Genomic DNA, 57,424 nt, shown 5'->3' on the forward strand with positions numbered 1-57,424 from the left:
ACCAAAGTAGTCAGTAGCAAATCCGCTCACGCTGGCACCAATCCCAAATGAGTTGGTTTCCTGCCACGAAATACCCAATAAACCTGTAAACGAGTGATCCTGACCAAACTGCTTATTATAGGTCAGGTAGTTTTCCAGCGACCAGAACGACGTACGGTTGTTGTTTGCCGATGCATTACCATTACCACCAATGTTCAGCGTACGGGTCTGCGACTGGTTGATTTCCTGCGTTTGGATATTGGTACCCAACACGGTACGCATTTCCAGACCTTTACCAAAGGTGATATTCGTATACAGGCTACCTAACACCGTCTGTGTATTCTGAATATACTTTCTGTCGAGCAGGCGGTGTACTGAACTCATCGTTCCTTCTGCGTAGGGATAATCGCGGTTTTCAGCCAGAACGCCTGTATCAGGATAGCGTACAGGCAGGAATGGGAAGTCCTCTACAATTTGACGAGCTACGGCATCATTAACGTCGACCAGGTTTTCCGACTGGTTGTTATAATTCAGCGTACCACCAATTTTCAGCCAGCTCTTTACCTGATCGTCAATCGAGAAACGGCCAGAATAACGCTTCATGTACGATGTTTTGATAAGACCCTGATCGTCGCGATAGTTGAGCGAGAGAGAATACTGGGTCCGCTCGTTACCACCGCTAAACCCTAACTGGTGGTTTTGCGAAAGCACACTCTGCGACGACTCCTTGAACCAGTCGGTATCATACAATGGATTCAGGTTCGCATCGAACACACCGGGGTGCGCTGCGCTGAAGTCTCTACGACGCTGAACGGGGTTCAGATACGTCCATTTGCCAGCAGCCCAACCCACGGGATCATACTTCGCCATGTTGGCATAGGCTAAATCTTCGACCGCTAAGTATTCCTTCGCGTTCAGAACCTGCGGCTTATTTGGCCCAATAGTGTTGACACTAAACTGAGAATCATACGTAACCCGGCTTTCCCCAGCTTTCCCTTTTTTGGTACTGATCAGGATAACGCCGTTTGCACCACGAGCTCCGTAAATAGCTGTTGACGACGCATCTTTCAGTACTTCCACGTTGACGATATCGTTCGGGTTGATATAGTCAATTGGGTTGCTGAACTGGTCGCCGGTACCTTGTGGTAGCATTACACCATCAACAACATACAGTGGGTTGTTGGAGGAGTTGATCGAGCTAAACCCACGAATTCGAACGGTTGTCCGTCCACCCGGACGGCCAGAGTTGGTGTTCACCTGCACACCGGGCAAACGACCCGATAGCTGCTGGTTGAGCGAAGGGGCAGGACGTTCGGCCAGCTCGGCTTCTTTAACGCCGGATACAGCGCCAGTTAAGTCTGATTTACGGGTAGTACCATACCCGATAACGACAATCTCATCCAGTGTTTTGTTATCGGCCTTCAGACTGACGTTGACCGCTGCCTGACTACCGACATTTACTTCCTGAGAAACATAGCCCACAAACGAGAACACCAGCGTAGCGCTTCCGTCTGGTACTTCGATCCGATAACGGCCATCGGCATCCGTTACAGTACCACGCTGTGTACCTTTCAGCAGGACTGTTACACCGGGCAGTGCTTCACTTTTTTCATCAGTAACCCGGCCATTGATGGTCCGATCAGCCACATTGGCTAATCGATCGCCGGGCAGGCTTGGATGTGGATTTTCCTTCGCATAACTTATGCTTAGGCAACAGGTAACCAGTAAAAGTTGCGTGACAGATAATCGGACAAGCCTGCCAAACAACCGTTGGGGAGGTAGGTGGTTCACCATAGGTAGTTGAGTTAAACGTGAAAAGCTTAGGTTTAAAGATAGATTAAACACATTCCTAAGAATCTCATGGTAAAACTACCTTGAAGCACATAACTACTCGCTCGGATTATAAAAAAATTAAAAAACCCTTTAAAAACCATTAAAACAGTGAAGTAAGTAACATGATCGCCAGCATTTTTTGCAATAAAATCAGGCTGGATGCTGTAAAAAGGGCAGTATGGTCATTAATCCATGCAATTTTTGCAACAATAGAATAAGTACTTTTTCTTAGTACACCTATAGCCCATTTGAGACTAATTAAGCCAATATTACAATATAATTAATTAATTCTACAATCAGTAACAATAAGTTAAAATACTTAAGCAGCTTTAACTGTATAAGCTATACGTAATCTAAAAAACAGCATTAGCGAATTAACGAATCAGTATAGATTAAACTTGGCCCTTGTCTACAACCTGCTTGTATTTTGGAGGTCTACTCAATTGAGATTGAGTAGAGGTATGTGCACAAAAACAATTCTCTTAATCTATATATATAGTAGCATTTTTGTATCTTTATCCCTTATTTTTCTCTTTACCGTAACGTCTTTACCTTATGCAGCGTGCTCAACTCAAAGAATTTTACGGCTACGGCCTCATTGTACTCGTTTTAATAGCAGTACAGATGTACTCGGTCTACATCGCTACAACAACGGATTTGATTCTGACCTGGAAACATTATGCCGGATTTATGGCTACCCTGCTGGCAGGTATTTTGTGGTTTATTCGTAAGCCAGACTATGTATTCTACGCACTGGGTTTGACGCTTATTCTTGGGTATGAAAACCTGATTGGATTCACCCCTACTCTCTCATTTACATCAACCCGCTATTATTTCAATAGCACAGCTTTACCCATTTCGTATCAGGATTTTTCGATGTATATGCTCATTATCTGGGCCTATATTGCGCACAGCCGTCTACGAACAATGGCCATGCGTTTAGTGAAGCGAGGGGTTTAAAAAGACGTAATAGAAGCGTGGAGTGAGTACTAGGAGCTGCTGACGCATTATTTTCCCTAGTACTCACTCCACGCTTCTATTACTTAAACTACGCGTTCAACGACCAGCCTTCGCGGTATTCTCGTTTGACAAACTGGTTAGCCTCGTCGAAATTGGTAATTTTCATGTTTTTACCATCCCAGGTCAACCGTTTACGGCCAGGATAGTTAAACCCTTTTCCATCAGCCTTAGGTGTACGAACGGTATAGCTTCGAATCGCCAAGTTACCCATCAGAACGGATTCGGTTAGAGGACCGGCAAAGTCAAATGACGACGTAAGTGCTTTGTGCTCTTTGCTGTTGAAACCTGCCTTACAAGCTTCGGTCCATAATACCTGGTGGCCATTTTCGGGCAGAGGCTTGGAACCGTCGGCAGGTTTTGGTTTCGGATCACCGACTATTTTCTTGCCGTCTTTGGTATAAAGCTTTGGATCTTCGCCGTACATACCACATACCAGCAAGCCTTTGTCGCCGTGGATAAGTACACCATTTTCACCATTTTCGGGCATGGGCTCTCCTTCTGGCAGCATATCTGGCCGGAAAGGGCGAATCCCTCCGTCTTCCCAGATCATTTTTACCACCGATTTATTTTTAGCCGTTGCCGGGAATTTTAACTCCACATGCGACGACGGAGGACAACCTTCAGGAATGTACTCGGGTGTCCAATCCTTGATGAATACCTGCCCAATGCTGGTTTCAACTTCAGTTGGATAGCCTAGACCAAGTACACGGAATGGTGTATCCATGATGTGGCAGCCAATGTCACCCAAAGCGCCAGCGCCAAAATTCCACCAGCCCCGCCATTTGAATGGGTGATAAGCCGGTGTGTACCCTACCTTTTGAGCCGGTCCCAGCCACAGGTCCCAATCCAGATCGACCGGAACCTGGTCCACTGCGGCCGGCACAGGAATACCTTGTGGCCAAACAGGGCGGTTGGTCCAGAGGTTCACCGTATGAACGGTACCCAGGAGTCCTTTATCGAACCAATCGACCATTTGTTTTTGCTGTGGATTCGAAGAGCCCTGGTTGCCCATCTGGGTTACTACTTTGTATTTACGAGCGGCTTCGGTAAGCATACGGGCTTCGTAAATGTTGTGCGTCAGGGGCTTCTGTACATACACGTGTTTGCCCCGCATCATGGCGGCCATAGCAACAACAGCGTGGGTATGGTCAGCTGTCGATACGGTCACCGCATCAATGGTTTTCCCTTCTTTATCCAGCATTTCCCGAAAGTCCTTATACCGTTTTGCATTCGGATGCTTGGTAAAGTTCTCTTTCACGCGGGGGAGTCCCCAGTCTACATCGCACAGTGCCACGATGTTGTTAGCCCCGTTGTTATACGAATTGTTCGTATCGCTAAACCCTTTTCCACCAAAGCCGACACCGGCAATGTTGAGTTTATCGCTGGGAGCAATGAAGCCCTTTCCGCCCAGAACATGGCGCGGAACAATAAAAAATCCCGCCGTAGCCAAAGCGCCAGCCTGTAAAAACTGTCGTCGGGTTGTTGAGCCCGCACTATTTTGGCTGGGCGTTGAGTTGTCTGATAGATTCATAAAACAGATGTAAACGGATTCAATACATGCAGTTCCTATTAAAAGAAAAGGTCTGGGCTTTTTTACCCCTACCTTAAAAAGGATTCTTACTATCTATACGCCAAAACAACCAATAAGGCCTAATGAAAGCCTATTTTTTCACGGCTATTTAAAACAGAGAGGCCCGTTCAACGCACTGAACGGGCCTCTGAGCAAATTACTCGCAATCAATTATTTCTGGAATGATCCAAATATATAATCCCAAATTGGAGACGACACTCCGTAGTTACTTTCTGGATTCTTGTAATGGTGGACACTATGATTAATCCATAACTGCTTAAAGACATTCTTCGGCGGGGCATAGGCATGCACGATGAAATGTGTAGCCAGATACCCCGAATAACCTACCAGAAAGCCCGGAAAAAATGCATAGGCTGATTCGCCCATCATCAGGAAAAATACCCCAAAAAAGAAAGCCGCAACAAAAATGGCTAATGCGGGTGGCATAGCCAGCCGGGTCTTATCTTTCGGATATTCGTGGTGAACACCATGAAAGGTGTACTGTATCTTGGCACGGCTAGGCGTTGTGGGAGCCAGGTGATACAGATACCGATGCAAAACGTATTCGAACAGGGTAAAGGTAAACAGGCCGACAGTAAACAGGCCGCCAATCATCCAGTTGCCCATATCCGTATACGTAAACGCATACCAGACCAGAAATGCCGACAAAATCAGCCACATTGAAATAGGCACCATAATGTGGGTACGCGACAAAGCCTCCAGGATTGGATTGTCGAATAGCTGTTTCGTGCCACTATTTTTTGGCCGGGTTTTTCCGTGCCCCGCCATTGTCTGTAACTTCTCTTTTTCTGCTTCCATAGAGTCGTACTCAGTTAATATCGCAAAAATAACATGAAAACACGTTCGTTAGCCCCGATTCAATAGTAAAATAAGTTTACCATCTTGGTTATGTCCTAACCTCCACCTGGTCAGAAAGTTTTTCCTGCATGGCTTTTACATCCCCTTTTGGCAGTTTAGGCTTTATAATCAGACGCAATGAATTACTGTATGTCAGATAGTTAACCATCCAATTCAGAAAAATAAATAAACGGTTTTTAACGCCAACAATGGACATTAAGTGAACAAAAAGCCAGGTCAGCCAGGCAAAAAATCCTTGAAATTTTAAATACGGCAGGTCAACCACAGCCAATCCCCGGCCAATAGTAGCCATTGTTCCCAGATCGTTATACGTAAACGCTTCAGGCTGTTCGTTACGTACCCAGTGAAGCAGGTTTTTCGCTAAATGCCGTCCCTGCTGAATGGCGGGCTGGGCTACCTGCGGGTGCCCATTCGGCCATTTCTCTTCCGTCATCAAAGCTACGTCACCAATGGCAAAGATGTCGGTAAACCCCTGCACCTGACTGAACTGATTAACCAATACACGCCCACCCCGACCTAGTACTTCAGGCGGCAAACCCGCTAAGGGATTGGCTTTGACACCAGCGGCCCAGATCAGGTTGTTGGTTCGGAGCGTTGAGCCATCATTCATTGTCACAATACGCCCATCAAAGTCCTTTACCCGCGTATTGAGCTTCACGATTACACCCAACTCCTGCAAATACGCCAGTGAATGTTTCTGCGATTGTACCGACATTGGCCCCAGCAGCTCTGCTCCCGATTCGATGAGGTAAATATCCATCATCTTAAAGTCCAGTTCAGGGTAATCGACGGGCAGCACCGTTTTTCGCATTTCGGCCAAAGTGCCGCATAGTTCCACACCTGTTGGCCCCCCACCTACCACCACCACATCCATCAGGCCCTCCCGCTCATCCAGCGTTTCAACGCTAAGCGCATCCTCAAAATTCTGGAGCATCCGGTTCCGCAACGCAATCGCTTCCGACACCGATTTCATGGGCAAAGCTTTTTCAATGATGTTCTGCTGATTGAAAAAGTTCGTGTCGGCTCCGGTAGCCATCACCAGATAATCGTACGTGATCGGGCCAAGTTCTGTATCGACGGTTTTATCGGCCGGGCGGATTCCCGTTACCATCGTTACCCGGATATGAACGTTTTTACAGCCACCAAACACAGCCCGCAACGGGAAGAGTATGGAGTTAGCTTCCAGACCAGCCGTAGCTACCTGATAATAAAGAGGTTGAAACTCATGGTAGTTCTGTTTATTGATGAGCACTACCTGAAACTCTTTTCGATGCGACAGTTTTCGGGCCAGTTTGAGCCCTCCAAAACCCGCACCGACAATAACGACACGTTTGCGATCCGTTTGAGGTATGTTTGGATTCATGAGTATCTGTTTATGGTTTTAGTTCACCGTTTTCGGTGGCTGACGCATCGGTACGATTCCCAGCAATCAACGAAAATGGTAATCGGCAACCCATTAACTAACCAGCGGTTTCGCTTCCTGCAAAACCCGTTCATAATACGCTTCGTAGCGGGGCAAGATACGGGATAACTCAAACTCTTTGGCCCTTGCCAGCGCATTTTGTTTGAACGTCGGCAGATGATTATCGTCAAGTATAAACAAAGCGTTCTTAACCATGTCCGCTACGTCGCCCACCGGGCTTAAAAATCCCGTCACCCCATTCACGTTCAACTCAGGCAATCCACCCGCATTCGATGTAATCAAGGGCACTTCGCAAGCCATTGCTTCCAGAGCGGCCAATCCAAAACTTTCATTTTCAGAAGGCATGATAAACAGATCGGCAACCGACAAAACTTCTTCAACCTGATCGAGCTTACCCAGAAACCGCACCTGATCGTATATACCCAGATCACGCACCAGTCGCTCAATGCGGGCTCGTTCGGGCCCATCGCCTACCAGCAGAAGCTTGGCAGGAATACCTTGCTGAATATGATAAAACGCCATTACCGCATCGTCGATACGTTTCACACGCCGGAAATTGGAGGTATGCACAATCAATTTTTCGCCATTGGGGCAGATTGCTTTTTTGAAATGCTCCTTCTGCTGACGTTTGAACCGATCCAGATCAATAAAGTTCGGAATCACTTCAATTTCCCGATGCACCTTAAAGTGCTTATAGGTATCCTGACGCAGATCTTCTGACACCGACGTGACGCCGTCCGATTCATTGATGCTGAATGTAACCACGGGCTCGTAGGAAGCATCTTTTCCGACCAAAGTAATATCCGTTCCATGGAGTGTGGTCACAACAGGCACAACCCGCCCCTGTGAGCGGAGAATCATCTTGGCCATGTAAGCCGCTGATGCATGCGGGATGGCGTAGTGAACATGCAGTAAATCAACGTTTTCGTTCTGGACCACGTTGACCATTTCACTGGCCAGAGCGGATTCGTAGGGAGCGTACTGGAAGAGGGGATAAGCGGGTATATTTACTTCATGATAAAAAACATTTTCGTTGAAAAAGTCGAGTCGAGGGGGTTGCTGGTAGGTAATGAAGTGAATCTGGTGACCATTTTTGGCTAACGCTTTACCAAGTTCGGTAGCCACCACGCCACTGCCCCCAAAAGTTGGGTAGCACACAATGCCAATTTTCATGCGCAAGAGAACGAGTTTGTCTCTCAACAACAAATGGATGCAAAAAGAATCCCATTGGTGATGAAGGATATATAAAAGAAAATGAATGTAGAACACAATAGGATTAACGAATAACGTCAGCGATCTGTTTTTGCAGCCCCAACGTGCAGCGATTCAGCCTGAAGTGCATCTTTTAAATAAACAGATACGCCAGAGCCAACTCGCTGGAATAGTTCATCACTCTTTCATCTAAAACCCGTAATTTTGACTAAAAATAACGCGTCATGCTTGCCCGCCAACTGACCCCTCTTTCTGCTTTTACGTTCGGCTTTTTGCGGCTCATTCGGCTACAGAATCTGCTGATCGTTATGCTCATGCAGGTGATGGCGCGTCTGTTTTTGGTGGGGCCTCGCCAGGAGGGTTTGCGGCTCCTAATCGACCCTGGTATTTGGCTACTCTGCCTGTCGACCGTTTGCATTGCTGCGGCAGGCTATATCATCAATGATTATTTCGATGTTAAAATCGATCTGGTCAACAAACCTGAGCGTGTTATCATTGGGCGGTATCTGAAACGTCGTGTGGCGATGGGTGTACACCAGGTCCTCAATGTGATCGGCTGTCTGATAGGCCTCTACTTAAGTAAATGGGTCTTTCTGATCGATGTTGTTGCGGTTACACTGCTATGGTTTTATTCGGCCCTGTTCAAACGACAGATGCTGATTGGCAATATTGTCATTTCCTTTCTATCTGCTCTTTCACTGCTGGTTATGGCTATCTATTACCGGCACAATACCGAACTGGTCCTGATGTACGCTCTTTTCTCATTTGGCATTTCGATTATCCGTGAAATCATTAAAGACATGCAGGACATTCGGGGTGATGCCCGCTTTGGTTGTCGAACCCTACCCATCGTGCTGGGATTACGCCGAACCAAATATGTACTATATGTCCTGATCGGCTTATTTACCAGCTCCCTCTTTATTATTGCCGGGTCTCTCCACAACCAGCGACTTACGCTTATTTTTCTAGTTCTGCTCATACCAATGGGCTGGTTAGTGTACCGGCTCGCCCTTGCCGACACCCGACGTGATTTTGGATATTTAAGCAACCTCTGTAAGATCATCATTCTGCTGGGTATCGTTAGCATGATATGGGCGTAAGAGTTTATGTATGATGTATGATATAGAATGTATGCCCGCCCTATATCATACATCATACATCATACATCATACATCATACATCATACATCATACATCATACATCATACATTCTTATACCGTTCGCTCAAGTGTTTGACGATGCGGTGAGGCTCTCCGCTAGTTTTGGACCTTACTCCTTAACGACTCTATCTACATGAAAACACTTAGTTTATCGTTGCTCCTGCTGCTTTCTGTATTGATCAACGTTCAGGCGCAGGAATGCCTGGGTGTACCGTTTAAAAGTGGTATGAGTTTCGAGCTTAGCCATTTCAATGCTAAAGAAAAACTGACAGGCAAGGTAAACTATCAGATAAAAGATGTTCGGCAGGAAGGCGGGGCAACCATTGTAGACGTTACGGCCCTGTTTGAAGACGAAAAAGGCAAACAACGCCCCCCCTATACGATCCGTTATACCTGTTCAGGGAATGAACTGGTTGCCGATATGTCGGGGATGTTACAGTCGATGCAAGCCAATATGAAAGATATGGAAATGCGACTGAAGTCAAATAAACTAATCTACCCAGCCAAACTGACCGTAGGCCAAAAGTTAAGCGACGGGCAGATGGAAGCTGAAATGGTGAACAATGGCACTACCATGATGAACATGGCCATGACCATGACCAATCGACAGGTAGATGGAAAAGAATCCATAACAACACCGGCTGGTACCTTCGATACCTATAAGATCTCGTCTGACGTCAGTTTTGAAAACAGAGTGATGGGGATGCCTATCCGTAGTTCAATGCGTGTTGTTAGCTACCGAACCGACAATAAGATTTTCGATATAAAATCGGAAACATACAACAAGAATGGCAAACTTATGGGCACTTCACTGCTCACGAAGGCCAATTGATTGACAAGGCTCTACTCGCAAAACTAGCCTTTACCTCACAATTCGTCAGGGTTTACGCAACTTAGTTGCAAAAAAGTGGGTTAAGAGAGCGTACGATTCCTCTACGTATTGTACTTTTGTATCCGCTTATGAAAACAGATATGCTTTCCCGCAAGGCTGACTATATAGGCATTACTGGCTCGCTATTGTGCATTATTCATTGCATGATTACCCCGGTAATGCTTTTGACTACGTCGCTGATGCAGAGTTCAACGCTTCGAGTCAGTTATTTAAGCCTGGATTATGTGTTTATTGGGGTTAATATCGTAGCCGTTTACTCGGCAACCCGGCATTTCGCTCCGCCCGTCATCAAATGGGGGCTCTGGGGCTTTTTAAGCCTTTTCAGTATTGCCCTTCTGCTGGAAGAAACCGCTCCTGTTTTCGAATATATGGCTTACCTGGCCTCCGCCGGGCTAGTCATCACGCATTTTCTGAATATCCGCCAGCATCGGCTCAGTCACGCACATTAATCAGAACCGGGATTTATAAGATTGAACGGACTGACTTTGATTGGCTTTCTTTGAAAGCCAATCAAAGTCAGTCCGTTCAATCTTATAAATCCCGGTTCTAGTTGGGACTGAATGCTCTGTTACTGATAAACGTATTGTCGGTCAGCGTTTTCAGGAAGGCGACGAGCTGATTCCTCTGTATGTCGGTCAGGGAAATACCTAATTGGCCATTAGCCTTCAGCGCTGGGTCGAGAGAGGGGCTATCCTGAACGCCCGTTCGGTAGTGGTCGATCACCTGTTCCAGTGTTGTAAATCGTCCGTCGTGCATATACGGAAAGGTTTTTTCAACGTTACGCAAACTGGGCACTTTGAATTTCAATCGATCAGCTTCGTTTAGCGTAATCCGATAACGTCCCTGATCGTTGATCGAACTGACTGGCAGCCCGTTGTTTCGATAGCTCTTATCGGTGAACAAATCCGTTGCATGGCAGGTGGCACATTTCTGCTGAAACAAGGTCAATCCAGCCAGTTCATCGGACGAAAGATCCCCCCCGGCTTCTTTCCTCACATACTTATCATAACGGGAATCGGCCGAAACGAGTGTCAGTAAGAATTGCGAAATAGCTTTCAGGAATCGGGCTGTTGTAACGGTATCGGAGCCAAAAGCAGCCTGAAACATGGGCGGATACTTGGGACTTTTCTGAACCCGGCTAAGAGCTTCGGAAAACTTCAAATCCATTTCTACCGGATTCTGAATAGGGGCAATAGGCAGTTCGTCGAGACTCGTAACGCCCCCATCCCAGAAAAATTCACGATCCCAGCCCAGATTTTGCAAACCGGGCACATTACGCGTGCCAAATTTACTATCGATGCCATGACTCAGGGCATGATCGGAATGGCCGAAACCTGCAAACTGCTGATGGCAGAATCCGCAGCTAACCGTGGTATCGCGCGAAAGCTGGGCATCATAAAACAACGATTTTCCCAAAGCAACGCCCTCTACAGTCAGTGGATTCTGACTCAAATCATACACCATCGCCGGGAAATTGGCAGGTTGCCGGAGTGTAACCTGAGTCGGTTTATAGACGATCCCCCCTCCACCCGGATCGGTTGGACCGGGGTCTGGGTCTGGCGCGTTTGCTTTCTGGCAACCAACCGCCAATGCAAATACCAGCAGGCTACCCAGCAGTCCAACTCGTATTGGGGATATGTTTTTTGACCGAATCATGGGTTGGCCAGCGTTCGGTCATAACTAAACATTTGCGCGTAGTTATTGGCAATGTTGGGCGAGTAATCGTCAAACATCACTGACGGATACTGGGCAATGCTGAGTTTGGTTGAGCCATTAAAGATTTTCATGGCATCGGTCGTAATCCGAACTGATGGAACAGCATTGCTCTGCACATTGGCACCACTATCTGTAAAAGCCAGGGTAATCGTACGCAGGTTATTAATTGTCTTTTTACCATTATACCCGCCCCCAAAACCACCAATATGATAAAAGAAAGTATTGTTCTGAGTTGCGGGAGCTACAGTCGATGTACCTTCAATCTTCATAAAAATGTAGCCCGAATTCCAGTCCCAGTACATACCATCGTTGAGAGCAGGATCGAGCACACCCGTTCGGAGGCTGATATTGGCCAGACTTCGGGCACTATCGACCCCAACCGTAAACGTCATACCCGTGTAATTACCAGTGGGAACACTAGAGAGTGTAATGGTTTGCGAAGCTGGTTTCTCCTCCTGAATCAGGAAGTAGCTACTATCCTGAGGAACAACGTAGACGCTACCGTCGGCCTTGTGGAGTTTGATGTTGCTGATGAAGTAGTTGAACTTGGTAATGGTGAACGATTCACCGGCTGCATTCTGGTAGGTGGCTGTACCAAGTTTTAAATCGGACGTGCTCACCACATTATCGAACGCTATCCGAAGTTTTCCCGTATTTACTGGGTCAGTTGATGTATCCGTACAGGCCAGAACGAAGATTCCGATAACGAATACGAGTAATAGTCCGGTTGTAACAGTTGCTTTCATAGACTATGCATTCTTTACAGGCTGAAGTCCCTTTGCTCTTAGGTAACGAAAACACCCGTAAAATCATGCACAGTATATATTAAATGGGTGTTATAAAAGTGAAGAACGCGTTATGAATTCATCCCATTGCCAGAATAGCATGATTCATAACGCGTGTCTCTCTTTATCAAAAATTCACTTACAGACTTTTCAGATACGCCATGCTTTGAGGAACCTGCTGCTCAGGAATCCGGCTTTCGTCCTCGATATAGAAATGGTCGACCGACGATTTACGGGCGGCTTTTAATACGGCTGGCCAGTCAATTTGACCCGTTCCCATTACCACACACTCTTCGGCTGTCATCCCGCCTTTATCGCTGTGGGGAACGCCTTTTTTCACATCTTTCAAGTGCATGAGCCGGAACCGCTTGGGATATTTTTCCAGTAGTTTAGCGGGGTCCTGACCCGGTAAAAATGTCCAGGTAACATCCATCTCATACCCAACATGGTCGGGATTGGTTTTGGTGACCAGGTAGTCGAACAGCGTACCGTTCTCATAGGGCTGAAATTCGAAGCCATGATTGTGGTAGCAGAACATAAACCCTTTATCGTGCGCCTGTTTGCCAAAGCGGTTGAATACTTCAATAGCTTTATCCATGATTTCGAGGGTAGCGGGGCCTTTGTGCGGTATAGAACCGATGCGAATGTATTTTACGCCCAGTGCCTTCGCATTAGCCAGGATGGAGTCTGGTTTATGATCAATAGCATCATAGCTAACTCCATAACTACTGCAATGCAATCCACGCTCATCCAGTAACTTCCGAAGCTCTGGTGCCGTTTTCCCGAACAGGCCCGAAAATTCAATATCCGTAATTCCCCAGGATTTGATCAGGTCCAGCGTCCCCGGTACATCTTTACCAAGTTTCTCGCGTAAGGTGTAGGAAACAATGCCCGGAGTTTTTGGAAGCAGTTTACTGAAAGGTTGTGCCTGACTAACCGACACATAGCTTAGAAGAAGAATCAGGGCGAAAGCGATTCGTTTCATGATGTATATAAAAACAGTTTGAAGGTATTGCATGCGGGTCGGCGTTTATCTATTGAGGCTTAAGCTGTGAATCCAGTCCTGATTTTTGTCATTTCCCCATCGGAAACGCTACAATCCGCAGTTTGGTACAACCATAAGCAGGCAACATCTGAGTTTCTACTTTTTTGATCTTCCCCTTCACCGTCGATTCTGCTTTCAGCGTATAGACCAAAGGGCTACGTTTACGGCTACCAGCCGACGACTTTTGTGGCCTATACTGCCAAGCCAGGAAGTCGGCAGCCAGTGCGATATTGATTTTTCCATAGGTAACCAATGCCCAATCCCTACCTCCCAGTGCCGGGAATCAGCTCTTTTACTCCTGCTCAATCGTTCACTAAAAGGCCCATCCATTGGGTCAGGGCACATTATTTACCGTACACGAACTAGTTAGCGTAATGAGTGCTACGTCGGTTGTATCTTGATGTATGAATTTGAGAAGCGTCTATGAGAATCCGCAGGAAACAGAGTAAAAACAACGCGTTAATCGGTTCAACACATGGAAGAGTCTGCTCCTATCCCCAGTGCATTTTCATTGACCTCCGATCAATTACAGGTCTATCAAACCATTGAAGCGCCTACGTTGAAGCGTCTGAGCCGGGCCCAGTTAGCCAAACAAGTTACCGATCTGACGGCTAAAGGCCGGGTCAGTCTGGAAACCAATCCTCCCCTCATGGAGTTGACGGCCCGTCATCCCTATCAGGATGCAGGCTTTATGGACTTTTACCGACCCGGCCGCTGGGATTGCGAAAGTGATCTGGTATTCATGGAAGGAATTCGGCAAACGGGCCCTTCGCCCGGGCAATGGGAAGGAACAGTTGGTTATTTGCGATTCAAAGCGCCCAAAGCTGGTTCGTATCTGGTTGTGATCAACTTTACGGGCTATCAAACCACGATGCAGCTTTCTGGCCCGTGGGGTATCAATACAGCTTATTCCGCTACCACCTCTTCGACAGGTATAGCCACCGCGATCTGGAATGGGACCAAAGGGGCTCAGGTCTTTTTCAGCCTCTCCTGCAAAGGAGGTACAATGGGTTATCTTCAGTCGGTACAGGTGTTCTTGTTGTAAATCAGGTTAGGAAGATAACGAATTACCGCGCGTTTTGCGGTATAGAACGTGCCGACGCATAGGATGTCCTTCGGGCAGTCGTGGGTGGTCGAAATCGTCGGCGGGGTTATGCGTCATACCGACACGTTCCATCAGCCGCCAGGAGCGAATATTGGCCGGAATGGTAAACGATACGATCTCCTGCAAGTTAAGTGCATCAAAGCCGAAGTTCATAGCAGCCGTAGCGGCTTCAAACGCGTAGCCATTGCCCCAATAAGGGCGGGCCAGGCGCCAGCCAATTTCAACAGCAGGTGTAAACGGAGCCTCAAACGAAACCGTCCATAAGCCACAAAAACCAATTAACGGCGCAACGCCCGGCGCTTCGATAGCCCATAAACCCCAACCTTTTGTGCGCATGTGATGGACCATGCGTTCGAGCATTGCCTCACTTTCGATCCGGCTTAAACAACCTGGAAAGTGTTCCATTACTTCCAGGTCGGCATTCATAGCCGCAAACGGCTCAGCATCCTCAGGCTTCCAGGGGCGCAATAGAAGGCGGGGTGTGTATAACTCGGTCATTCAATGTAGTGTATTCCCTCACAGCAAAGAGGCATTTCTCCATTTTAGAAGTGGCTAAAGAAAGGGGGCTTTGTTGTACTAGCTAGGGTTTGGCATGGCGCATTTCCAGGCCCAGTGAGAAACGGGGTTTGAAGCCCGTCCACGGTCCAAGCGCATCCGTTTCGGGCAGATTCAGATACTTGGCATACTCCATTTTCTTGAGGTGAATACCCAGAAAAGCGGTTACGAAGTGTTGATTGATGTTGTTGATCCGATGCTCATTCCAGACGGGTTCGGCATAGTGGCCATACTCATCCGGCGATACCCCGGGCTGAAGGGTTGCTATTGGGGGCGGATTCGGTGCTACATTATGCCGGGCATTGACGTAAGTCAGCAGATAACGGTCGGCATTGACGGCTCCTTCGTAAATGGCTTTGATTCCTTTTTCATAACCGGAAATATCATCTTTACTGCCCGCAATAAACAGCGTTGGTAGCGTCAATCCGGCTAATCCGGTAGCATCCCATACACCCCGTTCCATGCCCCAGGGCGCAAAGGCTACTACGGCTTTGATCCGGGCGTCGAGTGTTGGTTTATAGGCAGGTGAATTCATCGTTCGGGGTTCCAGGGCCGTACTTCCATTGGTCATTTGCCCAAACAACTTTAGCGCTTCGGCACTGAAACCAGCCCCGGTGGTGTTGAGTACACCGTAACCGCCCATCGAGTAACCAATCAGAGCCGTATTATCGGCGTTGAGCAATCCCGCCAGAAATGTGTTGCTGGTTTTACCACTCAGCCGGGCCATTTCGTTCAAGACAAACAGATCGTCGAGTGGACGATTCACCAGCGTACTCGGAAAGGCAGCCAGATCGCTGTAGGTAGATTCGGTATGGTCTATGGCAACGACAACGTAGCCTTTTGAGGCCAGGTTTTCAGTCAGGTAGGTAAGCAGTAGCCGCGACCCCGGATAGCCATGTGACACGATAACCAGTGGATAAGCTCCCCCACTACGGTCGGGTTCGGCATCGCGGCTGGCGCGACCCGGAAACGTAAAGGGTACAATAGGGCGTTTGGGATCATTTGATCTGCCCAACACCGACTCGTATTGTACCAGCGGTGATTTTGTAGTGGAAACACAAGCCGGATACCAGATTTCGAGCGTCAACGGCCGATCATACAAAGGATGCTTGCCATCCTTTGTATGCAATACATCGACCTGGTCTTTATGAACCAGTTTTAGCGTTCGTACACCCACCGGATAATTTCCGCGAGCTGCCAGCTCAGGTGCATTGGGCAGCAAATCACCATTGACAAACGTATCGCCAGCCGTTTGGGCCGTAGTTTGCCGGACCGTTGCCAGTGAGATGAACAGGAAAATCAGGTAACGAACAGCCATTAATTGCATTGATTTTTAAGGAATAGGAGTAGGTTTTTGTAAAGCTATTGCAAACTTTTTAAACCTGAGAAAGACCCGCGTTTTTTATTAGCAGGTACCTTTTTATCTGCTACCTTTGCTTCACAACTTTAGGGGTGTCTGACCGGAACGGTTCAGACTGAGAGAATACCCTCACTACCTGATGCAGTTCGTACTGCCGTAGGGAAAAGTTAACGAAGCTTCGTTTGCTCTCCTCTAAAGTTGCTGTATGTATTTACCTCATAAACAGCAACATGACTCAACTCAAAACCACAATCTGGACCGATGTAGAACGCATTCGTGCGCAGGCTCCTCTGATTCACAACATTACCAACTTCGTCGTCATGAACAATACGGCCAATGCCTTACTGGCGCTTGGTGCTTCGCCCGCGATGGTTCATGCCCCCGAAGAAGTCGAAGAATTTGTTGCCATCTCAAGCGCTTTGGTGGTCAATATCGGTACGCTCGATGCCACATTTGTAGCTGGTATGAAACGCGCCATGAAACAGGCCAAAGCCCTGGGCAAACCCATTGTTTTCGACCCGGTTGGCGTAGGTGCCACTTCGTTTCGCAATACGGTTAGTGAAGAGTTGCTGACGCTGGCAGCGCCTGACATTATTCGCGGCAATGCGTCCGAAATTATGGCACTGGCCGGTCTGAACGCCCAAACCAAAGGCGTTGATAGTTTGTATGGCTCCGATGCGGCTGTCGATGCAGCTCAGCGGCTGAGTTCGGTATGGGGCTCGGTGGTGGTCATCAGTGGCGAAATCGATTACATTATTCACGGTGACCGAACCGCCAAAATCGCTAACGGGCATCCCCTGATGACGAAAGTGACGGGTATGGGTTGTACAGCAACGGCCTTAACGGGCGCTTTTGCGGCTGTCAACACCAACTATTTTCAGGCAGCCACGCACGCAATGGCGGTAATGGGCGTAGCGGGGGAACTGGCCGTAGCCAAGAATCCAGCACCCGGTAGCTTGCAGGTCAACTTCCTGGACGCCCTGTATCAACTGACCGAAGCCCAACCGACCGACACCCTCAACCTGACCCACTCGTGAATCGCTTATATCTGGTAACCGACAGCGATGTGGCCCGAAAGGCGGGTCATACGCTTCCGTTTGTTGTGGAAGAAGCCTGTCGGGCAGGTGTCCGATGGGTACAATTGCGGGAGAAAGACCTGTCGACACGGGCTTTTCTGGAAATGGGCGCTGAAATCAAACCAATCACACAGGCTTACGGAGCCAAACTGATTATCAACGACCGAGTCGATGTGGCCCTGGCGCTCGATGCCGATGGTGTTCATGTTGGTCAGGACGATATGCCCTACCCGATGGTTCGGGCGCTGCTTGGCCAAGACAAAATCATTGGCCTGTCGATCAACAATCTGGACGAATTACAAGCCATTCACAGCGACGAACTGGATTATCTGGGCATAGCTACAATTTTCCCAACGGGTACCAAACAGGATACGTCGAGTTTGCTCGGACTGGAAGGACTTCGGCAAATCTGCGCTCAGACCAGCCTGCCAACCTTCGCGATTGGCGGCATCAATGCCCAAAACATTCAGCAGGTAATGCAAACGGGTATAACAGGGGCCGCCGTCGTATCAGCCATTTGCGGCCACCCATCGCCCTATGAAGCCAGCCGGGAATTATTAATGAGTGAAAGAGTGAAAGAGTGAATACCTGCCGGGTGGCTTCACTCTTTCACTCTTTCGCTATTTACACTTATGAACACATACATCCGTACATTAACCATTGCTGGCTCCGATAGTGGCGGAGGGGCTGGTATTCAGGCTGATCTGAAAACATTCTCGGCACTGGGCTGCTACGGCATGTCGGTGCTGACCGCCCTGACGGCCCAAAATACAAAAGCCGTTACAGGCATTTTTCCGGTGTCGCCCGCTTTTATTGTTGAGCAATTGAAAGCCGTATTAAGCGACATTGGGGTCGATGCCGTTAAAATTGGTATGCTTCATTCGCCCGACATCATCGAGCAGGTAGCCACCACATTACGCGCGTTCAATGTATCGACTATTGTGCTCGACCCAGTTATGGTTGCCAAGAGTGGCGATAAACTCCTTCAGGACGAAGCCGTCGATGCGTTGAAAACCTACCTGCTTCCACTGGCGTCGGTTATTACTCCAAACCTACCCGAAGCCAGCGTATTGCTGGGGCGATCTGTAGAGACGAAGGCGGATATGCTGCCTGCGGCTGCCGGTCTGGCAACGCTTTGTCCGGGAGCGATTCTGGTAAAAGGAGGCCATTTAGTGGATGATGAAAGTACCGATCTACTCTACATTTCGGCCAATGAACAACATTGGTTTCCGACGACGCGCATCCTTACCAACAATTCGCATGGCACGGGCTGCACACTGTCGTCGGCCATTGCGGCTGGCCTGGCGAAAGGCTTATCGGTCGTTGATGCCGTTTCGATGGCTAAAACATATTTGACAGGGACGCTACAAGCCGGAGCCGATTACAAATTAGGGTATGGGCACGGCCCTGTTCACCATTTTTATAACGTCTGGCGATAAGAAATAGAACGCGGATTTTATGATTCATTAAGATCTGTGTAAATCATAAGGGTCATAAAAATCCGTCGGTCCGCCGAGCGGTTCCATAAGCAATAAGTATGAAATTCACTGAACGACTCTGGCAGGACATTGCCCCTATTTATAACTCTATTCTGAAACATGGTTTTGTGAATGAGTTGATGGCAGGAAGTCTACCAACGTTCCTGTTTCAGTACTACATTCAGCAGGACGCCCTCTATCTGGCCGATTTTAGCCGTGCGCTCAATCTACTGGCTGCCCGGTCGATCCGTACGGATGATGTGTTGCAGTTTACTCAGTTTGCTCAAAACGCCATTCTGGTTGAGCGGGCGCTGCACGAAACTTATTTTTCGATTTATGCCATTGAACCGGCTACGCAAAAAATGCCCGCCTGTTTTGCCTATACCAATTACCTGCTGGCCACTACGTCGCTCCAATCCATTGCCGTTGGTGCAGCAGCGGTACTACCGTGTTTCTGGATCTATCGGCAGGTGGGCAAACATATCTACCAACAAGCCCTTCAGGAAAACCCCTACCGAACGTGGATCGATACCTATGCAGGCGAAGCATTTGATGTATCTGTCAACCAAATGCTGGCCATAACGGATCGGCTGGCCGAACAGGCAGGAGCAGCCGAACGACAACAAATGCAGGACGCCTTCCGCATATCGAGTCAACTGGAGTGGTATTTCTGGAACGATGCCTATACGCAGAATCAGTGGCAGGTATGATGGACTTTTTTAAGATTACTGACCGTTAACTAAAAAGCCTGATTGTTAACAAGATAACCAATAGACACCTACAAAAACAAACCTATACGTGAGTAGCTTTAAGGAAACACAGCTCCTACCATGTTTTTCTTTAAAGAATACGCTCCTCATCCCGCTCTGCACGATTTTATTCGCCACTACTGGATTATCCATATCCAGTTTGACAGCCGTACACTCCGCCAATCGCCATCGCCCAAGCCCTATCCGCCCACGGCCGAACAGTGCCTGTATTTTTACCCCTTCGATTTACCCCATAGCGTTTCGGTCGGTAGCCAAACACCCCTCTCAGCCGCATCGAGCAATATAGTCGGGCAGCAGCTCACTCGTCAGAACATCACCATCAAGCCCAATTATCTGATGCTCAAAGTCAGCTTTCATCCGGGGGCACTGTTTCGGTTGCTGGGTGTGCCGATGTATCTGCTGGCTGATGGCGTTGCTGACCTGGAATCGGTCACGAGCCATACATTAAAGGAAGTAAACGAGCGACTGCCCGAAGCCCTCAGTTACGCAGCTATGATTCATCTGGTGGAAGATTTCCTGCTCAAAAAAGCGGCTCAGTGCCGCCAGGACGTATTGCCCATCGACCGGGTTGCCCGGCAAATGCTTCGTTCGTCGGCTTATCACCAACTCGACCGATTAGCCCATGATGCCTGCCTCAGCCCACGCCAGTTTGAGCGCAAGTTTCGTGAGCGGGTTGGCGTTAGCCCAAAACTGTTTACGCGTATCGCCCGATTTGGTCAAGCCTATAAACTCCGCGAAACAAGCCCCGGCCGCTCCTGGGCCGACATTGCCTATGCGTGTGCGTATTACGACCCGAATCATCTGGTTAAAGATTTTCAGCAGTTTGCGGGTGCTACGCCCAGCCAGTTGTTTGCCGACGAACTGGCCCTTCAGCAGTTCTTTACCGCTTACGAACAGGCTGGCTTACGAGGCTAAGGTTGTCGTTTTTTTACTATGCTCTGCGTGCTGCATTTCCTCAGCTTTGTCTGAAACACACGACCATGATTCATTCGATTAACCACCTTAAAACAGCGGGCATCTGCTATGTGCTGACCGGAATTGGCTATCTCATTTTTGGGTATCCGTTCTGGTTCCTGGGAGCTAAAGACGAAGCGCTGGACGGCACGTTTGTATTGCCGTTTCTTTTTGTAAACAAGGTACTTTTTTCGCTGGAACCGTCCTTCTGGCTTGGGCCTGTATCTATTGCCTGTATGTTTATAGGCGCTTATTCGCTTTGGGAGGCAGGCGAACCAACTGGGTTTGGGCCCCGACGCAAATGGTTGGCCTTAGCCATGATTAGTGCCGGCCTCTACTTTTTAAGTGGCTGGATACCCTTGCCCTTCGCTCCGTTAGGGGCTTTCATGAATGGTGTAAGTATGTTACTAGTTGGGGTTGCCACCCTAAAAGCGAATATATGGACGGGCTGGAAACGGTATATACCACTTGTTGTCGGATGCTTTCCATTTTTATTCATGTTTCCGTTGCTGATTATCACCGGAGCCAGGCCACCAGCCATGATCGGACTATGGGCTTTTCCATGGATGGCACTTGGGGTGGCCGCCTGGCAGCGTAGCCAGGAAATCAGTGTGCAAACAACTCAGATCTAGTCACTTGCTGCGCAAAATGTCCGATTCTTACCACCAGATTGCCTGATACGTACACAAATTTTGCATAACGGCTTATTCAGAAGACAGTTATGCAACGCAGAAAATTCCTCACAATAACCCTAGCGGCTCCTGCAATACTGGCGCATGGCGAAACCAGTAACACAGCCAGTAATCCAACTCCATTTGTTGTCAAATCAGGCGACGCCCGTTTTGGCGTCCATACGCCCTATCGCGGTATCAATGGCAACGACGTTAAAATATCGGGCAAAGATACAGGTGGACAATTGGCTGTATTTGAGTACATTGGGAAGCAGAAAGTTGGCCCGTCTTTACACATTCATCACGATCAGGACGAGATGTTTTCGATCATCGAAGGCGAGTATCTGTTTCAGGTAGGCAAGGAACAATTTACCGTAAAGGCAGGCGATACCGTGTTTGCCCCGCGCGGTATTCCGCATTCCTGGATTCAATTGTCGGACTATGGTAAACAAGTGTACATGGTACAGCCAGCCGGTAACCTGGAGGACTTCTTCCTGACAATGAACGAACTGAAAGGCCCACCAACCGAAGAGTTAAGCCAGAAGCTACATAAAGAACATGGCATGACCGTGGTTGGGCCACCGCTGACGTTAAAATAAATAGCATAGGGCATGGGGTTTGGGGCATAGGGTCGATGGCCATATTTCACCCTATGCCCCAAACCCCATGCCCTACCCCCACTCTATGAACGGCATATACGACTACCGACTTCCCAGCCCAGCCTTACGTGAATACGTGAGGCTCTTTCAGATTATTGGCTGCGAATTTCCGGCATCGTTGTCCAATTTACCCGTAAAAGCCTACTGGCCCCGCGCCGAAAATTGCCTGTCGCTGTTCCCGAAAGACCCGGAGAAAATCGAATATGGCTTCGACGGCAAAGCCCTCGACAGCCCGCGCTCGCGGTTGTATGGTCAACATACGCTGGCTACCAATCGGCATGTCGGGCGCGATTTCATGGTGTTCCAAATCCAGTTTCAACCGGGGGCTTTGTTTCGCCTGACGGGGCTTCCTATCTCCGAACTGACCAATACGTTTGTGGATGCCGAAGCCATTTTCTCGACGGAAATCCAGCGGGTAAACGAACGGTTGGGTTATACGAAACATTACACCGAAATGATCCCGATTGTAGAAGACTTTCTGAGGCACCTTATCAATAAATCCCGGTATAAACAGGCCCGGTCCATTGATAAAGTTTCGCAGTATCTGCTAAACTACCCGGCAGGCGTTTCGCTGGATTGGTTAGCCGATCAGGCCTGTTTATCGCAACGGCAGTTCTACCGACAGTTTGTCGAGTGTATAGGTACAAGCCCGAAACTCTATAGCCGTATTGCCCGCTTCGAAAACGCAATGAAACTGAAAAATGCCCGTCCAAACCTCGACTGGCTTAGTGTAGCCGTCGAGCTGGGGTATTACGATTACCAGCATCTGGTCCGGGATTTCAAGGAGTTTACCCGGCTGACACCCAACGCCTTTTCCGAAGCCGAAGCGAAATCACCCGAGCGTGTGTTCGGTGTGGCCGAAACGTAAGTCTCTACTGATTCATACCTTGAATTAACTCATCAGTAACGCAGAGTGAGGTTCAGGAACACGAAACCCCTTCGCCATTAATCGGCCCGCCAACGACATCTCAAACGCAAATACCGGAATGGCACAAATGGTCCCCCAAACCGAAATCTGGGAGTAGAGGCCAGCCATCACAAACATAGCGGACAGAAAAATTAAAGGCCCGCCAATAAACCCCAGGATTGGTATGAACCGGGGCACGAGCTTCGACTTGTAGAGCAGATAACTTAGCATCAGCGTATTAGGCCCCAATGCGATATTAGGCCCGAACAGGAAAGTCCAGTCATGAACAGCCACCAATACCTTACCGGCTGTCAGCAAAGAGGCCGTATCAGACGTTGCTCCAGTTGCAAACTGATGATTCAACGTCACGATGGCTAACAGGCTGATGATACCCACGACAATGATCGCGGCTTCAAGAAGTCGGCCACAAACATAGCCAAGAGCCAGACTCTCGTTTTGTTTTTTCAGAACCGGAAATACGGAAATAGACGTACCAATCACGGAAAAGGCAAGGATAATTTCAAAAAAAGCGCCCATAATCACTTGGTTTTCATACCTGGAATCCTGTAAAACATAATTAGGCTGGTGAAGAATGGGATCGTATAACGCAAGTCCCAGGATGGCTGTAACAGCCGCGCTGATAAAGAGCGAACCGACAACGGTAGCAAGGGTTCGGGTTGGTTTCATCGGGGTATAAATTAATCGTTATTCGTTATGTTCAGCCAAATCAGTAGTGTTTACGTCCGAGCGGATTGGTGGCCCAGGGCTGGGAGACAAGCAGGCCGACATTCAGGAATCGATTGTATCGGTCCACCCCGTTCGATACACTGCTGAGCCCGTAACTATACCGAACGTCGATAGCCAGCCGCTTTTTCCGGAGAGGAAAAGCGTATCCAACGCCCACCTGTGCCCCCGTTTCCCAATGGTTGAACGTTCCATTGGTATGCCCAAAGTCAATTGCCATCTTTTTTTGAGGAGTCACATCGGTTCCTTCCGCGAGCATCGTGCCGCCAAGCGTATAGTTCACGTAAGGTCCACCATTCAGGTAAAATCGCCCCAGGTGAAATCGTGCCAGAACAGGTACTTCCAGGGTATACAACCGAACCGTCGAAGGAGTGGTAGTTAGCGGATTATTTGCCAGCAGCCTGCCGCCCTTCATGACCACATAAAGTTCGGGCACCAGCGAAAAGTGAGTCGTAATCCCGGCCTGAAACGAGGCTCCTATCTGTGCGCCTAAAACCCCTTTTTTGTAGTCTTTCAAGGTATTGTTCTGGCTACCGTAGTTGAAATGCGTAGTTACGCCATTGAGTAGCAGGTTAAGCGAAGTCTGTTGCGAAAACGCCTGTTTGCTAGACAGACTGAACACTACAAAAAACAGCAACCGGGTCGTGCGCCAACCAAAACGGGTTGCAGCTACCCTTCGGAACATGTTGAGTGAAGTAGTCATCAGGTTGTTTTTTTAAGGATGAATGGTCTGTTGATTCGCCATCTGTACAAGCTTATGCAAGACGTCGGCCGGGCCTTCCGGAAAATAGTTGCGCATAAGCCAGACAGGGACTTGTGCCGTCGGAACTACGGATGAGGTGATGGTCAGAGCGGTCAGATTACTGCCGAGGTCTTTAAACTGATAGGTCAGGTTGTACTGCGTTATCCGATCAACGGCCTTTTTCTCAAACAGCGTGGGTGCCGCCGTCAATGTGAAGGTCACTGTTTTGGCAACCTCGTCTTCCGAAAAGTGCATGCTGGCTACACAGTCGGAGTCGGGCATGGGCCAGGGAAGGTCAAAGTAGTAGTAAACCAGCCAGGAATCAGTTGCCGACCCACTGAGCTGGCGGCTCGCCTTCGCATCCAGAAAATCTTTATGCCGGGCAATGTCTTTTAGTACCGCTACACAGGCCGAAACGCGCACATTGGCCGTTGTGGTTGCTACATATTCCATCCAGATACGAGAATGCCCCTGAGCATCGGTACGCTTCGACACACAGCTTTGGACCGTTACGGTGCCATCTTTCGATTTCTCGGTTATCCAGGTAGCGGACTGGGCAAATCCGGCAGTATTCAGAAGGAGCGTCGTCAACAGGACGCGTAGTTGCCGCCCCAGGGTAGAAGATTCGATCATTTGCATAAACCTGTTGTTGGTTTATACAAATGTCCGGGTGTGAACAGACGGCTGAAATTTGGTTATGCCAATGGGGCTGAGATGTCTGCCAACCGTCGATTTCAATCGGTGAGCGCTATTGGACTGTGCTGTTGATCAGTTGGAAGAACAGGTCTTTGTAGGTATCCGAAATGGGGATAAGCTGGTTGGCAATGCGGATACGGCTGCGTTCAATCGACTCAATTTTCTGAATCGCCACCATATACGACTTATGCACCCGACAGACCTGACTGGGCGGAATAAGCTGCTCAAATTCGCTGAAGTTTTGCAGGGTCATAATCTTTTTATCGATGGTATGAATGCGTCGGTAGTCACGCATTCCTTCGATGAAGAGGATGTCGGAAAGGGTAATTTTCTCCAGGCGGTTTTCGGTTTTCACGAAGATGTAATCCGGCTGGTGTTTGGGCTGACGGAGTGCCAGTCTTTCCTGCACTTTATCGACAGCCTGTACAAACCGATTGAAGGTAAACGGCTTCAGCAGATAATCGGCGACGTTGAGTTCATACCCTTTCAGCGCATACTCGGGGTAAGCCGTTGTCATAATAACCTGGCTATCGATGCGGGCGCTCTCCAGCAACTCTATACCCGACAGTTCATCCATATTAATGTCCAGAAAAAGGATGTCAATAGGGTGCTGTTTTAGATACACCAGTCCATCGAGCGCATTGTCGAAAGTAGCGCACAGCATCAGGGACGGAATTTTGCCGACAAATTCCTGCGTTCGTTCCAGCGCCAGCGGTTCGTCTTCGAGGATCAGGCAGGTGTAGCGATGCATCATGGGGTAGCGATGGTCAGTTGTACATGGTACTGGTTTTCCTGTTGGCTGACCGTGAGTGTGTGTCGCTCAGCGTACAGCAGATTCAGTCGTTTTCGGATCAGTTCGTTACCCAGCCCATTGGCCTCCGACAGCGCGGTTTTATGGGTATTTACCCGGTTTTTACAAATGAATTCGATGGCCTTCTCCCGGCTACAGATAGCTACCGAAATGGCCTGATCGAGCTTCTTGTTTCCGGTATGTTTAAAGGCATTTTCCACAAACGGTATGAGTACCATTGGGGCAATCGTTTTGCCATGCAACGACCCCTCTACCGAGAAATGAATATAATTCGGATTGGCCGTCCTGATTTTCTGAAGCGCAATGTATTTTTCGATGTATTCGACTTCTTTGGCCAGAGGAATCACATCGGTTTTGGTCTCGTAGAGCATGAACCGCATAATATCGGACAATTGATTCAGGTAGGACGAAGCCGCAGCGGCATTTTTCAGAATCAGCACATCGATGTTGTTGATGGTATTGAACAGAAAATGCGGGTCGAGTTGTGATTTGATCAGCGCCAGTTCCATTTCGTGGTTTTTCTGGACCAGAGCCTCCTTTAGTTTGATTTCCGAATACCAGGTGATACACCCGCGAATGACCAGGGCCACCACTCCACTCAAAAAAGCCGCAAAGGCAATGAGCAGAAAACCACCCAGCACGCTCCCAGTTTTACTCAGGCAGGCCGTACCATACCGACTCGTTACGCCCAGATACCCTACACCCGCAGCCAGCAGCGCCCCAAATAACGCATAAGCCGCAGAAAGCCAAAGGTTTCTGGTACGCACATAGGTCGAAAACACCAGCCAATAGAACAGGTAAAACCCAATGACCGATGGTACGACAGCCATCCGAAAAATCAGCCCAAAGTAATAATTGACCCGCTCCTCATCGGCATTGTTCCGAAAGAATACGCCCAACAGCAACAGAATCAACAGGCCGTAACACAGCCAGAAACCAACGTGTAGCGTAATGACAAGTGATCGTTTCATTCAGGGCAACTCCTTGATGGATAAGGGCGCTAAAATTGTTTTGTTTTGGGCAGAACCTCAACTCCATTCTGCCAGTCGGTCGTATTCGTCTGCCAAGCGGGTCAAAAAGCGCTTAAGAATGCTGTCAGGAATTTCGTATCTTTCAGCATACTCAGCATACCATCAGCCCTCTGCCAGCTTTATTATGGTTTTCTTTCCGCACATACAACCCCATCCGGCGCTACGGCCGTATGTGCGGCATTATCTGCTACTCCATATACCGTTAGCTGGCATCACTTCCGATCAACGCGTGAAGCCGATTCCGCCCGACGCCGATCAGTCGCTCTTCTTTTATCCACGTAGTGTAGCCAAAACGGTTGTCAATCGGAACGGCGAAACCCGAACCAACCCGTCGAGCATTTTTGTCGGGCAGCAAACATCGCGGATGAATATACTGCTTGGCGAAGATCACCTGATTATCCAGGTTTGCTTTCGGCCCGGCTTTTTATACCAACTGCTTGGGGGAATGCCAGCTACTGAATTTCAGGGAAAGGAAATCGATGCGGAATGCCTGCTGGATACCGGAATAAACGAGCTGAACGATCGGCTGCGGGAAGAAACCGATCATCGGCGCATGATTTCCCACATTGAAGCGTACCTGCTCAAAAAGATGGATTCATTAGCCCGGCGTACTTTGCCGCTACAACCCATTGACAAAGTAATTCTCGCCATTAAAGAGACAAACCATCTACTTTCACTCGACTGGCTGGCCGACCAGGCTTGTTTGAGCAGTCGCCAACTGGAACGAAAATTTCAGGAGCGGCTCGGCATGAGTCCGAAATTTTACGCCCGCATCGCCCGCTTCGACCGAGCCTTCAAGTTAAAACTCCAACAGCCCCACCTCGACTGGCTCGACGTGGCGTATGCCTGTGGCTATTTCGATTATTCACACCTGATGCGCGACTTCCGGCAGTTTGCCGAAGTGTCACCTACTAGGCTGATGACGCAGGATACAGCTTCGCCCGACCGGGGGCCTTCTCTTTCGTGATCAATATCCATCAAAAAGCCAGGCAAGATCCATTTTTTAAACTTTCTCTTAAGCAAGTTATAATGGCTCTTTTTTGTCATCCCGACGCAGGAGGGATCTTCGGGTGAACTCTTGAATAGTTAATGTCCGAAGATCCCTCCTGCGTCGGGATGACAAAAAACTATTGGCACAACTGATAAAACAGGTTTATTGATCGGCAATCGTCGTTAAGCGAACGAAGACCCTTTTTTGGCCAGGTATTGACCGATATTGAACTGAATACCATCCAGTACGTCAATATCTTTATGCCAGTCTTTTACCTGCCAGTCGCCCTGCGGGGTAGCCACGGTAACTTTCTTAGCCACAGTCGTAATCCAGATCACTTTCTCCACACCAAAATTCAGTAGTTTCTGGGTTTTCTGAAAGATATAGCCATCCGCATCTACGTCAACCGAGTCGGCCGAAATATCGACTTCGATCACCACGTTGGGCGGCACCTGTGCATAAAATTCATTGATAGCGTCGATGGGTAACGTCGCATTATCGAAAATGAGAATATCGCCCGCCAGATTGGTTCGCTTATCCAGATGAAGCCCCGTTTCGCTGGACAGAACTGTGTATTGGTCTTCACTCAATTCCCTAAAAAGTAGTCGTTGAAGGTAAGCGACAATAAATGACTGTAGCGTACTCAATCCTATAATTTCTGAAAACTTTTTTGTACCTGCCAATACCTCCCGGTAGCCTTTATAGTGAATAGGCTTACCATCCATGATTTCGTAAATGAGGTAGTCAGGCACCTTGGTTTTGAGCCTTTTTGGCCGTATTCCAGATTTCGTAGCGATCATTTCCGTTCGTTTTCGATACGCTCAATATAGCCAAATCCATCGAAACTTCTTTCGGAATCCCTGACCGATGAGGACTGTAATAGCCTTTGGTCAAAAATACGGTTACGCTCGCAATCAGAGCCACGATCTAGATTTATGTCGTTTTTTTACATCTGGCACGCCGACGCATGGCGATAGTTTTGGCTGGTAAACCAAAACACATGTTCCATGCGAATCGTATTAACCGCCTTCCTGATCCATCTGTTTAGCCTTGGGGCTATGGCGCAGCAACCCGACCTGATTCTGACGAATGGAAAAATTTTCACATCGGATACCAGCCAGTTGTATGTGCAGGCCTTGGCCATTAAAGACGGTCGCATAACGGCTATTGGCCAAACGGCCGACATTGAGAAACTAGCCTCGCCAAAAACGAAACGTATCGACCTGGGTGGTATGCTGGTTGTGCCTGGGTTCAACGATGCGCATAATCATTTACCCGGTGGCCTGAAAGCGACAAAAATCGCATCGACAGGCATGAACCCATCCTGGGAGGCTGTGCTGGATTCGCTGAAGAGGGCCGTTCAGCGAACCCCCGAAGGTCAATGGATTGAAGGAACAATTGGTATAACCATCGCCAATTCGCCGGAGGCTACCCGGTTTGTGCTGGATAAAATTGCACCCAGGCACCCCGTTCGGCTGCTTTCATGGTGGGGTCATGTTGGCGTGTATAATACACTGGGACTGCGTGAAATGGGCATTGCTGACGACCAGCCCGACCCCAAAGGTGGCTTTTACGAACGAATGCCCGATGGCAAAACCCTGACGGGCAAAGGCTACGAAAAGAATGCCTACTGGCCGCATACCAGCTATGCAAAAATGGCCGCGCTGCGCGACGAAAACGCGATGATCGGCGAGTTCAGGGGTATGACGCAGGCCTTGCTCAAAGCCGGAATCACCAGCTACCAGAATATGTGTACGGGCGCTACGGCCGCCGATTACGCCCGAATCTGGAAAAAAGCCGGATTACCGTTTCGCCTTCGCCTGATTCGCTGGGGCGACATGAACACCGATGGCAGCTTAAGTATTCCGGCGAAAGACCAGCCCAAAACAACGCCTGATTTACCGTTATTGACGGTGAGTGGTACGAAATGGCTGCTCGAAGGTACGCCCCTGGAAGGTGGTGCCGAACAGGTTGACCCGTACCCTAATCGCCCCGGCTGGTATGGTCGAATGAATTACACCGTTCCCGAAATTGAACGGATGTGCCAAGAAGCCATTGCCCGTAAAGACCAGTTGCATTTCCACATTGGCGGTAGCAAGTCGATTGGGAAACTACTTGATCTAATGGCCGCTATGCCCGTCGACTGGAAAGCGTTGCGACCCCGTTTTGAGCATGGCGACGAGATTGACTACTCGCCCGAATACCTGAAAAAGGCACAGAACATGGGCGTTATCATCGTGCAGAACCCTACGCATTTTGCGCCGATGGAAGGGTTCCCGATGGGGCCACCATCCACACACGGTATGGCTATGAAAACTTTGCTAACCAATCATATCCCACTGGCGATTGGGTCGGATGGTCCATTTAATCCTTACCTGAATATTATGTTTGCAACCACCCATCCGCGCCGACCCAGCGAAGCCATTAGCCGCGAGCAGGCCGTTATTGCCTATACCCGCACAGCCGCCTATGCCGAGTTTGCGGAGAATACCAAGGGAACCCTGACAGTCGGCAAAGTGGCTGATCTGGTGGTACTATCGCAGAATATTTTCAAAGTGCCCGCTCCTAAACTACTCCAGACGGAAAGCGTTCTGACGATGGTGAACGGTAAGGTTGTATACGATGCAGGCTTATTGAAAATTAACTAATACGGGTTTTATGTATTTTTTGTAAAACGCACTTAAACTATGGCAACGCTTATTTTAGAAATAAAAATTACACAGTTCCGCTACGGCATACCGTGCTGTTAGAAACATAACGTATACTAGAAAAACTAGGTAAACCAGATACCTAAGTGAGGGAAATGTCTGATTTTTACCACCATACCGTTCAGGAAAGCATCAACATTTGCATGACATAGTTAAACAATCCAGTTATGCAACGTAGAGAATTCCTGCAAAACACGTCTATAGGTTTAACGGCTTTGGGAACGCTGCCTATGGCCAATGCGCAAAGTAATCCAAAGCCTTTTGTTGTTAAAAACGGCGAATCTCGCTTTGGCGAAAAAACAAAAATTGGCGGTAAAAGCCCCAATGACATCAAGATTTCATCGAAAGATACCGATGGGTTGCTTACCGTTTTTGAATATCGGGGTACCGAAAAAGGAGGCCCTCCACTGCATATTCATCTATACCAGGACGAAATTTTTTTTATCCTGGAAGGCAACTATCTGTTTCAGGTAGGTAATGAAAAACATACACTTTCGGTAGGGGATAGTATCTTCCTGCCTCGCCAGGTTCCTCATACGTTCGCTCAACTGACCGATGCAGGTAAGATGCTGTTTTTCTTCCAACCTTCGGGCAAGATGGAAGACTATTTTAGGGTATTGGGTAGTTTGAAAGGGCAACCTTCGCCACAGGAAGGGGCAAAAATCTTTGCTGATCATGATATGAACGTAGTGGGACCACCGCTCTCGTACTAAAACATTGTTGCTATGAACGGAATCTATGATTATCGTCTGCCAAGCCCAGCCTTGCGTGAGTACGTGAGGCTGTTGCAGATTGTAGCCTGTGAGTTCCCCAGTCACTTTGTTGAGCTTCCTGTAAAGGCTTATTGGCCAAGAGCCGAAAATTGTTTGGCGTTTTTTCCAAAAGACCCCGAAAAAGTAGAATATGGCTTTGACGGAAACCTATTGGAAAGTCCCCGTTCACGCATTTACGGACAACATACCATTGCCACAAATCGCTACGTAGGGCGTGATTTTATGGTATTTCAGGTGCAGTTTCAGCCAGGGGCTTTGTTTAAACTGACAGGGATTCCGAGTTACGAACTCACCAACCGTTTTGTTGATGCCGAAGCTATATTTTCGAAAGAAATCCGGTTGGTCAATGAACGGCTGAGTTACACCAGGCACTATACCGAGATGATTCCGATTGTTGAGACGTTTATTGAACACTTGATTCAGCAGTCCAAAAAACGAGTATCTGCTCTTGATAAAGTTAGCCAGCTTATTTTGCATCATACAGGCAATGTATCGCTCGATTGGCTGGCCGACCAGGCTTGCCTGAGTCAGCGGCAGTTTTACCGTCAATTCATTGAGCGAGAAGGTGTAAGCCCTAAGCTGTTTGCTCGTGTTGCCCGCTTCGAGAACGCTATGAAATGTAAAAATGCGTATCCACAGAAAGATTGGCTTACCATTGCTTTACAACTGGGGTATTACGATTATCAGCACCTGGTAAAAGACTTTAAAGAGTTCACTAAACTCACCCCCAATGGCTTCCTTGTTGCCCAGGAAAAAGGGCCGGAAAGAACCTTTGGAAAAGTTGAGGTATAATTTTAGTAAATACCCTACCTATTGGGCGAATTACCTGACTTACCAAACTCATAACCACCCAAACCGCTGCACGAGCTTCTCTTTCTGATTGCGGGCAACGGGAATACTGACATCGTTGGTCATAACCAGATAAGCACCTTCGCCTTTCATGAAGAGTTTGATGTGGTCAAGGTTGATCACATATTGGCGATGAACCCGCAAAAAGTTCCTCTCTTCCAGCACCTCCTGCACCTCACGAAGGGTACGGGTGAGCAGGTAATGGCGGTTTTGCGTAGCGACAACTTTGGTATAGTTACTGTCCGATTCGCAGTAGATAACTTCATTGATCGGCAGAAAAATAATACCCTGCTGATAGGGAACGGCAATCTTGTCGGCCAACTGATGGCTGTGTAACTGGCTCCGAAGTATATCGACCTGCCGGGCATCAATGCGTTGCTGTCGTTCGGCCTTCCGAACGGCCTCCTGCAAATCCTCCGAATCAATAGGTTTCAATAAGTAGTCGAGTGCAGAGAACCGGAAGGCTTTCACCGCAAACTCGTTATAGGCCGTTACAAAAATCAGGCTGAACGAAATGCTTCCGAGCTTTTCCAGCAACTGAAATCCATTCAGCCGGGGCATTTCAATATCCAGAAACACCACATCGGGTTGCAAAACCTGAATCAGTCGTAGCCCATCCTCGCTGCTGGTCGTTTGCCCAATCACCTGAACCTGTGGACAATGCACCGCCAACTCATGCGCCAGCAGTCGCACGCAATCCGGTTCGTCGTCAATAAGGATCGCTTTCAACATAATCATTGAGCGAATGAGCGAATGAGTGATTGAGTGAATAGCTGACGCATACAATTATTCACTCAATCACTCATTCGCTCATTCACAATTAAATCGGTATCTCCACCACTACTTCGGTTCCGGCGGGGTGGCCTTCGGAATCGACGAGGTCGGTGAGTTGAATATGAGTCTGGGTTTTGTAAAGCTGATTGATAAGGGCAATTCGTTCGCTGGTTACGTTCATACCAAACGACTTTTGGGGCATGGCCGATTTACTTTTTAGTTCGGCGGCTTTTACCCGTCCAATCCCATCGTCGGTAATGGTTACCCGCAACCGATTGTCGGTCGGCTGCTCCACCCGAACCTGTACACTGCCCCCTTCCAGTTTGTGCATGAGCCCATGCCAGATGGCGTTTTCGACATACGGCTGAAGCAGCAAAGGCGGTATTTCGATAAACTCGGTATCAATCGATTCGGCCACCTCAATCGCAAAGCGCAGCTTGGATTTAAACCGCATGGCCTCCATGTCCAGGTAAAGCTGAAGGGCATCGAGTTCATTTTGAAGCGTAACCCGTTCGGAACGGGAGTTTTCAAGGACGAGCCGAATCAACCGACTGAACTTGGTGAGGTAGTCGGAGGCTTTGGCGGCATTGTTTTCAGTGGCATACAGTTTGATCGAATTCAGGCAGTTGAAGATAAAATGCGGGTTCATCTGCGCTCGTAGGGCTGTCATTTCGGTTTCGGCCAGTTTCTGCTCAAAGCTCAGTTCGAGTTGCCGGATACGCTGTTCTTCCAGGAGCTGGCTCTGGGCTTGAATCTCGGCAGTTCGGTCGGTCAGCTGTTTTTCAAGCTCCTGCGTATAGTGGGTATGCAACGACATATTTTCCAGTTCGACCAGGCGGCTTCGATAAGCCAGTGCCAGCGCGAAACAAAGCGATTCGATAGCCACTCCGGTCAGGCTCCAGAAGCCGGGGTTATTCACAAAAATTTCGATTCGTGCGGGCAGATTCGGCACAAACGGGTTCAGAAACTGCGGTAAGAAAGCCAATACAGCCAACGTGGCTACACCCACCAACAGATACTTTTTTATCGGAACCTGACTGCGAACTAAGGCTAGGGTAATCAGCAGAAGCAGCAACCACGCTGGCAGAAGTTTAAATCGATATAAGAAGTTATTGTTAAGAAATAAGCCCCCCGTAAGTTCTTCCAGCCCTGTCCAGATAATCTCGACAAAAGCCAGCCCCAGCAGCCCTTTCACCCACGGCCAGATGTGCGGTTGCTGCGACCGAATGGCCAACAATTGATTCATAAAAAAGGCGTAGAATACAAACAGCAGTGCCAGTGGCAGTCGGGTTAATCGGAACATATCCAACCCAAATCGGTCATCGACATGCTGAATCGTCAGATAAAACCCCATTAACGTATAAAGGCCATAGTACAAAAACACCCTATCACGGTTGAGCCGGTATGAATAAAACGCAAACAGGCTCATAAACAGCAAACTACCTGCCAATAACGACAAATAAACCAGCAAAGGTGCTTCGAGGTAAGCATTTTCGAGGGTTGTCCTGTAGTGGTCTTCGGGCGTATAGAGCAGCGACACAATAGGCAGCACACTCATCACCTGGCTGATGGATTGCACGTAATAGGTGTAAGTCTGCCCCGGCGGAATTCGGAGCAGGACCGCCGAGGTATTGGGCGAATCTTTAGGCCGCACAACACCTACGCCTACGTGGGCCAGTCGGCGGTTGTTTTCATATACATTGATGTAGAACCCCTGCCAGCAGTCGTAAAATAGCCGGATGGTATCGGTTGGGTTGGTGTTCTGAATCCGAAAGCGTAGCCACGTAACCAGCAACGGTTTATCGGCGTTGGAGGTGCGTTCGTTGCGCTTCTGAGCAAATGGCCGAAACGGTTGCTGCTGAATAACCGAAAGGGGGAGCGTGTCGCCAGAGGTATCTTCAAAGAATTCGGTAAACGGCCCAATGTTTCGGGGCGGAGGCAACTTACCGACTTCGACTGGCGGCAGCGACTGGGCCAGTAGAGGTACGTAAACAACGGCCAGAAAGAGACTGAGTATCCACCGCATCGTGTTGATTATTCTTTCCCGAATATCACCAGAAAGCTACGTAAATCCTTGAGCTTCTTTGCGAATGGTAGGCAGAAGCGGCTGAACGACCGGATTTTTGAGGGAAACAACTCACACAAAATTACCGCCATTGGCAGGTCGGTTTCCGCTATTGGCATTGAAAAGGTGGAAATGGGTTGGGGTGCGTCTGTAGATTCGGTTGAACTTAACTTTTTCAATCATCATGGAAAAAGCCTACCGAAACGTCAGCTACCTGTTTGGAGCCGTTCTGCTCTTGGTGTTTGTGGCCTTTTATAAAACCTACTTCGGACTGTTTCCGCAGTTTGTGGGTATTCATGGCCTTATTCATATTCATGCCCTTACAGTACTCATCTGGCTTTCGTTACTGATTATCCAACCGATTTTGATTGTGCGGAAGCAGGTGGCGCTGCACCGCGTATTGGGGAAGGCGACCTATGGCTTTGTGCCGGTGATGGTTATTCTGCTGGTGCTGGTAGCCCGGTCGGGACAGTTGCATCAGAAACACCTGGGCATTTTTCTAGTCAATATTCTCGATGTGAGTCTATTTGTCGCGTTTTACAGCCTGGCCATTGCGTATCGGCATAATCCGGCTTACCACGCCCGGTTTATGGTGATGACCATTCTGCCATTTATCAGTCCGGCCTTAGGTCGCCTGCCGCAGATTCCACTACCGGCGGGGACGCCCCAACTGCTCATTATTGGCGGCCTGTTACTGTATGAGCGATTTCACCGGAAAATTTACAAACCGTATTTGATTTCACTGGGTGTATTTCTGGGCCTATTTCTGCCGCTATTTGGCCTGTTTCTGGCTGGGCAACCACTGGTTGAGCGGATGTGGCAGGTTTGTTTTGGGTGAATAAACCCATAGGGCCAATTCGGGATTGCACCCTATGGGTTTATTATTCGATTCCATACACACTATCTCGTCAATGGTGGTCCTACCAGCCCCAAATCGTGGTCTTTAAAAAATTGCTGCATCTGTTCGGGCGAGGGGCGGCTTTTCAACTGCGAAAGTGTTTTGAAAAACGCTTCGGTTTTGCCGCTTGGCGTAGTCATAAAAAGCATTTGGGCGGTATCACTCAAGACCAGGTACGTATGCGGAATGTTGCGCGGCAGAAAGACCAGATCGCCCGCACTGAGCGTGTGCCGGTCGTCGCCTACCTGAAACAACACCTCGCCGTTCAGGACATAAAACTGCTCGTCTTCTTTGTAATGAACGTGCATGAGCGCACTGTCGTTTTTGACATAATAACCAAAGAAAAGCGACAGTTGGCCGTTGGTGTCTTTTCCCGAAATTTTCAGAAATTTGTCCATGCCCATGACATTGTAAACCTCGCCAAAACGGGTTTCAGACTGTCGTAGCACAAACGGAGTTGGATTGGTTTCCATAGCAAATGAGGGAGTTTGAAGGAACGATGAGCCTGCAACAGCAGACAGGCTTTTGAGTGCCTTTCGACGGGTTTGGTGTTCCATACAATTGGTTGATTAAGGTAACGCACCAAAAGTAGGCGGTCTAACACGGTGGTTAGTGGTCAAAAAACGACAACTTTCGGAATACCCAGCCGTTTGTCAACGCTTTGCTCGTTTTCCCGCATCAGCCCTACCGGCGTAAGCCCCGCAAACTGTTTGAAATCTTTGACCATATGCTGATAATCGGCATAACCACAGCTAAGGGCAATGTCGAGCCAGTCTTTTTCGGGATGTTCGTCTTTCAACTCAAACGCCTGGTTGAACCGCACCAGCCGGGTAAACAGTCGGGGACTTACGCCCGTGCGTTCTTTAAACTTGCGCTCAAACTGCCGAATACTCAAACAAGCCTGATTAGCCAGATAGCCGAGTGAGTAATAGGCACCAGCATGGGTAAAGAACGGGTTTAGTTTGTCAATGGGTTCAATAACCAGTTTGATATGGTGGTATTTCTGAAGCAAATACGTTTCAAGCAGCCGAATCATACCCATGTAGTCGCCCATATCCATCAGTTGTTGAAGGAGGTTGTTGGCTTCTTTCCCGACAACATTTTCGGCATCTATGGTTTCGTCGAGCAGGTAGGTCATGGGCATTTTGCCCAACAAATGATACAGCCCGCCCGGACGAAAGACGACTTTAACACAGGTAAATTCCTGAGCGTATTGATGATACCAGTTGGTCAGCAATTGCCCCTGCACCACTGAACGCGGAATGTCGACTTGCCGGCCTGACTGTGGATTTACTTTTCTGAACGAATGAGTTGGGTAAAAAATAAGGCTTGAATCGGCCCGGGGAGGGAATACTTTCGAAGGTCTTTCGGTCATGTTGGCAAAATCGAAATGCACCACCAGATACTCTTTAATAAAGAGCCTCAAAGATTCGTGTGGTTGAACAACCAGGTGGAGCATACTGACCGATGGTTTCCTAATCGAAAATGTACGCAACTTAACAATGAATATACCAACCGTTCCCTAAAAAGCATAGCTAGTGGGTTTCAGGCAACCCATTTCAACAATTACGAGATTACACTTGAAGCTGTTTAAACTTTTCTTTTTCAAGAAGAACTAGGTGTTTTTTGTCATCCCGAGGAACGAGGGATCTTCGGTAGGAGTAAAAACAACCCTATTACCGAAGATCCCTCGTTCCTCGGGATGACAAAAAACACTTATTACCACCTATTTATGAAAGTTTAAACAGCTTCCTTATTGAGGTTTTGAACGGCCGGATTGTTGAGTAAAACAGTTCTCGTAAAATTTCGACCATTGGCAGGTCAATTTTAGCTACTGGCACGAAAAAGTGGAAACGAGTGGGGGCGCGTTTGTAGTTTCCGTCGAACTTATTTTCCGATCATCCTGGTGAAAGCCTACCGAATGCCTTTACGATTGAGGAGATGTGTTTAAAGTAAGCTGTTGAGTAAACGGTCAAAAGATGTCGTTTTTTTACCACCGAAAGCCCCATTACTATCTGCAAATTGCGCAACAAGTGATTTACACTAGTTATCGCTGAACCAGCCAAAACGCTGCGTCAAAGTTCCTGACCTAAGCGGGCATAACCATTCACAACCATGCGACTTTACTACCTGCTCTGGCTATTCGTTATCGGTGACTTACTGGCTCAAACGCCCTCTCCACCTGTTGTTACACTGTCGGCCAGTACGTTTTATCAGGGCGAACCACCGGGTTCCTATACCATTACGTGTCCATCAGGCACCAGTGTTGGAATGTCTAACCTCACCAAGATTGCCAGTGTGCCATTGCCCAGCGCATCGACCATACAGCCTCCTGATGGAACTATTTTTACCGCTGCCAGAACCCTATCAGGAACCGTTGTAACGGGCAATCTGCCCCCGGCTACCAGCAATGCATTCAGTTATACAGCGGGCGTATTTACGGGAAGCGGTATTTGCTATGGTAGTGGTCCTATTCCCCTGACCGCATCGACTTCATTCACACTGACGCTAGCAGGCCTGACCAGAGCAGAAGACCAAGCCCGGACAGCCTGGGCGCTAAAAGCCAATAGCGTTAAACTGCCTCAACTCTCTACGTCAGAACAAAACAATCTTCCCCCTCAACAGGCTGGCAATCTGGTATTCAATACTGACCAGCAAATGATGGCCATACATACCGGAACGAACTGGCAATATGTAAATACCAATTATGTAAACACCAATTCAACCGGAACCAGCCAGTTTCAGAATAGCCAGGTGTTTACAAGCAACGCTACCTGGACAGTACCGGCTAATGTAACTGTAATTATAGCCGAAGTTTGGGGAGCAGGAGCCGGAGGTACATGGGCAAAAACCAACGGAATAACGTTGTCGGCATCGGGGGGAGGTGCCGGCGGATATGGTCGTGGCTACTTGCAGGTAACACCTGGAATGTCTTTGACGCTTACTGTCGGAGCTAAAGGCATTGGAGGCTCATGGACCACTACTATTTCTAATGGGGGGAATTCACAGATCAATAGCGCTACAGGGTCTATTGGGGCTTACGGTGGCTCCACCAACCAGCAAGGAGGGTTTGCATTCGGGTCTAATCTGAGCTTTGGTTGCCAGGGAGGCAATGGATCGAATGCCAAAATGTCGTATGGACAGAAAAGCGCTACCGACTATATTTTTATAGTACAGTGTGGCGATGGCGGTACCGCATACGGTATACAGCCGGGAGGTTATGGATCGCAGTATTCACTGACAAACTCAACGTCATTGCTGTTTTCCGTAAATGGAGGGAGTGGACAAACGGGCAGTTTCCCAGGCGGAGGAGGTGGGGGTGGTGATCTTTCGGGTGGCGATGGAGCCGCCGGTATGATTATCATTCATTGGTAACCAACAAACGTAATATCCTAAAAATGAACACAAACAAGTATTTTTCACGCAAGGAGCGTGCTATTTAAGAGGACGATATGCACCGCCGAAACTGGTTACGAACACTGCTGGGTCTGGCCGCAGGCAGCACAACGGCGGGTATTCCACTTTCGGAAGAACCGAAGCCCACCTGTCAGCCTACACCGATTCTGGAACTTGGTCCCTACCCCACCATGAAGTACCGAACCCAGTCCGATCACGACATTGATCTTACACGCATGGCCGGGCAAACGGGCGTAGCTACCGGACAAGTCATTGTGGTGGAAGGCAAGATAACCGATGCGAACTGTACACCATTGCCTGGTGCGGTAGTCGAAATCTGGTCGGCCAATCACTACGGTCGGTATCGGCACGAATTCGATCATTCAGACCGACAGGAAGACCCTAACTTTCAGGGTTGGGGTCAGGCCATTACCAATGCCAATGGCGACTACCGCTTCAAAACCATTTTGCCGGGTTTGTATGGGAGTCGGGCGAGACATATCCACTTCAAAGTCTCGAAACGCGGCTATCACGAACGGGTCACGCAGCTATTTTTTGAGGGCGAAGAGCGGAACAAAACCGATGGGATTCTGAATTATCTCACGCACGAAGAACAGCTACAGATTATCCGGCCGCTGGTAACCAACTCAGCCACGCCAACCGTTTCGTTTCCTATTACACTGGATGCCGTGCAACCCAACCAGGTTCCTGAAAAAGTACTTAGGGAATACATTGGCCGATACGCGCTCCGAACCGAAGGCAAAGGCTTTGACGAATGGGCCAGCTACATACCCGAATTTGCGACTAAAAACATCGTTCTGGAACTGACCGTCGAGCGGGCGCAACTCTTCATGACGCTACCGTTTTCGCCCAAAACCGAGGTCTTCTGGCACGCCAAAGACGAGTTTGGCTCGTGGTCGTTTTACAATACCTATCTCCTGTTTCAGCGCAATACGGCCGGAAAAGTAATTAGCTTGCACCTGCATCCGAGCGAAGATAAGTTTTTAGAAGGAGTTAAACTCTAAAGACAACCATCCTACAGGTAAGTATTGTCTGATAATTATCTATCTTTAGGCAAGCTATCTACCTGTCTTACAATGGTTTTCCGACCGCGAATACCTCCTCACCCTGCCCTGCGTCCGTATGTGCGGCATTATCTGTTGCTTCACGTGCAAATGCATGGGGTTCCCGTTCACCAGCGCATCAAGCCCATTCCACCCGACGCCGATCAGTCGCTTTTCTTTTATCCACGCAGTTCGGTCAAAGCGATCATCAATAGCACCGATGAAAGCCGCACGTCGGCAACCAGCATTTTTGTAGGCCAGCAAACGTCACGTATCAATATCCAGTTTGGCGACGATCATCTGATTATTCAGGTCTGTTTTCAGCCCGGTTTTCTGTACCAACTGTTGGGCAAAATACCCATCAATACGTTTCAAAATGAGGAAATGAACGCCGAGTACCTCACCGATGCGGGCATGAAAGACCTCAACGAGCAGTTGCAGGAAGAAACGGATTACGACCGAATGATCGCCCACATCGAAGCGTATCTGCTGAAGAAACTGGTCTGGCTCCGCCCCGAAACGTTACCCATCGACAAGGTTATTCTGGCCATTAAAGAGGCACAGCAGCCGCTTTCGCTCGATTGGCTGGCCGATCAGGCTTGTTTGAGTTCGAGGCAGTTGGAGCGTAAATTTCTGGAGCGGATGGGTATGAGTCCGAAATTTTTTGCCCGTATTGCCCGCTTCGACCGGGCCTTTAAGTTGAAACAACAACAGCCCCAACTCGACTGGCACGACGTGGCCTATGCCTGTGGCTATTTCGACTACTCGCACATGATGCGCGATTTTCGGCAGTTTGCCGAAGTGCCTCCCTCTATGCTTCTGGCTCAGGACATGGCTTCGCCCGACTGGGGCAACCGCTTTTAGCAATGTCGTTTTTTTACAGCCAGCACCTGACGGCTATTGGTTTAGTTCGCTTTGAAATCAACCATGCTAAGCGAATGAAAACCTCTCTCTATTTTTTGGGCTATATACTAGTCGGTTATCTGGCTGTAGCGATTATCTGTCAGTTACTCCCAACCAATCGGCCTGATTTTGCCAAGGTCTTTACGCCCAACAGCCGATTTGGCAATCCCGGACAAGGCAACGAACAGATTATTCTGGGATACACGAACGGGCGGGTTCAGATGCAGGGCAACGTGAAACCTCATGCGACAGGCCCTCTCGAACACGTACACACAAGCTTCGACGAGCTGTTTTCCGTTTCCAGAGGGACATTATCCCTATTGGTCGATGGTAAAATCAAACGACTTCGGGCCGGTGAGTCGTTTACAGTACCCCACGGAACCTATCATAAATTCTTTAATGAGACCGATTCGATGGCAACCGGTACAGGCGACGCACCAGCCGAGTTTGTATGTACACTAACGCAGCTGTATGGCCTTGCAAACGACGATCCAGCCATTTTTTCCTCCCCTCGTTTTCTGCTTCAACTGGCCGTTTGGGGCAACGATTTTGATTCGTATCTTAAAGAGGGTCCGCCACCGTTTGTCTTGAAAACGCTTAAATTTTTAGCATTGCCCATCGCCAAAATCGCGGGGTATCAGTATGCCAATCCAGCTTATTTCCCTAAACCAGCCTCCTCAATTAATAGGGCCGTACCATCGGAATCTGCAAATTAGTCGGCCGGTTTTCTTCGGTGTCGAAGCCACGCCCATCGACGTGTCTCGCTCCCCAGAACAGCATACCATTCAGGACATACATCAGGTCGTATTCTTTGAAAATTTGTCCCTCAGCTAATCCAAACGGCGTAAATGCTTTGCCTAAAATGCTTTGCGTACTGTTTACTTCCCAGGCATTGAAACCCGAACTGGCAAACTGATTCAGCACGGCCACAAATCCCGGATGCAATGGCGTTACCTCATAGGCGCCATCGGCAGTGAAATCGACTTTCTGAGCGCCATCAGCTATCGGATGGTCACCCTGCCATTGCACATGCCCTTTAATGAATAGTCGGGCTAAAGGCACTTTTCCGTAGGCATCGGCAAAATTGATGATCTCCAGCGTAAAGGTGTCGTCGGCCTGGTACGTAAATCGTCGGGACAGGTAAAATGGCTTGGCGCTTCCGTCGTCGTTGCGCGAAAGACTTGGCCGTACTTCGGGCACAATACTGATCCACTCACCGCCTGTTATTACTTGTTTGATTTGTTCGATTGTCATTGCTTTTAAAATTGAATACACAAAGCTGTTATCTTCGTCTAAAATAGACAAGTAGTCTGTTTTAGACGAACTAGTACATCTTTTTAGACCAATGGCAAATCCGCGCAAAAACAAGGATTTCAATCCGCACAACTGCCCGGTTACGCATTGCCTGAACCGAATTGGCGGTCAATGGAAAGTACTGATCATGTATGGTATCAGCAAAAACTGCAATCGGTTCAGTAAGCTGCAACGTGCCATTCCTACCATCAGCAAGCAAATGCTGGTCAATCAATTGCGTGAACTGGAAGATGATGGTATTCTAGAACGGATTATTTACCCCGAAATTCCACCCCGCGTCGAGTACAAACTGACAGAATACGGTGAGTCGCTAATGCCCGTGATTTACGTCATGCAGGACTGGGGCTTGCAGGCAATGAAATCTGAAAGCCAATCCTCGGGAAAAGGGTAAGATAAAGTTTTGGTAGTAAACACATGAGTATCGACCATAGCTTATCTTTAGGAACCGAACGTTCTTTACCAAACGCTATGTCTGCTTCGTTATCCGCTTCATTCTGCCGAAACGTATTTGTTTGCCTGACGACCTTTCTTCTGGCCTTTACAGCCCATTCGCAGGGTACATTAGCCGACTACCAACGGGCCGAAATGCTGAATGGGGCTTTTCAAAACAAGGTGTACGATGCACCTGACAAAATCCAGTGGTTGCCGAAAGCCCATTCGTTCTGGTATCTGAAAGCGACAGCCAATGGCAAGGAATTTATCAAGGTAGATGCCGACCGAACCGCAAAAGAACCCGCTTTCGATCAGAAACGGCTGGCAACGTCGCTAAGTCAATTGACAGGCCGTCCGGTGCTCCCCTATCAACTGCCCTTCTCCGACATTACCCTGCAACCCACCGAGGTTTCGTTTCGCATCAAAGACTCCTTGTTTACCTGTCCCTTCGATACGTACCAATGCCGACTTAAGGGGGTGATTAGCCCACCGGACAATCGGTATTGGGGCAATCAGATTAATGAACAGGAAGGCAAACCCGTTCTGTCGCCCGACGGTATGTACGAAGCGTTTATTAAAAATTACAACGTGTACATTCGGCCAAGTCGTCGGCCTGCCGAAGAAGTAGCCCTGAGTTATGACGGATCGGAAGGCGAGTTTTATTCCACTTACATGGCCTGGTCGCCCGATTCTAAAAAACTGGTGGTCAATAAAGTTCGGCCCAACACTCCTCACCTAATTTACCTGATTGAGTCATCGCCAACCGATCAGTTACAGCCTAAACTTCAGTCGCGCCAGTACCTGAAACCGGGTGATGCCCTCCCCCAGCGGTTTCCTACCCTGTTTCTGATCGATACCAAACGACAGATACCGATACCCGCTTCGGTTATTCCAGACCAGTACACCATCACGATGCCCCACTGGCGGAACGATAGCCGGGCGTTTACCTTCGAATACAACCAGCGAGGGCATCAGCGGTATACCGTTTTCGAGATGAACATTGACGGGGCGGTAAGGCCATTAATCGACGAAACGAGTAAGACCTTTATTCATTACAGCGGAAAAAACTACCGCTACGATTTGGCCGATGGCAAGGAAATGATCTGGGCATCGGAGCGTGATGGCTGGAATCACCTGTATCTGTACGATGGCAATGGTAAGGTGAAAGCCCAGATTACCAAAGGCGAATGGGTAGTACGTCGGGTGGTTTATGTGGATGAAGCCAAACGAACCATTTTATTCGAAGGCAGTGGTCGGGAAGCCAGTCAGGACCCCTACTTTACCCAACTATACCGGGTCAATTTCGACGGAACGGGCCTGACCGTCTTAACGCACGAAAACGGAAATCATCGGCTGATTTTCTCCGACGATTATCAGTATGTGGTCGATAGCTATTCCCGGGTCGATGAACCACCCACCACCGTTCTCCGGCAGACCTCGACGGGCAAAGTCGTTATGGAGTTGGAAAAGGGGGATATTCAGCCGTTGCTCGCTACGGGCTGGAAACTACCGGAAGTGTTTACGGCCAAAGGTCGGGATGGGAAAACCGACATCTGGGGCATCATTGTTCGCCCGTCCAATTTCGACCCCAGGAAAACCTATCCGGTTGTCGAATACATCTACGCCGGTCCCCACGACTCATTTGTGCCGAAAAGCTTCGTGACCGATTCGCGGGGGTCCCTGCACGAAATGGCCGAGCTGGGCTTTATCGTTGTGCAGTGCGATGGCATGGGCACGGCCAACCGTTCAAAAGCCTTCCATGACGTTTGCTGGAAAAACCTGAAAGACAGCGGCTTTCCCGACCGCATCGCCTGGATGAAAGCAGCCGCTCAGAAATACCCATACATGGACCTGAGTCGGGTGGGTATCTGGGGCAATTCGGCAGGGGGGCAAAGCTCGGCAGGAGCGTTATTGCACTATCCCGATTTTTATAAAGTAGCCGTTTCGTCGTCGGGCTGTCACGATAACCGGATGGATAAACTCTGGTGGAATGAACAGTGGATGGGCTACCCGATAGGCCCACAATATGCCGAATCGTCCAACACGACCCACGCTAAGAACCTGAAGGGCAAGCTCTTGTTGATTCTGGGCGAGATGGACGATAACGTAGACCCCTCCTCGACCTATCAGTTCATCAACGCGTTAATCAAAGCCAACAAAAATTTCGATTTCCTGATGGTTCCAGGCATGGGTCATTCGCTGGGCGGTGACTATGGGGAACACAAACGACGTGATTTCTTTGTGAAGCATCTACTGGGCGTAGACCCTCCCGAATGGAACTGGCAACCCAACATCACGATACCCAAACCCTAATCAGCAAATCAATACTCCATCATGTGCTTAAATTTCCGGTCGGCAGCATAGCGGCAAAGCGCAGTGAAATTTTCTTCCAGATTGGGTTCTTCCACATCGTGCATCAACTCCCGAAGGGTCTGCATATCGAATGTGTAATCATCGGCCAGGAGGTATTGACTTAGTTGCGCACCGGCCGTACGGTAGTATAGCTTTTCAATGGCGTTCTGATCGGTCGGAATTTCGGTAACGAATTCATAGTTTGTCCAGCCAGCCGCTTCCAGCATCGTCGGTACCGCGAAGGTATTCGGGACATACCGGCTATGAACGATGTTCAGGTCTTTAATTTCAGTACTCAACGCTCGTACAATCACTTTAGCCGCATAATCGACAGGCACCATGTTTAAACCGGCTTTCGGGTTTAAGGCAATCCGAATATTCAGGTGACCATACATATCTTTCGAGCGGTAAAAGAAGGCGCCAAACAGATAGAATACCAAAAACCGATAGATGACGTGATACGGCGAATCCATCAATCGACCGGCAATAATACTCGGGCGCAGAATCTGCCACTCCAGGCCGTACTGTTCACATAAGTTGGGAATGTCCTCCTCAATTTTCGCCTTAAACGATTCGTAGTGATTTCGGTAGCTGGCCAGGTTCTGCTCTTTTAAAAACTGTGGCCTGAACGCAAAGGCGGTACTGATATAAGTTACTTTGACAATATACGGTTGGAGCTGTTTGATCAACTGGATGGTGCCGTAATAATTGGTCTTTTTGATCTCTTCGTACGCACTTGGCGTAGTGCCCAGATTAACCGAAGCAGCGCAATGGATCAGATGGAATTTCCCGGTTGTGGTTGCCAGATACTGGGTTAGATCGGTAGCGTTACTGATATCATAGCTGATCAGGTCGATATGGTCGGTTTTCAGCCGATCTATATCCAGTTGGTTCATATAGTCGGGCATCAGATCGGGGGTAAGCAGCTCCTCAAATCGTTCCTGCACCGATCTTGTGCTTTTGCTTCGTATCAACAGGATTAGTTTACCCATGTAGCCGCTCTGGTGAATGCGCAACAGCAGTTCGTAAACAATATGCGACCCTAAAACACCCGTTGAGCCGGTTAAGATGAAGTTGTTGACTGGTTTCATTTGGACAATAAGAGGTAGGGTTTAGCCCTGATCGACAGGACCAAACGATGAATATTGTTTTCGAAAAAACACGTTGCTTAGTTGGCTATCAGCCTATCGACGCCCTTAAAAACAGATAACCAGGAGATGTATACGTCTCATCGGTTTGCCCTCGAAAGACACAGATAGCAGAACAAAGTTCAGCGTCGGCCTTCAGAGTTTTTTTGACAAAAGTCAAAATCGAAACGGCTCTGTCATTTTTTTGCCCGAATTCGGCTCAGCGTTTCCTGCGAAATACCGAGAAAGGAGGCAATATGCCCCAGCGACGCTTTTTGCAGGAGTTGGGGGTGTTTCTCGATCAATTGATGGTAGCGTTCCGAAGCGGATTGAAACTGGAACGACAGCGTGCGTTCTTCCAGTTCGATAAAGTACTTTTCGGTCATCAGCCGCCCGATCAGATTAAACTCCGGATAGTTTCGGTAGAGTTCGTTGAGCTGATCATAGCTAACCCCGGCAATGGTGCTATCTTCCAGAATTTCAATGGTCGTATAGCTCGGCTTTAGTGTCACGAAGGAGTAATAGGAGGCCAGTATATCGCCTTCGAAAGCGAACCAAAGGCTTATGTCCCGGCCATCCTGGGTGTAATAGCCTCGGGCAAACCCTTTTTCCAACATATACAGATGTCGGCATATTTTTCCATGCTCCAAAAGCACGTATCCTTTGGGCACTTCTTTCCGGACCAACACGCTAGCCAGAGCCAATTGCCCTTCTGGACTAATCGGCGCAAACTGACTGATTTGATTCAGTAACCAGAGCAAGTCTATTTATCTGTTTAGAACACCATCTGCTTTTCTGCCTAACTTACTTTGCGTGGTTAGCCACTACCTGTTCAAGGGTTTTGAGTATCTCCGGCATCTTTTCGTGGGCGTTGTTGCAGAGAACAATAATGGTTTTATCGGCCTCTATGAAGCGAATTATCTCGGTTTTGTAGCCAGGATTATCGCCACTGTGCTGTACCACTTTCCCGAGTGTATCGTTCTGCGTCAATTCCCAGCCAAAGCCATAGGGCGACGAGGTACCATTCGTCAGTTGGGCGGGCTTAAAGGCCTCGGCCAGCGTTTGCTGACTCACCAGTTTGCTGGTATATAAGGCCCGGTCCCATTTGAGTAAATCCTCCGCCGTTGAACTGATACGACCCGGTCCTTTGCGATTCCCAAGCCAGATAGCGTAGTTGAATTCAGGAAACGAATCGGCCCGGACGTACCGTTTCTTTTCGGGTACATACATATGTCCCCAGGCCATATCAGGCAGCTTGATTTTCTCCTCACGGGTACGAATATCCGTGTGCGTCATCCCCACCGGCTTAAAGATACGCGCCCGGCAGAACTGGATAAAATCCTGCCCGGAGGCTTTTTCGGCAATACTCGCCAGCAACATATAACCCGTATTACTGTATTCATATTTCGCGCCCGGTTCAAACGATTTCGCCGGGTGGTATTTGATCAGATACGCAATGTTATCGGCATTATTAGCGACTTTACTTTTGTCCCAATGCTTATCCATCACATCCTGATAATCGGGTAATCCGGAGGTGTGGTTGAGCAGATGCCGAATGGTGATACCTGGATAGGGTAACCCCGGAATGTATTTATCAATCAGATCATCATAGTCCAGTTTACCTTCCTGTTTCAGCATTAGGATAGTCATGGCTGTAAACTGCTTTGAGACCGATGCCAGTTCAAAAATTGATCCCGTCGTTATCGGCGATTTAGTCTCAAAATTACGGTAGCTAAAAGCTTTCTCATACACAGGTTTCCCTTTGTCGGCTATGAGCACAACGCCACTGAAATCGGGAATGCTGGCGAAGAAGCTGTTCAACTCGTCGTTCATGGGCTTCGACGAATGCGTTTGGGCACTGGCAACGACATGAAATAACAGGCCCGCTAAGAGGGAGTACGCGGAATAGAAACGATGAATCGACAAGAGGATTAGGCTATTTCGGTTATTGCTTCCAATTTACAGAGTTGGGCCCAAATACACAATTGCACGAGTAGTATTAAATTAAACCGCAAGGACGCGAAGGCGCAAAGAAGTACAAATATGAAGATTCTTTGCGCCTTCGCGTCCTTGCGGTTTAATATAAACTTCATTTAGCCATGCCTTTCAGCAAGAAATCCCGGACTAATTCCTGCTGGTCGGTACTTAGAAAATCGACACCGGCTTTGCGCAACTTAGCCCAGACAACCGGATCTTCGGGACTGGCCCACAGGCGAAGTTTCTTCCCTTCCTGATGCACCTTTTCAACCAACTGACGAAGTTTCTGAAACTCCGTTAATGGCATATCACCCTGACCGCGCCAGCTAAACTGATTGGGGTACGAATCACTGATGATGGGCATAACGGCTTTTGAGTATCCTTTTCCCAGATCGGATGGCCGACCATCGAGCGTCACCAAATGATCTTTCGCCTTCGCCACTGCCGCCATAGGCCGGTTTCCCGACAGGACAATGGTAACCGGACCAGTCTGATTCTTACTACCCGACGCGACGAGCGACCGATAGCGCTGAAGCACGTTGGCGAGTGCCTTATAGGTACTATCGGCTCCGGTTTTCGCATCGATCATCAGGTAAAATGGCCCTTTGTATCCTGGAAATACCTGCCCGTTATTCTGACGGACTCGCTCGGCTAACGGTTTCAGATACATAGCCTCAAGTGTGGCCGCAGCGTTTTTGAAAGAAGGGCGATCATGCGCTACATACAACGTATCACCGATCAGATGCACATCCGCTTCGACGCTGGTAAAGCCGTTTTCCAGAGCATCCCACAGCGGCCGCGATTGTTCGTAGTCGTTATGGGCATGAGCATTGGGCAACGGTGTAATGCCTGCGATGGATTTTGGAATCTGCTTGCTGGCAATGGGCTGTGTCCAGGCCGTTTCCACATCGCCAGGCATAAAGGGATTGTACTTGGGCTTGCTGGAAATGATTTTGGCCCGGAGTAATAAAAGGTCATCCGTCAAGGCGTAGGTTGCAACCGAGTCCGTCACCTCTTTGATAAGTTCGGCTTGCTGACCTCCCTTTCGGACGCCGAAAAACTGAATGCGGTAGGTTACGTCTTTCTCCGGGCTGACGCGTACAACCAGCGAATTACCAACCTGGGGCAGTTGCTTCAGCGTAACTCCCGAACTGGCATAGAATCGTCCGGCTTCCATCGCTTCAATAATGGCTTTGGGGGTTAATTCCGGGGCGTCGACCATCACCCAACCCCGGCCTGAGTTGCTGAACGATGGCCCGAAAAAGTAATAGTTGTGGCTATCGTCGGTTCCCAATCCGTACATCAGTGGGCGGCCTTGCTGCAGAAAATGCAGGTTAATCTTATCCCACATCGACTCAGTGCCCTCGTGCGTACTGTCGCCATAGTTATTCACCAGATGATGCCCGTTGAATACCTCGAAGAATCGTTCGTATCGAAGCTGCATTAAATCTTCGGCCTTGATGGCGTAATAGAAATTCGGGTGGTTGATATGCGGAAACATGGGCTGACCCGTCTGCCGACGCTGGGCTACCACCATATCGATGTTATTCTGCATCACTTCGGCCACGCTATTGCCGGGCAAGGGACGAATGAGGTTCTTCACATTAGTAATATTCATGTGAATGGGTTTACCCTGATACCCCGTCGACACCTCTTCACTCTTGATAATCATGAACTTACCCGGCTCCTCAAAATAGGTTCGGTACTCATCCAGCTTTTTTAGCCGTACCCTGAGCGAGTCATTACCCCCTTTTTTATACACGACCCAATCTGGCCCGAAGGTTCGGAGATAGCGGTCGAAGGTCCGGCGTCGATCGGGTTGATGCGGCACATTGATCCACTTCTCAACATCCTGAATGACATTATGATCGGACAAACCCACAAACTGATAGCCGTTGGCTTTGTACCAGTCCATGATCATCTCCGGGTAGTCATCACCATCGCTCCACAACGAATGTGTGTGCAAATTACCCTTGTACCAATGCTGCGCCTGGGTTAGCGATGAAAGCAGGACTGCGAAAAGGGTACTCCAATAGACGTTCTTTTTCATATCGACGGCTTGAAAAATAGCAGCGACAAAGGTATCCAATAAGCGGCTCGGCTGACAGTGTACCTATGTTATCTACCTGTTAAAGCGGTAAAGTGATCCTACCAATCAGCCTACCCAATCCTGCTTTTTCAGTTTTTTGCTCTAACTTTCGGAGCAACAGACCCTGCTCAACTTCTCGAAGGTTTCAGACGTTCGTGAAGCTTAAATACTTGCTGAATCACTCACTGTGAACCCTACTCAACCTGAACTCCGAACAGTCAACGTCATACGCTACGTCACGCCATTGCGTGAGGGCGGTTCGCTACCGGCTATTGTCGAAGCCGACGACGATTTTTTGTACGTGCTGAAGTTTCGGGGAGCCGGTCAGGGCACTAAAGCCCTGATTGCCGAATTGGTTGCGGGCGAGATCGCCAGAGTACTCGGTTTTCGCATCCCCGAAATCGTCTTTATCAATCTGGATGTGGCTTTTGGGCGGAGCGAACCCGACGAGGAAATTCAGGATCTGCTACGCGCCAGCGAAGGGCTGAATCTGGGGCTACACTACCTGTCGGGAGCCATTACCTTCGACCCGATTCTGAACGAACTCCCCCCCCGTCTGGCGTCGCAGATTGTCTGGCTCGATGCCTTTGTGATGAACGTAGACCGGACAGCCCGAAATACGAATATGCTCATGTGGCATAAGGAATTGTGGCTGATCGATCATGGGGCTTCCCTCTATGTACACCATACCGGCCCAGCCTGGCCCGAACAAAGTAAGCGACCATTTGCCCAGATCAAAGATCATGTTCTACTACCTCAGGCCACGGAACTGGATGCGGTCGATGCCGAGTTCCGGAAGTTACTCACTCCAGCACGTATTCAGGCAATTGTGTCGCTGGTGCCCGACGATTGGCTGATGAACAATGGCTCAACAGATTCCCCTTCCGACCAGCGACAGATTTATGCCCGTTTTTTAACGGACCGACTGGCCTCATCCGAAATTTTTGTCAACGAAGCAAAGAATGCCAGAAAAGCACTTGTTTGAGTACGCCATTATCCGGGTAGTCCCCTGTGTCGAACGGCAGGAATTTCTGAACGTCGGCGTTATTGTCTATTGCCGGGCGCAGGGCTTTTTGCAAACGCGGTTTGCGCTTAATGAAGCGCGTCTTCGGGCATTTTCGGCCACCCTCGATCTGGATGAGCTAACCGGGCGACTACAGGCTTTTGAACGAATCTGTGCGGGAAAAGCTGAAGGTGGCCCGATTGGAAAGCTTTCCATTGCCGAACGATTTCGCTGGCTAACCTCAACGCGAAGTACCGTTGTGCAAACATCGCCCGTACACCCCGGCCTTTGTACTAACGCAGCCGAAACACTGGATAAACTGTTCGAACAACTAGTGCTATAATATTCTTTTTGACAGGATTTTGCAGGCATATTCATCCCTTCAATCTTGTCGAAAATTTAGATTATTCGTTGTTGGCTGTTATAAAAGTTGATGGTGCTTCCGCTCCTTCAGGACGCTATATAGCTTAATTTTTTCTGCGATTAGTTAGAATCTCCAAAAGGATGGAAATCTACCTCCCAATCTTATCAGTGGTGATGATACTAGCTGGAGGCTTTTCTTGGCAAAGGAATAGATATCTGCTTCAAACCGGCAAGAAAGCAGATGGTATTGTCTTCAAAAATAACATAGATGGAGTGGTCTATTATCCAGTGGTTAGATTCCTAACTGACAACCAAACATGGATTACCCAAGAATTAAATACGGGCTATACTATTGCCAAGAGGGAAGGAACGAAAATAAAACTCATTTATAACCCTGATGACCCAAATCAGGTCGAAATCTATTCTACTTTTAACTTGCAAGTTTTACCAATGCTTTTTATAGTTGTTGGAGTACTCTTGTTATCATATAGCATGCTTCAGTTGCTTGACATTGTCGAATAATGGAAGTAAGTGCTCAAGTACAAATAGTTTAGAGTATTCTACAGGGGTGCTTTTGTCATGCTGACGAAGGAAGCATCTTCGGGGGGCAGCCTTTTACCCAGCCTTCGAAGATGCTTCCTTCGTCAGCATGACAAAAAATAACCTAATGTATTTTCAACGACCTACTTACGCTAAAATAGGTCGTGTTAGCAATTTTAAAAAATTGCCAGTCCACTTTTGCAACAGCCATCATCTCTATGAATCAACGAACCATTTACTTCATCACGTTCCTTTTTCTCCGCCCATTCCTCCCCTCTTCTGCGCAGCCCCGAACAGACGTTTTCTTAAGCAGGTTGTTGGCGACAAACCAGAGCGCCGTATTTCAGGAAGTGATGCGCCACCCCGACATATATCGGCTGCAAATTATATATACGCAGATCGACAGGGACAAAGCGAACAAGCCCTCCTTCAAACACTACTACTTCCGCGTCGACAGCACCGAATACTTCAATCCCGCTTCAACCGTAAAGCTGCCGCTCGCCCTGCTCTCACTCGAAAAGCTGAACCGACTGGCCAAACCCGGTGTGACCAAATACACCGCTATGCAGTTTGACAGTGCCTACAGCAAACAGACAAGGGAGTGGAAAGATAATACCTCCGAAAGTGGTTACCCATCCATCGCTCACTGTATCAAAAAGGCGTTTCTAGTGAGCGAAAACGATCCGTACAGCCGTATGTATGAATTTGTTGGCCAAAGCGAGATCAACCGCTCATTGCACGCGAAAGGGTATCTGGATACACGCATTACACACCGATTTGTCCGTATGACTGCCGACGAAAACCGGCATACGAACCCCATCCGGTTTATTCGGCCAGATGGTAGCCTGATTTATGCCCAACCAGCAGCAGTCAACACCGATCCGTTCGATTTCCGACGAGAAGCCCGACTTGGCAAAGGCTATTATGTGCGCGATAGTCTGGTGCATGAGCCGTTCAATTTCACCGAGCGGAATAAATTTCCGCTGGAAGCCTTTCAGCAGGTTTTGCAGTCGGTTTTGTTCCCCGAATCCGTTGCGGCCAAACAGCGTTTTAACCTGACCCATGACGACTATCAGCTCGTTTATCAGTACCTATCGCAGTATCCGGGCGAGACCAATTATCCGAAATACGACGCCAAACAGTACTACGACAGCTACGTAAAATTCTTCTTTATGGACAGCCTCCACCATCAGATGCCCACCGATGTTCGGGTATTCAACAAAGTGGGCTGGGCGTATGGCTTCCTGACCGATGCGTCGTATGTGGTGGACTTCAAAAACAAGGTCGAGTACATGCTAACCGCCACGATCTATGTCAACAGCGATGGGATTCTGAATGACGACAAGTATGAGTACGACACCGTTGGTCACCCCTTTCTGTACCAGCTGGGTCAGACCATCTATCAGTATGAACTCAACCGTAAACGACTTTATAAACCCGATCTGAGTACGTTTAGAATTACCTACGAAAAACGAACCAGCGACAATCGTCCAACGGTAAAAGATGTTGATAATTAACCTTTAACGTACCGCTTACCTTAACCTTTAACTTTATGCATCTGCAATCTACCCTCCGTACCCTGGTACTGATAGCCCTAACGGCGCTGTCCGTACAGGCTCAAACTGCCACAAAACAAAATCCTCCGCAATTGACGACGGCCACTCCCGAAGCAGTGGGTTTCTCATCGGAACGGCTTAACCGACTCGACGGACTTATTCAATCGTATATCGACAAAGGGGCTTTCCCGGGTGCGTCGGCTATTGTGGTTCGGGATGGCAAAATCGTGTATTATAAAGCGTTCGGAAAATCGGACCTCGACACCGACAAACCACTAGCTAAAGACGCTATCTACCGGATTGCCTCGATGACCAAAGCCATTACCTCGCTGGCCGTTATGATGCTGCACGAAGAGGGCAAAATCATGCTCGACGACCCCATCAGCAAATACATTCCTGAATTTGCCAAACCCGTTGTGCTCGATACGTTCAACGAAAAAGACAGCACGTACACCACCGTACCGGCCAAGCGGGAAATCACCGTCCGGCACTTGCTATCGCACATGTCGGGAATCAACTACAATGTAATTGCCAGCGATCCCCGGATGCGGGCCATTTACACCAAAGCGGGCGCCATACCGGACGCCTTCGTAACCCAAAACTATACGCTTGGGCAAATGGTGAAGCAACTGGCGAAACAACCCCTGAATCATCAACCCGGCGAAAAATGGACCTATGGCCTTAGTATTGATGTGTTGGGCTATCTGGTCGAAGTGGTTTCGGGGCAAAGCCTGTCGCAGTTTTTCGAGAAGCGAATTTTTGAACCCCTCGGTATGAAAGACACCTTTTTCTACCTCCCCGATTCGAAAAAAGGCCGACTGGTGAAACTCTATTCGGAAGACAAAGATAAGAAACTGGTTAAAACCTCCAGTCTCAAAACGCTACCCGTCGATCCCGATTACCCGATCATGGGCGCCAAAACCTACTACTCGGGTGGTGGCGGCTTATCCAGTACGGCCTATGATTATGCCATTTTTCTGCAAATGCTACTGAACAACGGGGTGTATAATGGCAAACGATTCCTGAGCCGCAAAAGCATTGACCTGTTCACGCAGAGCAATCAGACCGGCACGCTGTTTCCAGACCCCGGCAACTACTTCAGCCTGGGCTTCCAGGTTGTTGGCGAGAAAGGCCATAACAACGACCTGAACAGCATCGGTACCTATTCCTGGGGTGGTGCTTTCAGCACGCATTACATCGCCGATCCGAAAGAACGAATCGCTATCGTTCTGATGAAGCAAATGTGGGGAACCTCCTACGGTGGTGAACTCGACAGAAAATTTGATGTGCTGGTGTACCAGGCGCTGGATGATTAGTTGGTCTATCTGAAAACACTTCACCGTAAGAATTGCTTTCTATAATCAGACGGAAGCCGTATACGTTATTTATTCGGCTTTGATGGGTTCGACAGCATTCAGTACATGAAAAAGATAGCCTTTGTTGTTCAGCGGTATGGATTGGAAGTTAATGGTGGAGCTGAATACTATTGCCGGGTACTGGCCGAGCGACTTGCGGGTACGTATGAGGTTGATGTATTGACGAGTTGTGCGCTGGAATACATCACCTGGGCCAACTGGTATCCGGCCGAAACGACTACCATCAACGGGGTCCGGGTTCACCGATTTGCTACTGAATACGAACGTCAGGTAAAAGCCTGTGCCCGCGCCGAACATAAAATCAAGAAATGGTCGCGACCCGAGGAATGGGAAGGTTTTGGCCGGTTTCGGATGTGGGGTCGGGCGTTGGTGGGTAAAACCGTTAAACGGTATAGCTGGTTGTGGGCCAAAGCGCAGGGCCCTTACGCACCCGATCTGATCACTTACCTACAGCGAAACCACCAGCAATACGATGCGCTGATCTTCATCACGTACCTGTATTACCCAACCATCGTCGGTTTGAACGTTGCCCCGCACAAATCGATCTTCATCCCGACCGCCCACGATGAAATTCCGATCTATCTGCCCATTTTCAAGCCACTATTTCATAAACCCCGGGCCATTTTGTTTCTCACCGAGGGCGAGAAACGCTTTGTTCATCAGTTATTTAAGAATGAAACGATCTACAACGATGTGATTGGTGTCGGCATCGAAACCATAGAAACCTCATCGGCCGAAACAGCCGCTACAATCCTGAAAACCGATGCCCCTTACCTGATCTACATCGGGCGAATTGCCGAAGCGAAGGGTTGCGATATGCTGTTCGACTATTTCATCCAGTACAAACAGCAACATCCATCCTCTCTAAAATTAGTGCTTGTGGGTCAGGCATTCATGACGATTCCTGAGCATCCTGACATCATCACGGCTGGCTTTGTCGATGAAGATGTAAAAGTTACGCTGCTGAAAGGTGCCGAAGCGCTCGTAATTCCGTCGCAGTATGAAAGCCTGTCGATGGTGACGCTCGAAAGCTTCGCCTATGGTATTCCTGTGATTGCCAACGAAAAATGTGAGGTGCTGAAAGATCACATAGAATTGAGTCAGGGAGGGTTTTTATTTGCTGAATACGACCGATTTGAGAGAGCCGTTCAGCAGCTTTCTACCAGCAATTCGGGTGCCATGGGTGAAAAAGCACAAGCCTACATCGAACAGAATTACACCTGGGATAAGGTACTTGCCCGCTTTGGTGAAGCGGTCGATTATGTAGCTGGAATAAGTTGATGAGGACTACCATTTTTTGTCCTAGCGACGAAGGAGCAATCTTCGGATACGGCGTTTCTATGGTTCCCGAAGATTGCTCCTTCGTCGCTAGGACAAAAAATAATTACTGAACCAGTTCCTGCATCATATTCAGGCGCTTATAAACGCTGTCCTGGCTGTTGATGAGTTCGTAGTGATTACCACGCTCGATAATCCTCCCACCGTCCATAATCAGGATTTCATCGGCTTCTTTAATGGTGCTAAGTCGATGGGCAATCACCAGCGTTGTTCGGCCTTCCATTAAATTGTTTAAGGCCTCCTGTACCGACTTTTCGGATTCGATATCCAGTGCCGACGTAGCCTCGTCCAGAATCAGAATAGATGGTTTTTTAAACACAGCGCGGGCAATGCTCAACCGTTGCCGCTGACCACCACTGAGTCGAAGTCCCCGATCACCAATGACCGTGTTGTAGCCATCTTCCGTGTCCATGATAAAATTATGGGCATTGGCAATTTTGGCGGCTTCGATTACTTCCTCCAT

58 protein-coding genes and 1 riboswitch (2 of these 59 cut by a window edge) are annotated in these 57,424 nt (G+C 48.6%); of the genes, 30 read left to right on the forward strand and 28 right to left on the reverse strand.

Annotated features, from left to right (window positions below; genetic code table 11):
- Positions 1–1,773, reverse strand: partial view of a SusC/RagA family TonB-linked outer membrane protein gene (locus B153_RS0129905; RefSeq protein ID WP_020600433.1) — the 5' portion only. It extends 1,458 nt beyond the left edge of the window; 1,773 of the gene's 3,231 nt are visible here — the first part of the coding sequence; the start codon lies at positions 1,771–1,773; the stop codon falls past the left edge of the window.
- 594 nt (positions 1,774–2,367) lie between these two features.
- Between B153_RS0129905 and B153_RS0129910 the strand changes: the two genes are divergently transcribed.
- On the forward strand, positions 2,368–2,772 hold the full coding sequence (locus B153_RS0129910) for a hypothetical protein (RefSeq protein ID WP_020600434.1): 405 nt from the start codon (positions 2,368–2,370) through the stop codon (positions 2,770–2,772).
- A gap of 88 nt (positions 2,773–2,860) precedes the next feature.
- Here B153_RS0129910 and B153_RS0129915 read toward each other — a convergent pair whose 3' ends face one another.
- The 4 genes from B153_RS0129915 to bshA all read right to left on the reverse strand — a co-directional run bounded on the left by B153_RS0129915 (position 2,861) and on the right by bshA (position 7,877).
- Positions 2,861–4,363 carry a Gfo/Idh/MocA family protein gene (locus tag B153_RS0129915; protein WP_020600435.1) on the reverse strand — a complete coding sequence of 501 codons (1,503 nt, stop codon included), beginning with the start codon at positions 4,361–4,363 and terminating at the stop codon, positions 2,861–2,863.
- 210 nt (positions 4,364–4,573) lie between these two features.
- Positions 4,574–5,221: a sterol desaturase family protein gene (locus tag B153_RS0129920; RefSeq protein WP_020600436.1), complete on the reverse strand. Its 648-nt coding sequence runs from the start codon at positions 5,219–5,221 to the stop codon at positions 4,574–4,576.
- Between the two features lie 88 nt (positions 5,222–5,309).
- Positions 5,310–6,644 (reverse strand): NAD(P)/FAD-dependent oxidoreductase, encoded by a 1,335-nt coding sequence (locus tag B153_RS0129925; RefSeq protein ID WP_020600437.1) that lies wholly within the window; start codon positions 6,642–6,644, stop codon positions 5,310–5,312.
- 93 nt (positions 6,645–6,737) lie between these two features.
- Positions 6,738–7,877 (reverse strand): N-acetyl-alpha-D-glucosaminyl L-malate synthase BshA, encoded by a 1,140-nt coding sequence (bshA, locus tag B153_RS0129935; protein ID WP_020600438.1) that lies wholly within the window; start codon positions 7,875–7,877, stop codon positions 6,738–6,740.
- A gap of 263 nt (positions 7,878–8,140) precedes the next feature.
- Here bshA and B153_RS0129940 point away from each other — a divergent pair, with 263 nt between their 5' ends.
- The 3 genes from B153_RS0129940 to B153_RS0129950 all read left to right on the forward strand — a co-directional run bounded on the left by B153_RS0129940 (position 8,141) and on the right by B153_RS0129950 (position 10,417).
- Entirely contained in the window at positions 8,141–9,016 is an 876-nt protein-coding gene (locus tag B153_RS0129940) for a geranylgeranylglycerol-phosphate geranylgeranyltransferase (RefSeq protein ID WP_020600439.1), read from the forward strand.
- Between the two features lie 193 nt (positions 9,017–9,209).
- On the forward strand, positions 9,210–9,908 hold the full coding sequence (locus tag B153_RS0129945) for a TapB family protein (RefSeq protein WP_020600440.1): 699 nt from the start codon (positions 9,210–9,212) through the stop codon (positions 9,906–9,908).
- A gap of 128 nt (positions 9,909–10,036) precedes the next feature.
- Positions 10,037–10,417 carry a MerC domain-containing protein gene (locus B153_RS0129950; protein ID WP_026262559.1) on the forward strand — a complete coding sequence of 127 codons (381 nt, stop codon included), beginning with the start codon at positions 10,037–10,039 and terminating at the stop codon, positions 10,415–10,417.
- A 97-nt stretch (positions 10,418–10,514) separates the two neighbouring features.
- Here the strand turns inward: B153_RS0129950 and B153_RS0129955 are convergent, their stop codons facing one another.
- The 4 genes from B153_RS0129955 to B153_RS38430 all read right to left on the reverse strand — a co-directional run bounded on the left by B153_RS0129955 (position 10,515) and on the right by B153_RS38430 (position 13,767).
- On the reverse strand, positions 10,515–11,624 hold the full coding sequence (locus B153_RS0129955; protein WP_020600442.1) for a cytochrome-c peroxidase: 1,110 nt from the start codon (positions 11,622–11,624) through the stop codon (positions 10,515–10,517).
- Positions 11,621–12,430, reverse strand: coding sequence for an MbnP family protein (locus tag B153_RS0129960; RefSeq protein WP_020600443.1), 810 nt, complete (start codon positions 12,428–12,430; stop codon positions 11,621–11,623). Before B153_RS0129960 ends, B153_RS0129955 begins: the two co-directional genes overlap by 4 nt.
- Positions 12,431–12,608: 178 nt before the next feature.
- Positions 12,609–13,454, reverse strand: coding sequence for a sugar phosphate isomerase/epimerase family protein (locus B153_RS0129965; protein WP_026262560.1), 846 nt, complete (start codon positions 13,452–13,454; stop codon positions 12,609–12,611).
- An 88-nt stretch (positions 13,455–13,542) separates the two neighbouring features.
- The gene (locus tag B153_RS38430; protein WP_020600445.1) at positions 13,543–13,767 is read right to left on the reverse strand and encodes a hypothetical protein; all 225 of its coding nucleotides are present in this window, start codon (positions 13,765–13,767) and stop codon (positions 13,543–13,545) included.
- A 222-nt stretch (positions 13,768–13,989) separates the two neighbouring features.
- On the opposite strand from B153_RS38430, the gene B153_RS0129975 reads away from it, so the two are divergent.
- Complete coding sequence (locus tag B153_RS0129975; protein WP_020600446.1) at positions 13,990–14,559, forward strand: hypothetical protein; 570 nt, start codon at positions 13,990–13,992, stop codon at positions 14,557–14,559.
- Positions 14,560–14,565: 6 nt separating this feature from the next.
- On the opposite strand, the gene B153_RS0129980 is transcribed toward B153_RS0129975, so the two are convergent.
- A complete protein-coding gene (locus B153_RS0129980) occupies positions 14,566–15,117 on the reverse strand; it encodes a GNAT family N-acetyltransferase (RefSeq protein ID WP_020600447.1) in 552 nt (183 codons plus the stop codon).
- Positions 15,118–15,199: 82 nt separating this feature from the next.
- On the reverse strand, positions 15,200–16,492 hold the full coding sequence (locus B153_RS0129985) for an alpha/beta hydrolase family protein (protein WP_020600448.1): 1,293 nt from the start codon (positions 16,490–16,492) through the stop codon (positions 15,200–15,202).
- A 120-nt stretch (positions 16,493–16,612) separates the two neighbouring features.
- A riboswitch (TPP riboswitch) is annotated at positions 16,613–16,714 on the forward strand.
- A 50-nt stretch (positions 16,715–16,764) separates the two neighbouring features.
- On the opposite strand from B153_RS0129985, the gene thiM reads away from it, so the two are divergent.
- The 8 genes from thiM to B153_RS0130025 all read left to right on the forward strand — a co-directional run bounded on the left by thiM (position 16,765) and on the right by B153_RS0130025 (position 23,010).
- Positions 16,765–17,571 carry a hydroxyethylthiazole kinase gene (thiM, locus tag B153_RS0129990; RefSeq protein WP_020600449.1) on the forward strand — a complete coding sequence of 269 codons (807 nt, stop codon included), beginning with the start codon at positions 16,765–16,767 and terminating at the stop codon, positions 17,569–17,571.
- Positions 17,568–18,194 carry a thiamine phosphate synthase gene (gene thiE, locus B153_RS0129995; RefSeq protein ID WP_020600450.1) on the forward strand — a complete coding sequence of 209 codons (627 nt, stop codon included), beginning with the start codon at positions 17,568–17,570 and terminating at the stop codon, positions 18,192–18,194. The genes thiM and thiE overlap by 4 nt, the downstream gene beginning before the upstream one ends.
- 48 nt (positions 18,195–18,242) lie before the next feature.
- The gene (thiD, locus tag B153_RS0130000) at positions 18,243–19,049 is read left to right on the forward strand and encodes a bifunctional hydroxymethylpyrimidine kinase/phosphomethylpyrimidine kinase (RefSeq protein ID WP_020600451.1); all 807 of its coding nucleotides are present in this window, start codon (positions 18,243–18,245) and stop codon (positions 19,047–19,049) included.
- 98 nt (positions 19,050–19,147) lie between these two features.
- Positions 19,148–19,798: a thiaminase II gene (gene tenA, locus B153_RS0130005; RefSeq protein WP_020600452.1), complete on the forward strand. Its 651-nt coding sequence runs from the start codon at positions 19,148–19,150 to the stop codon at positions 19,796–19,798.
- Positions 19,799–19,918: 120 nt separating this feature from the next.
- Complete coding sequence (locus tag B153_RS0130010) at positions 19,919–20,773, forward strand: helix-turn-helix domain-containing protein (protein WP_020600453.1); 855 nt, start codon at positions 19,919–19,921, stop codon at positions 20,771–20,773.
- A gap of 65 nt (positions 20,774–20,838) precedes the next feature.
- A complete protein-coding gene (locus B153_RS0130015) occupies positions 20,839–21,444 on the forward strand; it encodes a hypothetical protein (RefSeq protein ID WP_020600454.1) in 606 nt (201 codons plus the stop codon).
- Positions 21,445–21,533: 89 nt separating this feature from the next.
- Entirely contained in the window at positions 21,534–22,082 is a 549-nt protein-coding gene (locus tag B153_RS0130020; RefSeq protein ID WP_020600455.1) for a cupin domain-containing protein, read from the forward strand.
- Positions 22,083–22,167: 85 nt separating this feature from the next.
- The gene (locus B153_RS0130025) at positions 22,168–23,010 is read left to right on the forward strand and encodes a helix-turn-helix domain-containing protein (RefSeq protein WP_020600456.1); all 843 of its coding nucleotides are present in this window, start codon (positions 22,168–22,170) and stop codon (positions 23,008–23,010) included.
- Between the two features lie 24 nt (positions 23,011–23,034).
- On the opposite strand, the gene B153_RS0130030 is transcribed toward B153_RS0130025, so the two are convergent.
- From B153_RS0130030 to B153_RS0130050, 5 genes are all read right to left on the reverse strand, one after another.
- Positions 23,035–23,736 carry a DUF4386 domain-containing protein gene (locus B153_RS0130030; protein WP_020600457.1) on the reverse strand — a complete coding sequence of 234 codons (702 nt, stop codon included), beginning with the start codon at positions 23,734–23,736 and terminating at the stop codon, positions 23,035–23,037.
- A gap of 40 nt (positions 23,737–23,776) precedes the next feature.
- The gene (locus B153_RS0130035) at positions 23,777–24,496 is read right to left on the reverse strand and encodes a porin family protein (protein WP_157634975.1); all 720 of its coding nucleotides are present in this window, start codon (positions 24,494–24,496) and stop codon (positions 23,777–23,779) included.
- A 12-nt stretch (positions 24,497–24,508) separates the two neighbouring features.
- A complete protein-coding gene (locus B153_RS0130040; protein ID WP_157634977.1) occupies positions 24,509–25,168 on the reverse strand; it encodes an SRPBCC family protein in 660 nt (219 codons plus the stop codon).
- A gap of 115 nt (positions 25,169–25,283) precedes the next feature.
- On the reverse strand, positions 25,284–25,985 hold the full coding sequence (locus tag B153_RS0130045) for a LytR/AlgR family response regulator transcription factor (RefSeq protein ID WP_245564971.1): 702 nt from the start codon (positions 25,983–25,985) through the stop codon (positions 25,284–25,286).
- A complete protein-coding gene (locus B153_RS0130050) occupies positions 25,982–27,013 on the reverse strand; it encodes a sensor histidine kinase (RefSeq protein ID WP_020600461.1) in 1,032 nt (343 codons plus the stop codon). Before B153_RS0130050 ends, B153_RS0130045 begins: the two co-directional genes overlap by 4 nt.
- A 184-nt stretch (positions 27,014–27,197) precedes the next feature.
- Between B153_RS0130050 and B153_RS0130055 the strand changes: the two genes are divergently transcribed.
- Positions 27,198–28,040 carry a helix-turn-helix domain-containing protein gene (locus B153_RS0130055; protein ID WP_040762359.1) on the forward strand — a complete coding sequence of 281 codons (843 nt, stop codon included), beginning with the start codon at positions 27,198–27,200 and terminating at the stop codon, positions 28,038–28,040.
- Positions 28,041–28,246: 206 nt separating this feature from the next.
- On the opposite strand, the gene B153_RS0130060 is transcribed toward B153_RS0130055, so the two are convergent.
- Both B153_RS0130060 and B153_RS38120 read right to left on the reverse strand, forming a co-directional pair.
- Positions 28,247–28,816, reverse strand: a complete 570-nt coding sequence (locus B153_RS0130060; RefSeq protein ID WP_020600463.1) for a Uma2 family endonuclease — start codon at positions 28,814–28,816, stop codon at positions 28,247–28,249.
- A complete protein-coding gene (locus B153_RS38120) occupies positions 28,809–28,988 on the reverse strand; it encodes a hypothetical protein (RefSeq protein WP_020600464.1) in 180 nt (59 codons plus the stop codon). The genes B153_RS0130060 and B153_RS38120 overlap by 8 nt, the downstream gene beginning before the upstream one ends.
- Before the next feature lie 83 nt (positions 28,989–29,071).
- Between B153_RS38120 and B153_RS0130065 the strand changes: the two genes are divergently transcribed.
- The 3 genes from B153_RS0130065 (at position 29,072) to B153_RS0130075 (ending at position 32,337) form a co-directional block, all read left to right on the forward strand.
- Positions 29,072–30,712 carry an amidohydrolase gene (locus B153_RS0130065; protein WP_020600465.1) on the forward strand — a complete coding sequence of 547 codons (1,641 nt, stop codon included), beginning with the start codon at positions 29,072–29,074 and terminating at the stop codon, positions 30,710–30,712.
- Between the two features lie 227 nt (positions 30,713–30,939).
- Positions 30,940–31,485 (forward strand): cupin domain-containing protein, encoded by a 546-nt coding sequence (locus B153_RS0130070; protein WP_020600466.1) that lies wholly within the window; start codon positions 30,940–30,942, stop codon positions 31,483–31,485.
- A gap of 12 nt (positions 31,486–31,497) precedes the next feature.
- Positions 31,498–32,337: a helix-turn-helix domain-containing protein gene (locus B153_RS0130075; protein ID WP_020600467.1), complete on the forward strand. Its 840-nt coding sequence runs from the start codon at positions 31,498–31,500 to the stop codon at positions 32,335–32,337.
- 48 nt (positions 32,338–32,385) lie between these two features.
- On the opposite strand, the gene B153_RS0130080 is transcribed toward B153_RS0130075, so the two are convergent.
- Complete coding sequence (locus B153_RS0130080; protein ID WP_040762360.1) at positions 32,386–33,126, reverse strand: LytR/AlgR family response regulator transcription factor; 741 nt, start codon at positions 33,124–33,126, stop codon at positions 32,386–32,388.
- Positions 33,127–33,214: 88 nt separating this feature from the next.
- Positions 33,215–35,194 (reverse strand): histidine kinase, encoded by a 1,980-nt coding sequence (locus tag B153_RS37015; protein ID WP_020600469.1) that lies wholly within the window; start codon positions 35,192–35,194, stop codon positions 33,215–33,217.
- A gap of 223 nt (positions 35,195–35,417) precedes the next feature.
- On the opposite strand from B153_RS37015, the gene B153_RS0130095 reads away from it, so the two are divergent.
- Entirely contained in the window at positions 35,418–36,071 is a 654-nt protein-coding gene (locus tag B153_RS0130095) for a hypothetical protein (protein ID WP_020600471.1), read from the forward strand.
- Positions 36,072–36,133: 62 nt separating this feature from the next.
- Here B153_RS0130095 and B153_RS0130100 read toward each other — a convergent pair whose 3' ends face one another.
- Both B153_RS0130100 and B153_RS0130105 read right to left on the reverse strand, forming a co-directional pair.
- Positions 36,134–36,688: a cupin domain-containing protein gene (locus B153_RS0130100; RefSeq protein ID WP_020600472.1), complete on the reverse strand. Its 555-nt coding sequence runs from the start codon at positions 36,686–36,688 to the stop codon at positions 36,134–36,136.
- Positions 36,689–36,747: 59 nt separating this feature from the next.
- On the reverse strand, positions 36,748–37,590 hold the full coding sequence (locus tag B153_RS0130105) for a helix-turn-helix domain-containing protein (protein WP_020600473.1): 843 nt from the start codon (positions 37,588–37,590) through the stop codon (positions 36,748–36,750).
- Positions 37,591–38,246: 656 nt separating this feature from the next.
- On the opposite strand from B153_RS0130105, the gene B153_RS0130110 reads away from it, so the two are divergent.
- From B153_RS0130110 to B153_RS0130125, 4 genes are all read left to right on the forward strand, one after another.
- Positions 38,247–39,506 (forward strand): glycine-rich domain-containing protein, encoded by a 1,260-nt coding sequence (locus B153_RS0130110; RefSeq protein ID WP_020600474.1) that lies wholly within the window; start codon positions 38,247–38,249, stop codon positions 39,504–39,506.
- A gap of 77 nt (positions 39,507–39,583) precedes the next feature.
- Positions 39,584–40,552, forward strand: a complete 969-nt coding sequence (locus B153_RS37020; protein ID WP_020600475.1) for a dioxygenase family protein — start codon at positions 39,584–39,586, stop codon at positions 40,550–40,552.
- A 72-nt stretch (positions 40,553–40,624) separates the two neighbouring features.
- The gene (locus tag B153_RS0130120) at positions 40,625–41,455 is read left to right on the forward strand and encodes a helix-turn-helix domain-containing protein (RefSeq protein ID WP_026262563.1); all 831 of its coding nucleotides are present in this window, start codon (positions 40,625–40,627) and stop codon (positions 41,453–41,455) included.
- 2 nt (positions 41,456–41,457) lie between these two features.
- Entirely contained in the window at positions 41,458–42,210 is a 753-nt protein-coding gene (locus tag B153_RS0130125; protein WP_020600477.1) for a cupin domain-containing protein, read from the forward strand.
- Here the strand turns inward: B153_RS0130125 and B153_RS0130130 are convergent.
- A complete protein-coding gene (locus B153_RS0130130; RefSeq protein ID WP_051097373.1) occupies positions 42,176–42,748 on the reverse strand; it encodes a hypothetical protein in 573 nt (190 codons plus the stop codon). The genes B153_RS0130125 and B153_RS0130130 overlap by 35 nt on opposite strands.
- Before the next feature lie 91 nt (positions 42,749–42,839).
- Between B153_RS0130130 and B153_RS0130135 the strand changes: the two genes are divergently transcribed.
- Together B153_RS0130135 and B153_RS0130140 are read left to right on the forward strand one after the other, a co-directional pair.
- Entirely contained in the window at positions 42,840–43,199 is a 360-nt protein-coding gene (locus tag B153_RS0130135) for a winged helix-turn-helix transcriptional regulator (protein WP_020600479.1), read from the forward strand.
- A 77-nt stretch (positions 43,200–43,276) separates the two neighbouring features.
- Entirely contained in the window at positions 43,277–45,553 is a 2,277-nt protein-coding gene (locus tag B153_RS0130140) for a S9 family peptidase (protein ID WP_020600480.1), read from the forward strand.
- An 8-nt stretch (positions 45,554–45,561) separates the two neighbouring features.
- Here the strand turns inward: B153_RS0130140 and B153_RS0130145 are convergent, their stop codons facing one another.
- The 4 genes from B153_RS0130145 to B153_RS0130165 form a co-directional block, all read right to left on the reverse strand.
- Complete coding sequence (locus B153_RS0130145) at positions 45,562–46,683, reverse strand: SDR family oxidoreductase (RefSeq protein ID WP_020600481.1); 1,122 nt, start codon at positions 46,681–46,683, stop codon at positions 45,562–45,564.
- 233 nt (positions 46,684–46,916) lie between these two features.
- Positions 46,917–47,480: a Crp/Fnr family transcriptional regulator gene (locus B153_RS0130150; RefSeq protein ID WP_020600482.1), complete on the reverse strand. Its 564-nt coding sequence runs from the start codon at positions 47,478–47,480 to the stop codon at positions 46,917–46,919.
- A gap of 43 nt (positions 47,481–47,523) precedes the next feature.
- Positions 47,524–48,645: a serine hydrolase domain-containing protein gene (locus B153_RS0130155; RefSeq protein WP_245564972.1), complete on the reverse strand. Its 1,122-nt coding sequence runs from the start codon at positions 48,643–48,645 to the stop codon at positions 47,524–47,526.
- A 163-nt stretch (positions 48,646–48,808) separates the two neighbouring features.
- Positions 48,809–50,746: a histidinol-phosphatase gene (locus B153_RS0130165; protein ID WP_040762366.1), complete on the reverse strand. Its 1,938-nt coding sequence runs from the start codon at positions 50,744–50,746 to the stop codon at positions 48,809–48,811.
- Between the two features lie 226 nt (positions 50,747–50,972).
- Between B153_RS0130165 and B153_RS0130170 the strand changes: the two genes are divergently transcribed.
- The 6 genes from B153_RS0130170 to B153_RS0130195 all read left to right on the forward strand — a co-directional run bounded on the left by B153_RS0130170 (position 50,973) and on the right by B153_RS0130195 (position 56,904).
- Positions 50,973–51,770, forward strand: a complete 798-nt coding sequence (locus tag B153_RS0130170) for a HipA family kinase (protein ID WP_026262566.1) — start codon at positions 50,973–50,975, stop codon at positions 51,768–51,770.
- On the forward strand, positions 51,748–52,131 hold the full coding sequence (locus B153_RS0130175) for a DUF3037 domain-containing protein (RefSeq protein ID WP_020600487.1): 384 nt from the start codon (positions 51,748–51,750) through the stop codon (positions 52,129–52,131). The genes B153_RS0130170 and B153_RS0130175 overlap by 23 nt, the downstream gene beginning before the upstream one ends.
- A 161-nt stretch (positions 52,132–52,292) precedes the next feature.
- On the forward strand, positions 52,293–52,673 hold the full coding sequence (locus B153_RS0130180; RefSeq protein WP_020600488.1) for a DUF3592 domain-containing protein: 381 nt from the start codon (positions 52,293–52,295) through the stop codon (positions 52,671–52,673).
- A gap of 236 nt (positions 52,674–52,909) precedes the next feature.
- A complete protein-coding gene (locus tag B153_RS0130185) occupies positions 52,910–54,208 on the forward strand; it encodes a serine hydrolase (protein ID WP_040762344.1) in 1,299 nt (432 codons plus the stop codon).
- 35 nt (positions 54,209–54,243) lie between these two features.
- Positions 54,244–55,563, forward strand: coding sequence for a serine hydrolase domain-containing protein (locus tag B153_RS0130190; protein ID WP_020600490.1), 1,320 nt, complete (start codon positions 54,244–54,246; stop codon positions 55,561–55,563).
- 105 nt (positions 55,564–55,668) lie between these two features.
- Entirely contained in the window at positions 55,669–56,904 is a 1,236-nt protein-coding gene (locus B153_RS0130195) for a glycosyltransferase family 4 protein (protein WP_020600491.1), read from the forward strand.
- A 103-nt stretch (positions 56,905–57,007) separates the two neighbouring features.
- Here the strand turns inward: B153_RS0130195 and B153_RS0130200 are convergent, their stop codons facing one another.
- Positions 57,008–57,424, reverse strand: the 3' portion of a protein-coding gene (locus tag B153_RS0130200; RefSeq protein ID WP_020600492.1) for an ABC transporter ATP-binding protein. 1,422 nt of this gene lie beyond the right edge of the window; the window shows 417 of its 1,839 coding nt (coding positions 1,423–1,839); its start codon lies beyond the right edge, outside the window — the gene reads right to left on this strand; it ends in the stop codon at positions 57,008–57,010.

Origin of the sequence: Spirosoma panaciterrae DSM 21099 (genome assembly GCF_000374025.1) — a bacterium.
In the GTDB taxonomy this organism is placed as follows: domain Bacteria; phylum Bacteroidota; class Bacteroidia; order Cytophagales; family Spirosomataceae; genus Spirosoma; species Spirosoma panaciterrae.

Excerpts from the sequence above, each read along its gene's own strand:
- B153_RS0130055 (WP_040762359.1), top strand. The coding sequence starts at position 27,198 with ATGGTTTTCTTTCCGCACATACAACCCCATCCGGCGCTACGGCCGTAT.
- B153_RS0130145 (WP_020600481.1), bottom strand. The coding sequence starts at position 46,683 with ATGAAACCAGTCAACAACTTCATCTTAACCGGCTCAACGGGTGTTTTA.
- thiM (WP_020600449.1), top strand. The coding sequence starts at position 16,765 with ATGACTCAACTCAAAACCACAATCTGGACCGATGTAGAACGCATTCGT.
- B153_RS0130110 (WP_020600474.1), top strand. The coding sequence starts at position 38,247 with ATGCGACTTTACTACCTGCTCTGGCTATTCGTTATCGGTGACTTACTG.
- B153_RS0130065 (WP_020600465.1), top strand. The coding sequence starts at position 29,072 with ATGCGAATCGTATTAACCGCCTTCCTGATCCATCTGTTTAGCCTTGGG.
- B153_RS0130050 (WP_020600461.1), bottom strand. The coding sequence starts at position 27,013 with ATGAAACGATCACTTGTCATTACGCTACACGTTGGTTTCTGGCTGTGT.
- B153_RS0130040 (WP_157634977.1), bottom strand. The coding sequence starts at position 25,168 with ATGATCGAATCTTCTACCCTGGGGCGGCAACTACGCGTCCTGTTGACG.
- B153_RS0130135 (WP_020600479.1), top strand. The coding sequence starts at position 42,840 with ATGGCAAATCCGCGCAAAAACAAGGATTTCAATCCGCACAACTGCCCG.
- B153_RS0129975 (WP_020600446.1), top strand. The coding sequence starts at position 13,990 with ATGGAAGAGTCTGCTCCTATCCCCAGTGCATTTTCATTGACCTCCGAT.
- B153_RS0130175 (WP_020600487.1), top strand. The coding sequence starts at position 51,748 with ATGCCAGAAAAGCACTTGTTTGAGTACGCCATTATCCGGGTAGTCCCC.
- B153_RS0129985 (WP_020600448.1), bottom strand. The coding sequence starts at position 16,492 with ATGGCTGTTCGTTACCTGATTTTCCTGTTCATCTCACTGGCAACGGTC.
- B153_RS0130140 (WP_020600480.1), top strand. The coding sequence starts at position 43,277 with ATGTCTGCTTCGTTATCCGCTTCATTCTGCCGAAACGTATTTGTTTGC.
- B153_RS0129920 (WP_020600436.1), bottom strand. The coding sequence starts at position 5,221 with ATGGAAGCAGAAAAAGAGAAGTTACAGACAATGGCGGGGCACGGAAAA.
- B153_RS0129910 (WP_020600434.1), top strand. The coding sequence starts at position 2,368 with ATGCAGCGTGCTCAACTCAAAGAATTTTACGGCTACGGCCTCATTGTA.
- B153_RS0130195 (WP_020600491.1), top strand. The coding sequence starts at position 55,669 with ATGAAAAAGATAGCCTTTGTTGTTCAGCGGTATGGATTGGAAGTTAAT.
- B153_RS0129965 (WP_026262560.1), bottom strand. The coding sequence starts at position 13,454 with ATGAAACGAATCGCTTTCGCCCTGATTCTTCTTCTAAGCTATGTGTCG.
- B153_RS0130015 (WP_020600454.1), top strand. The coding sequence starts at position 20,839 with ATGATTCATTCGATTAACCACCTTAAAACAGCGGGCATCTGCTATGTG.
- thiD (WP_020600451.1), top strand. The coding sequence starts at position 18,243 with ATGAACACATACATCCGTACATTAACCATTGCTGGCTCCGATAGTGGC.
- B153_RS0130165 (WP_040762366.1), bottom strand. The coding sequence starts at position 50,746 with ATGAAAAAGAACGTCTATTGGAGTACCCTTTTCGCAGTCCTGCTTTCA.
- B153_RS0130080 (WP_040762360.1), bottom strand. The coding sequence starts at position 33,126 with ATGTTGAAAGCGATCCTTATTGACGACGAACCGGATTGCGTGCGACTG.
- B153_RS0130025 (WP_020600456.1), top strand. The coding sequence starts at position 22,168 with ATGAACGGCATATACGACTACCGACTTCCCAGCCCAGCCTTACGTGAA.
- tenA (WP_020600452.1), top strand. The coding sequence starts at position 19,148 with ATGAAATTCACTGAACGACTCTGGCAGGACATTGCCCCTATTTATAAC.
- B153_RS0130035 (WP_157634975.1), bottom strand. The coding sequence starts at position 24,496 with ATGACTACTTCACTCAACATGTTCCGAAGGGTAGCTGCAACCCGTTTT.
- B153_RS0129950 (WP_026262559.1), top strand. The coding sequence starts at position 10,037 with ATGAAAACAGATATGCTTTCCCGCAAGGCTGACTATATAGGCATTACT.
- B153_RS0130045 (WP_245564971.1), bottom strand. The coding sequence starts at position 25,985 with ATGATGCATCGCTACACCTGCCTGATCCTCGAAGACGAACCGCTGGCG.
- B153_RS0130180 (WP_020600488.1), top strand. The coding sequence starts at position 52,293 with ATGGAAATCTACCTCCCAATCTTATCAGTGGTGATGATACTAGCTGGA.
- B153_RS0130095 (WP_020600471.1), top strand. The coding sequence starts at position 35,418 with ATGGAAAAAGCCTACCGAAACGTCAGCTACCTGTTTGGAGCCGTTCTG.
- B153_RS0130105 (WP_020600473.1), bottom strand. The coding sequence starts at position 37,590 with ATGCTCCACCTGGTTGTTCAACCACACGAATCTTTGAGGCTCTTTATT.
- B153_RS0129940 (WP_020600439.1), top strand. The coding sequence starts at position 8,141 with ATGCTTGCCCGCCAACTGACCCCTCTTTCTGCTTTTACGTTCGGCTTT.
- B153_RS0129955 (WP_020600442.1), bottom strand. The coding sequence starts at position 11,624 with ATGATTCGGTCAAAAAACATATCCCCAATACGAGTTGGACTGCTGGGT.
- B153_RS37020 (WP_020600475.1), top strand. The coding sequence starts at position 39,584 with ATGCACCGCCGAAACTGGTTACGAACACTGCTGGGTCTGGCCGCAGGC.
- B153_RS0130190 (WP_020600490.1), top strand. The coding sequence starts at position 54,244 with ATGCATCTGCAATCTACCCTCCGTACCCTGGTACTGATAGCCCTAACG.
- B153_RS0130130 (WP_051097373.1), bottom strand. The coding sequence starts at position 42,748 with ATGACAATCGAACAAATCAAACAAGTAATAACAGGCGGTGAGTGGATC.
- B153_RS0130075 (WP_020600467.1), top strand. The coding sequence starts at position 31,498 with ATGAACGGAATCTATGATTATCGTCTGCCAAGCCCAGCCTTGCGTGAG.
- B153_RS0129915 (WP_020600435.1), bottom strand. The coding sequence starts at position 4,363 with ATGAATCTATCAGACAACTCAACGCCCAGCCAAAATAGTGCGGGCTCA.
- B153_RS0130020 (WP_020600455.1), top strand. The coding sequence starts at position 21,534 with ATGCAACGCAGAAAATTCCTCACAATAACCCTAGCGGCTCCTGCAATA.
- B153_RS0129925 (WP_020600437.1), bottom strand. The coding sequence starts at position 6,644 with ATGAATCCAAACATACCTCAAACGGATCGCAAACGTGTCGTTATTGTC.
- bshA (WP_020600438.1), bottom strand. The coding sequence starts at position 7,877 with ATGAAAATTGGCATTGTGTGCTACCCAACTTTTGGGGGCAGTGGCGTG.
- B153_RS37015 (WP_020600469.1), bottom strand. The coding sequence starts at position 35,194 with ATGCGGTGGATACTCAGTCTCTTTCTGGCCGTTGTTTACGTACCTCTA.
- B153_RS0130010 (WP_020600453.1), top strand. The coding sequence starts at position 19,919 with ATGTTTTTCTTTAAAGAATACGCTCCTCATCCCGCTCTGCACGATTTT.
- B153_RS0130100 (WP_020600472.1), bottom strand. The coding sequence starts at position 36,688 with ATGGAACACCAAACCCGTCGAAAGGCACTCAAAAGCCTGTCTGCTGTT.
- B153_RS0129945 (WP_020600440.1), top strand. The coding sequence starts at position 9,210 with ATGAAAACACTTAGTTTATCGTTGCTCCTGCTGCTTTCTGTATTGATC.
- B153_RS0129980 (WP_020600447.1), bottom strand. The coding sequence starts at position 15,117 with ATGACCGAGTTATACACACCCCGCCTTCTATTGCGCCCCTGGAAGCCT.
- B153_RS0130120 (WP_026262563.1), top strand. The coding sequence starts at position 40,625 with ATGGTTTTCCGACCGCGAATACCTCCTCACCCTGCCCTGCGTCCGTAT.
- B153_RS0130125 (WP_020600477.1), top strand. The coding sequence starts at position 41,458 with ATGTCGTTTTTTTACAGCCAGCACCTGACGGCTATTGGTTTAGTTCGC.
- B153_RS0130030 (WP_020600457.1), bottom strand. The coding sequence starts at position 23,736 with ATGAAACCAACCCGAACCCTTGCTACCGTTGTCGGTTCGCTCTTTATC.
- B153_RS0129960 (WP_020600443.1), bottom strand. The coding sequence starts at position 12,430 with ATGAAAGCAACTGTTACAACCGGACTATTACTCGTATTCGTTATCGGA.
- B153_RS0130185 (WP_040762344.1), top strand. The coding sequence starts at position 52,910 with ATGAATCAACGAACCATTTACTTCATCACGTTCCTTTTTCTCCGCCCA.
- B153_RS0130070 (WP_020600466.1), top strand. The coding sequence starts at position 30,940 with ATGCAACGTAGAGAATTCCTGCAAAACACGTCTATAGGTTTAACGGCT.